We start from the raw sequence: 57,671 nt of genomic DNA on the forward strand, positions 1-57,671 counted from the left end.
TGATGTTTTGCTGTTCAGTTTTCAAGGTTCATTTGGCGAGGAACTAATTTACTTTCCTCTTTATTTGTTTGCCGCTTGTTTCAGTGGCAACTCTTATATCATACCAAGTTGCGTCGTCCGTGTCAACAACTTTCTTTAACTTTTTTTAAGTTGTTTTCAATATGTCGGATGTGCAACGTTATTAAATATAACAGCTTATCTTGTTAATTGCAATGCTAAATTTAAAATAACTACATTTTCTTTTTAAATGGTACTGCAATGCGCTATCTAAAGGGTTTTTCGAGTCTACTAATCCAAATACTTAGTACTCTCTTCTATTAGAGTACTTTTTCTATAGCTAGATGACGATTAATCGTTAAATCTAAAATAGAATTATCTTCAGTTATTTTAAGCATTGGCCGCAGTCTTGCATCTCGGTGGACAAATATAACCTCTCCTACCACGCCATTTGTCAGTTGTACTTTCGCTCCAATAGATAGATTCCCTACTATATCAAGTAATGCTTGTACGACTTTAATATCAAATTTTCCAAACTCTTCTTCTTTAATCATTTCAATTACCTTAAAAGGTGATTCCTTTGATCTGTATATCCTTTCAGATGTCATTGCGTGAAAGACGTCTGAAACAGCAAGGATTTGTGAATGCACAGAAACTTGATTCATCTTATCACCCCGCGGATAACCGCTACCATCCAGACGTTCATGATGTTGAAGAATCGCTAACTTCATTTCATGACGCAATAGTGGCGTATCTTGAAGCATTTGATAGCTGTATATTGTGTGTTTTTTCACTTCATTAAATTCATCCTTCGTAAGGAATACTGCCTTCTCAGTTATTGACACTTCAATTTTTGACATTCCACAATCGGCTAACGTACCCGCAAGGCCCAGCTGTAAAATCTCCCCTTTAGGGAATCCGACTTGGGCACCAATGGCTGAAGCTAGTAACCCTACGGCTATAGAATGATGATACATATAGTCATCGGGGTTTGAAAGTTCATTTAAAGCTGCTAATTTATTTTTCTGTTCACTCCACCTTTCCAATAAAGGAATGACTACTGAACGGACTTTTGCTACGTCAGGACGTATGCCTGCACGCCATCCAAGAAATTCTTTTTTATACTTTTGGACAGCTTCACTATACTGTGTTTGTAAATCTGTCTGCCTCAAGGATGTTATCGTAAGAATTTCATCTGGATCCACTGTACCTTCACTGTCGTGTTCAAGCATTTGTTCTTTTTTTACGATTAAGCGTTCTTGAATTTTTACTTTTTTTACGTCAAATGCATTCAAAACTTCCAAGTGCTCTAAGGAGAGTTCTGTGCCCTTCCTAACAATCGGGTATCTCGTATTTACAAATATATCTTCACTTAGGATAATACCTGGACGTAGGTCACTTGTTTTTATATACGTTTCTGTCATTGATGTTACCTGCTTTCATCAGATAGTTATTTCTATTGTACTTTAAATATTTCAAACAAACGATAAAAATAAAAAGGTTATTGAGACGGCCAACTTGGCCATTCCAATAACCTTTTACTATTTCTAGCTTTTTCACTCGTCATCCTCTATAGGCGACGATATATCATCTTCTGGTATTTCAGAAGGAGCTGTGTCTTCTTCCATACTACTGTTGTCGTTCTCTAGTTCTTCTAGTTCTTCTTCTTCTTTTACAACTTTGGCAACAGTCGCAACAAGTTCATCTTCCCCTAAACGGATTAAACGGACTCCTTGTGTACTACGCCCAATAACAGAAATGTCTTCAATATCCATACGAATCAGAATGCCGTGAATTGTGATTAGCATGAGATCTTCAGTTCCATCTACTGTCTTCATCGAAACAAGTGTCCCATTTCGCTCTGTTACATTTAATGTTTTCAATCCGTAACCACCACGTGACTGGATACGATATTCATCTTCAGGTGTCCGTTTTCCGAACCCTTTTTCTGTTACGACTAAGATTTCATCGCCTTCATCTACTGTATCCATACCGACTACGATATCACCTGTTCTTAAACGGATACCGCGGACTCCGCCTGCTATACGACCCATTGAACGAATATCAGTCTCATTGAATTTAATTAACATTCCATCTTTCGTTCCGATAGCAATGTTTTCCTTACCGCTTGTCATTTTGACTTCAATAAGTTCATCATCACCACGAAGCGTGAGTGCAATTAATCCATTTGAACGGATATTGGCAAATTCAATTACAGGCGTACGTTTAACGACTCCATTACGAGTGGCAAAGAATAAGTAATCATCTTTCTCGAATACATCTACAGGAATCATTGCTGTTACTTTCTCATCTTTGTCGACGCCTAATAGGTTAATGATTGGCAACCCTTTAGCGGTCCGGCTGAATTCAGGTACTTGATAGCCTTTCGTACGGAATACCCGTCCTCTGCTCGTGAAGAACAAAATGGTATCGTGCGTGGACGTGTTCAACAGGTGTTCTACGAAGTCGTCATCATTGGTACCCATACCTTGTATTCCACGACCCCCGCGTCGTTGGCTTCGATAAGTATTAGCAGGTAAACGTTTAATATAACCATTATGAGTAAGTGTCAATACAGAGTTTTCAACCGGGATCAGATCTTCATCCTCAATCATTTCAGCGCCGCCCAGTGTAATTTCCGTTCTGCGTTTGTCCTCAAAACGGGTTTTCACTTCCAGTAATTCCTCACGAATAATCTCAAGCAGTTTTGATTCATCTGCAAGAATGGCGCGCATTTCAGCCATAAAGACTAGGAGAGCTTCATATTCACTTTCAATTTTATCCCGTTCAAGTCCCGTTAATCGTTGAAGACGCATATCAAGAATGGCTTGGGCTTGACGATCAGATAAATTGAATTGATCCATCAATCCTGTTTTTGCCTCATCTGTTGTTTTCGATGAACGGATAAGCGTAATGATTCGGTCGATATTGTCTAGTGCAATACGGAGACCTTCTAGTATATGTGCGCGATCTTCTGCTTTTTTCAAGTCGTACATAGTACGTCTGCGGATAACAACTTTTTGGTGTTCAAGATAATGGTATAGAATTTCCTTTAGTGCAAGTACTTTTGGTTGACCATCGACCAGTGCAAGCATATTGACACCAAAGCTTGACTGAAGTGCTGTCTGTTTGTACAAGTTATTCAATAGCACATTGGCATTTGCATCACGTCTGACTTCCATAACAATGCGCATTCCTGTTCGATCTGATTCATCCCGTAAATCAGTAATACCATCTATTTTCTTATCTCGTACTAGTTCAGCAATCTTTTCAATAAGACGTGCCTTATTCACTTGGAATGGCAATTCATGTACAAGGATTGTTTCCTTGCCGTTGGACTGCTGTTCAATTTCAACTCTTCCGCGAATAATGACTGAACCCCGTCCCGTTTCGTAAGCTTTTCGGATTCCACTACGCCCAAGAATGATCCCGCCTGTCGGAAAATCCGGACCAGGTATTATTTCCATCAATTCTTCAGTCGTAATAGCTGGGTTGTCAGCCAGTGCCAGGACAGCATCAATCGTTTCTCCAAGATGATGTGGTGGAATGTTTGTTGCCATACCAACGGCAATACCGGTTGTTCCGTTGACAAGCAGATTTGGATAACGGCTTGGGAGAACTATCGGTTCTCTTTCCTGCCCATCGTAGTTATCTTGGTAATCCACTGTATCTTTATTGATATCGCGAAGAAGTTCCATAGCAATACGTGACATTCGTGATTCTGTGTAACGCATCGCAGCTGCACCGTCACCATCTACTGAACCAAAATTCCCGTGACCGTCGACGAGCATATAACGGTAGTTGAAATCCTGGGCCATCCGAACCATCGTGTCGTACACAGCACTATCACCATGGGGGTGATACTTACCGATAACGTCTCCGACGATACGTGCAGATTTCTTATGCGGTTTATCTGCGGTATTTCCAAGATCCTGCATTGCATACAGAATACGACGATGGACCGGCTTTAAACCATCCCTCACATCGGGGAGCGCACGTGAAACAATGACACTCATTGCATAATCGAGAAATGAGGTCTTCATTTCTGTACTAATGTTAATCCCCTTTACACCACGTTGAGGCATATCTGCCATGTTATTAGACTCCTTTCAACTCATAAATCCGTAACGATAAAATTAAATTACCTAATGAATCCACTGCGGCGCAAGGGGATGCCTCCCGCTGTAAGCCAAGCAGTTTTAGCTAACCCTTGTTAGGCGCTTACGCTATATTTATACAAAACGAGTTCCATTTGACTTTTGGTTTAGCTAACTTATCAGGTATCTATATTTTTCACATACATTGCATTTTCTTCAATGAATTTACGTCGCGGTTCGACTTCATCTCCCATAAGCTGCTGGAATGTCGAATCCGCGTCGAATGCGTCTTCAAGATGAACTTGAAGTAATGTACGTTGATCAGGATCCATTGTTGTATCCCACAATTGTGTTGCATCCATTTCTCCTAGACCCTTATACCGTGTAATGACAGGTTTAGGCATAGCCGGGAGCCGTCCAATAATTTCTTGGAGTTCTTCCTCAGTGTAGCAATACTCCTGAGTTTTCCCTTGTTTCACACGATAAAGAGGTGGCTGGGCAATATACACATACCCCGCCTCAATAAGCGGTCGCATAAAGCGGAAGAAAAAGGTTAAAAGAAGAGTACGAATGTGAGCACCATCGACGTCTGCATCAGTCATAATAACAAGTTTATGATAACGTGCCTTAGCAAGATCAAATTCTTCTCCGATGCCAGTGCCTAGAGCTGTAATCATTGCACGAATTTCCAAGTTACCTAAAATCCGATCAAGACGTGCCTTTTCAACATTCAAGATTTTGCCTCGAAGTGGAAGAATTGCTTGGAAGTGTCGGTCGCGTCCCATTTTAGCTGAACCACCGGCCGAGTCACCTTCAACGATATACAGTTCACTTATAGCTGGATCACGTGAAGAGCAGTCCGCCAATTTCCCTGGAAGGCTTGATACTTCAAGTGCAGACTTTCTGCGTGTAAATTCACGCGCATTTTTCGCTGCAAGACGGGCACGTGCTGCCATGAGACTTTTATCGATAATTTGACGCGATGTTGTTGGATTTTCAAGCAGGAACCTTTGGAATCCTTCAGAAAATAGTGAGTTGGTAATTGTACTCACTTCAGAGTTACCGAGTTTCGTTTTAGTCTGTCCTTCAAATTGCGGGTCAGGGTGTTTAATCGAAATAATAGCAGTTAATCCTTCACGTACATCGTCGCCTGATAAGTTTGGATCGGCATCTTTTAATACACCATTCTTCCGTGCATAATCATTGATGACACGTGTCAAGGCTGTCTTAAAACCTGATTCATGCGTACCGCCCTCGTACGTGTTGATGTTATTGGCGAATGAAAACAGACTCTCCGCGTAGCCGCTATTGTATTGCATTGCAATTTCAATTGAAATACCATCTTTTTCACCTTCAATGAAAATTGGTTCATCATGAATAGGCTCTTTGTTTTTGTTCAAATGTTCTACGTATGACTTGATGCCGCCTTCGTAGTAATAAACGTCGCTTCGCTCTTCTTCGCTGCGCTTGTCTGTAATTGTGATCCGAAGACTGCGGTTGAGATACGCAAGTTCGCGAAGGCGATGCGCTAAAATTTCATACTCATAAGTTGTTGTTTCCGTAAAGATTTCAGGGTCTGCTTTAAAGCGGATTCTTGATCCAGTTTCATCAGTTTTACCGATTACACTTAGTTCTTTGGTTACTGCACCACGTTGAAACTCGATGAAATGAACTTCACCATCACGTCTAACGAATACCTCTGTTGTCTCGGACAATGCATTTACAACAGACGCGCCAACGCCGTGCAAACCGCCCGAAACTTTATAGCCTCCGCCACCAAATTTACCGCCTGCATGAAGTACCGTCATAATAACTTCAACTGCTGGTCTGCCTGTTGACTCCTGAGTACCTACCGGAATTCCCCGACCATTATCGTCGACACAAATCCAATCATCTTTTTCTATCGTTACTTCGATATGGTCACAGTAACCCGCAAGAGCTTCATCAATACTATTGTCAACAATTTCCCATACTAAGTGGTGAAGTCCTCTAGAACTCGTTGTCCCGATATACATACCTGGACGTTTGCGGACAGCTTCCAATCCTTCTAAGACTTGGATTTGATTTTCATCATAGGCCATCTGCATATCTTTCTCTTCCATTGCCAAACTGTTCACCTTTCCTTTCAGAACGTCTAACACTTTTATAACCTGAATTTATAAAACAGGATTACTGCAATTGTCAATCATCTTTTCTGGCCACTTCACCCGCTGTTACTTCAAATATATCTGCTTGGCGAATTGTGTCATGGTCGATTCCCGCTACGTTCGTCGTAGTAACAATTGTCTGCACTTCTCCTTGAATTGTGTTTAGAAGATGAGATTGTCGGTAATCGTCAAGTTCGGATAAGACATCATCCAGAAGAAGGATGGGTGTTTCTCCGACTTCTTGCTTGACGAGTTCGATTTCCGCAAGTTTAAGGGACAGTGCTGTTGTCCGCTGCTGTCCCTGCGATCCATACGTTTGAATGTCATAACCGTTGACAATAAAGTGGAGATCATCTCTGTGCGGTCCAATTAATGTCATACCTCTATCCAGCTCGCGTTGTCTCACTTCAAGCAAGCGCTGGCCTACTATTGACTGCATCTGTTCCACAGTCTGTCCGGAATCGAGTTCTTTTAGCGTTCCATATGAAACTTTAAGAAATTCGATACCACGGGAAATGCCTTGGTGGATCGGTTCAGCCCATTTCTGTAAAAGTTCCATAAAATAAAACCGTTTGCGAATAATTTGAACGGCCAATTGAATATACTGTTCTGTATAAATATCAAACATGACATCGTTGAGTATCGATTTACCCCGATTGTCTTTTAAAATGGCATTACGTTGTTTCAATATCTTTTGAAATGTTAAGAGATCGTGTAAATAAGTTGGCGAAATTTGTCCGATTTCCATGTCTAGAAACCGTCTTCTCACCTGGGGACTGCCCTTTACAAGATTCAAATCTTCCGGAGCGAACATGACGACATTTAATTGACCGATGTACAAGCTAAGGCGTTTCTGTTCAAGATGATTAACTCGCGCTTTCTTGCCCTTTTTAGAAATAACTAATTCCAACGGTAGTCGTCCGTACTTACGCTGTATGTCCCCTTCTAGTTTACCATATTCTTGTTCCCAACGTATCAATTCACGATCATTGGATGTTCTATGCGATTTTGCCATGGAGAGGACATAGATCGCTTCCATGATGTTTGTTTTACCTTGGGCATTTTCGCCGATTAATACATTAATTTGCGGTGAAAATGAAAGTTCGAGTGATTCATAATTCCGGTAATCAGTTAGTGCCAGACGTTCAATATGCATCCGTTTGACCGTCTAATTGTCCAATTACTTTATATGTGCCTACATCAGGGATTTTGATAATATCTCCGTCACGGAGTTTCTTTCCTCGGCGCTGTTCCTCCTCACCGTTGACATAAACAATGTTTTCTTCTAGGAACCATTTGGACATGCCGCCGGAACTGATTAAGTCAGTCATCTTTAATAATTGTCCAAGTGTTATATATTCTGTATCGATCGTTACATTTTCCAATGCTTCTCAACCCTTCGTCAGTTAGTTTATCCTTCTATTTTAGCTGATTTTCGACCGTAAGTAAAAAGGATAGTCAAATTAGTGACTATCCTTCAAAAATCAGTATGTCCTTACAGGGAGTATTAATTGCAGAATCGAGTCGTCGTCAACCGATTTCAAGATGAATGGGCGCATCGCCCCTGTAAATTGAATGGTTACATCCTGCCCATCGATTGCTTTCAATGCATCCATCATATATTTGGCACTAAATGAGATATTCAGTCCTTCGCCTATTACTCCGATTGCTTCTACCAATTCTTCAACTTTCCCCACTTCAGGAGAATTCGAAGAGATTTCGATGACTTTCCCTTCATCTGCTGAGAAGCGGACAATGTTATTCCTTTCTTCTCGTGCGAGCAGTGATGCCCGATCAATCGCTTGTAGAAGAAGTTTCCCATTCACCGTCACCGATGTTTTGTATTCCAAAGGGATGAGTCGTGAAGTATCTGGGTAATTGCCTTCAAGTAAACGTGAATAAAATAATACACCACGTGTTTTGAATAAAACTTGTTGATCGGCAATAACGATTTCCACTAGTTCAGCATTGTCAGGAAGAATTTTATTTAATTCTTGTAGACTTTTACCTGGGATAACTACACTGAATGGAACTTCCGGCATTTCTTCGGGAATTGTCAATCTTCTTGCCAATCGGTGGCTATCCGTAGCGACACAAGCAAGTCCTCCATCTTTCGCTTCCCAGTGAACCCCTGTCAAAATTGGTCTTGTTTCTTGTTGAGATACCGCGAAAACCGTTTCACGAATGATGGATTTCATTAAATCTGCAGGCAATGAAAACATATACTCATCTTTTACATTCGGTAGTATCGGATAGTCTTCCGGATCTAATCCAATTAGATGGAATTCCGACTTCCCTGATTGAATATGTGTTTGAAGTCCATTAGTAACTTGGATGGTTACGTCGTTCGTCGGGAGTTTTCGTACAATTTCGCTAAAAACTTTAGCTTGCAGCACAATACTGCCTTTCTCCATGACTTGAATAATTTGTTCTCCGTTATCTTCAACAGGTATGAATGTACAAATCGTTATATCAGAATCGCTACCTGTTAAAGTCATTCCTTTTTCGTCCACTTCAATTTTGATACCCGTCAAAATCGGGATCGCTACTTTATGACTTATGGCTTTCATTACATCGCTTAATCCGTCAAGCAGCTTGTCTCTCATAATCTCAAATTTCATTCTGTAACCTCGCTTAGTATATATATTATTAGTTATTAATAGATAGTAGTAATAGTAGTAGGGCCTGTGGATATGTTTATAAGTCTCTTTTCCTTAGTTGCTTGAACGTTTTGCACATGTGTATAACATGTGCAAGTTTTGTATTCTCTATTCTACGTTGTCCACAACTCATCCTCTGCCAAGCACATTACGAATATCTTGAACATCCTGTTGAAGCGCTTGTTCTTCTTTCAACATTTTCCTGATTTTCTCATGTGCATGAATAACAGTTGAATGATCACGACCTCCGAATTCAGATCCGATTTTAGGCAAGGAAAAGTCCGTAAGTTCTCTGGATAGGAACATGGCAACTTGTCTTGGAAATGCAATTGCCCGTGTTCTTTTCTTGGCTGTGAAGTCCTCTAATCGAATATTGAAATGCTCTCCAACAGCTTTTTGAATATCGAGAATCGTTACTACACGCGGTCGGGAATTGGGAATGATATCTTTTAATGCCTCAGCAGCAAGATCCGTATTAATATCCGAATTAACCAAAGATGAATAGGCAACAACACGTATAAGTGCGCCTTCAAGTTCACGTATGTTTGAATCTATCTGGTTTGCAATGTATAGCATAACCTCATTCGGGATATCAATAAGCCCATCAGCTTTCGCTTTTTTGCGCAAAATTGCAATCCGTGTTTCCAAATCCGGAGGAGCTATATCTGTAATAAGACCCCATTCAAAGCGGGATCTGAGCCTGTCTTCAAGGGTTGGTATCTCTTTTGGAGGACGGTCACTTGAAATGACAATCTGTTTTGACTCTTCGTGGAGAGTATTGAACGTATGGAAGAATTCTTCTTGTGTTTGTTCTTTTCCGGCTAGGAATTGAATATCATCAATTAAGAGCACGTCCACACTCCGGTATCGATCTCGGAATTCAACGGCCTTGTTATCGCGAATCGAGTTGATGAATTCATTCGTGAATTTTTCAGACGATAAATACATAACTTTTGCAGATGGATTTTGTTCAAGCACATAATGACCGATTGCATGCATTAAGTGAGTTTTTCCAAGCCCGACACCACCATAGATAAACAGTGGATTATAAGCTTTTGCAGGGGCTTCAGCCACAGCGAGCGATGCTGCGTGGGCAAAACGGTTACCTGAACCGATGACGAAAGTATCGAATGTATACTTTAGATTAAGCATACCTGGAGCTGAGGTTAGTGGAACCTTTTCTATTGGTTTAACAGTAGGTTTGGGAAGCATAAAATCATTTTCTTCCATATTTTTAGGGACGACAAACTGAATGATCCGGTCTTCTCCGGTCAGTTCCGATAGAATTCCAGTAATTAGATGTACGTAGTGGTTTTCCAGCCAATCTTTAGCGAATGAATTGGGTGCTGCGATGGTGACATTCTCTTCGCCGTAGGACATTAGCTTCGTGGACTTCAACCAAGTTTCGAAACTGGGCCTTGAAATTTTCTGTTCCACTTTTGATAATACTTCAATCCATAGTTCTTCCAAATGTTCCAAACGTGTGCCTCCTTTGCAGTGTAAATAAAAAGCCTGAAGATATGTATTATACACAGTTTCCACTTACGTGGATAACTTTCATACAAAAGTGTTGAAAAAAGTATCCACAATGTATTAACAACTGTGGATAACAAAATCGTTATAAAAATATGTGCACAACAAATACAATTCATTGTAACAGGAAAAACGATGGATTACAAGGAATCTTAAACCTTATCCACAGCATGTACAGATGTGGATGAAACCTTTATCCACAGGCATTGATATGTGAAAAAGCTGTCGATAAGAAGTGTGCATAAAAATATGTCCTGAAAAACTATCAACACTCAACTTCTCTATGGCCTAGAGAAACCGTGGATAACTTCCGGGACAAAAATCAATAGATATAATTAGGCAGAATCTCTGTTGAATAAAAAAAGGTTGACTTTTGTGATGGAAAACCGATATACTATTCAAGACTGTCACAGCAATTAAAGGACAATCAATGCAGGAGGTGTCTTAAAAGATGAAACGTACTTACCAACCAAATAAACGTAAGCGTAGTAAAGTTCACGGTTTCCGTGAGAGAATGAGCACGAAAAGCGGACGCAGAATTCTTGCAGCTCGTCGTCGTAAAGGAAGAAAAGTGCTATCAGCATAAGGCCACTGACATTCAGTGGTCTTTTTTCTTGTTTATAATGAAGAACTATAATCATAGATGACGGAGCAGGTGGAATAGATGAACAAACGTCAACGGATAAAGAAAAATGAGGAATTTCAAGAAGTATTTAAAAAAGGGAAGTCGTTTGCCAATCGGCAATTCGTTGTGTACTCCTATAGGAAGGAAGACCAGTCCGAATTTAGGATTGGCTTGTCAGTCAGTAAAAAGGTAGGCAATGCAGTGGCCCGAAATAGGATTAAGCGGTATTTAAGACAATCCTTCTTGGAAATGAAAGATGAACTGCGAAATGACATGGATTATGTCATCATCGCCAGACATCAGGCTGCCACATTGGATTTTCATGAAACGAAGAAAAGTTTACAGCATGTCTTACGTATTTCAAAAGTGTTAAAGAAGAAGTAGAAGGAAACCTATGGACATGATAAACTGAAATTATTGGCCAATGGGCTATCTAATTGAATAAGATAAGATTTGGGGGAACTGATTTGAAAAAGAAATTAGCGTTAATCCTCATACTGACAGCATTGTCGGTATTTCTTGCGGGATGTTCGGAGTTCCAACAACCTATTTACGAGGACAGTGAAGGGTTCTGGAATAAATTTGTCGTTTGGCCGTTAGTTTCTTTAATAACGACATTCAAAGAGTTACTCGGAACATACGGTTACGGAATTGTTGCGGTTACGATCATCATCCGACTTGTCTTGCTTCCATTAATGATCAAACAGACACAGAGTTCAAAACGGATGCAGGAAATACAACCCGAACTGAAAGCTCTAAAAGAGAAATTCAAATCCAAAGATGCGGTCACTCAACAAAAGTACCGTGAAGAAACGCAAAAACTCATGTCAGAACGAAAAATCAATCCTGTTGCAGGCTGTTTGCCAGTTCTCATTCAAATGCCAATTCTTTTCGGCTTCTATCACGCTATCAGCCGAATGAATGTAACCTATGATATTGGGAACTTTATGTGGTTTGAACTTGCAGCGCCAAGTATTACACTTTCAATTTTAGCTGGAGCCATGCAGTTCATCGTTCTGCGTACTGGTCCTGCAATGGACAACCCCCAGATGAAAGTAATGATGTACATTATGCCGTTCATGATTATGATCTTTGGTGCATTCTTGCCGGCAGCACTTTCACTTTACTGGGTAATCGGTAATATCATTTCAATCATCCAAAATATCTTCATTTACAAACCATTTAAGAAAAAAGAAGTGGAACCTGTAAAAGTGGGAGGGAAACGGAAATGACAAGGATGACGCGAAGGGGAGCCACTGTTGAAATAGCGATTTCATCGGCATTAACAGCACTTGGAGTTACGCGGGATGAAGTAGAAGTCGAAGTGATCAATCAGGGAAAAAAAGGTTTTCTTGGTTTCGGTGCAAAAGAGGCTGAAGTGGCTGTAACCATTATAAATGTTGAAGAACCTTCCGTCTCTGAAAAAGTGACATTGTTCGAGGAAGCAAACCCTGTAAAGGATGTTCTGCTGACCGATATGGAACTTACTACCGATGAATCCATTGGTAAATCTGCTATTGAAATAGAAAAAGTACAAGTTGAAGGACTTCCTGATGAAATAGCCGTCGATGAGACGAAGCACTATTTAACAAAGGTTGCGACTGCAATGGGTATAGATGATATTCAAGTAAATCATGTAATTGAAGGCAAATATGTCACTTTCCATATGGAAAGTGCAAAAGCTGCGCTACTTATAGGTAAGCGCGGGCAAACTTTAAACGCAATTCAACAATTAGCGCAATTAGTCACGAATAAGTCATCGAGTCAATTCAAAGTTGTCCGGGTGGATGTAGGGGATTACCGGGAGCGGCGCGAACAATCACTTGAACAATTGGCAGATCGCATGGCTGACAAAGCAGTCCGAACAGGTCGAAAAGTACAGCTCGAGCCAATGGCTTCCTATGAGAGAAAAGTAATTCATAATGCTTTATCAAGACGATTGGATATTGAAACATATTCAGAAGGTGTTGATCCTTACAGGTATCTTGTCATTGAATCAGTTAGATAATAAAATAAAGTCCCGCAAAAGACGGATCCTGTCTCTGCGGGACTTTTTCATGGATTCGTTTTAATTTCGAAAACACTTATCCACAAAAAAACACTTACAGCGCTATGAGAATGAGCGGATTTGTGATAATATATTATGTTAGATAGTCGTGTCCGAAATAGGTTATCCACATGTGCGTAACCAAGCCAGGAAGGTGAATTTCATGCATTTTGATACAATAGCCGCCATTTCCACTCCAATGGGGGAAGGCGCAATTGCCATCGTCAGGTTAAGTGGGGATGAAGCTGTCCAAATTGCGGATCAAATATTTCGTTCGCCGTCCGCCAAGAGGCTGAAAGAAGAATCATCACATACAATTCATTACGGACATTTAATTGATCCGGGAACAAATGAAACGATTGAAGAAGTAATGGTTTCTCTTATGAAAGCGCCAAAAACATTTACCCGTGAAGATGTAATTGAAATAAATTGCCACGGCGGAATCGTCGCGGTTACTCGTGTTCTAAGACTTGTTCTAAAAGAAGGCGCTCGTCTTGCTGAACCGGGAGAATTTACAAAACGGGCATTTCTTAATGGTCGTGTCGACCTATCACAAGCGGAAGCGGTCATGGACTTAATCCGTTCGAAGACAGATCGGGCAATGGATGTTGCGCTCAATCAGATGGAAGGAAAGCTTTCACGATTGATCGGGGAATTAAGACAAGCGCTTATTGAAACGTTAGCGCAAGTTGAAGTAAATATTGATTACCCTGAATACGATGATGTCGAAGAAATGACAATTCCGCTTATGATTGAAAAAAGTACATGGGTGAGAAATGAAATTGATAAGTTGTTACTTACTTCATCCCAAGGGAAAATTCTTCGAGAAGGCCTGTCTACAGTTATCATTGGAAGGCCAAACGTAGGGAAGTCCTCCTTGCTAAATAGCATCATTCAAGAAAATAAAGCGATTGTAACTGACATAGCAGGGACAACGCGTGATATTATTGAAGAGTACGTTAATGTACGGGGTGTTCCACTTCGTCTTGTTGATACAGCCGGAATCAGAGAAACGGAAGACATCGTGGAACGAATCGGCGTCGAAAGATCCAGGAAAGTGTTGAAAGAAGCAGATTTAATTCTGCTTGTACTAAACAGTTCTGAAGAGCTTTCTATAGAAGATGAACGCCTTTTTGAAACGGTAAAAGGAATGGATACGATTTTTGTTATTAACAAAACCGATCTTCCGCAAAGAATTGATATGCAAAAAGTGATGGAACATGCCGGTACAGGCAAAGTCGTCACAACCTCCCTTTTGAAAGACGAAGGGGTGGATGAATTGGAAGAAGCAATTGCTGGACTCTTTTTCGAAGGAAATCTTGAGTCAGGCGATTTCACATACGTTTCAAACGCAAGACATATCGCACTGTTGCACAACGCACGTGCCACAATTGAAGACGCACTCGCGGCTGCAGAAGCAGGCGTTCCAGTCGATATGATTCAAATTGATGTCACTAGAACTTGGGAGATTCTCGGAGAAATTATCGGGGATACGGTCCAAGACGGTTTAATCAATGAACTTTTCTCTCAGTTTTGCCTCGGAAAATAAAAAATAGAAGGAAGGAATAGAACATGCCCAAATTTGAAGCTGGCACGTTCGATGTCATTGTTATAGGAGCCGGTCATGCCGGAGTAGAGGCGGCATTATCCGCTGCTAAAATGGGTGCAACGACGCTTGTACTTACAATGAATCTAGATATGATTGCCTTTATGCCATGTAACCCATCACTCGGTGGTCCTGCTAAAGGGATTGTCGTACGTGAAATTGATGCACTTGGTGGCGCAATGGGGAAAGTAATCGACAAAACACATATCCAAATGCGGATGTTGAATACAGGAAAAGGACCAGCAGTACGTGCACTTCGTGCGCAAGCCGATAAAGTCCTTTACCAATCAGAAATGAAACGTCTTCTGGAAGAACAGGAAAATCTGACACTTCATCAAGGTGTTGTGGAAGAATTGATTGTGGAAGATGAAGAAATTAAAGGAGTAATTACACAAGTTGGTGCCGTCTACCGTGCGAAGACAGTTATTATTACAACTGGAACATTCCTGCGTGGTGAAGTTATTATTGGCGACTTGAAATACTCCAGTGGACCGAATAACCAAATGCCTTCAATCAAACTTGCAGATAATATTCGTGAACTTGGTTTTGACATGGTGAGATTTAAAACAGGTACGCCACCGCGTGTCAACAGCAGAACGATTGATTATAGTAAAACTGAAATCCAGCCTGGGGATGATACAGCATGGGCATTCAGTTATGAAACAACTGAATTCATCACGGACCAATTGCCATGCTGGCTAACATATACGTCACCGAGAACACATGAACTAATTAATGAAAACCTCCACTTGTCCCCAATGTATTCAGGGATGATCAAAGGGAAAGGGCCACGTTATTGCCCGTCCATTGAAGATAAAATCGTTCGTTTTGCAGATAAGTCACGTCACCAAATCTTCCTTGAACCGGAAGGCCGTAATACCAAAGAAGTGTATGTCCAAGGGTTATCAACGAGCTTGCCGGAACACGTTCAGAAGCAATTGATCGCAAGCGTACCGGGACTTGAAAACGCGGAGATGATGCGTGCGGGTTATGCGATTGAGTATGATGCAATCGTTCCTACGCAACTTTGGCCAACACTTGAAACAAAAAGAATTCGAAATTTATATACTGCTGGTCAGCTTAACGGCACATCCGGCTACGAAGAAGCTGCAGGGCAAGGGATTATGGCTGGTATCAATGCGGCTTCCCGTGCTTTAGGAAAAGAAGAACGTGTCCTGGGACGTGCTGATGCATATATAGGTGTCCTCATTGATGACCTTGTTACAAAAGGGACAAGTGAGCCATATCGACTTCTTACATCACGTGCGGAGTATCGACTTTTGTTGCGTCATGACAACGCCGATATGCGTTTGACCGAAATTGGCTATCAAATTGGGCTGATTACTGAAGAACGACATGATGCACACGTTTTAAAGAAGCAACAAATTGAAGATGAAATAAAAAGACTTCGGAAAATATCGATAAAACCTGACAGTCATGCACAAGAGATTATACGTGAAACGGGTGGTTCTGAACTAAGAGAACCAATGAAGGCAGCTGATCTTCTGAAACGCCCTGAAATAAAGTATAGCCAAGTGGAAAGAATCGTCCCTCCTACGGAAACGGTTTCCGAAGAAGTGAAAGAACAAGTAGAAATTTTCATTAAATATGAAGGTTATATTGAAAAGTCATTGCAACAAGTAGAGAAAATGAAAAAACTGGAGAACAAAAGAATACCTGACAACATTGATTATGATGCAATATCTGGTATCGCAACAGAAGCTAAAAGCGTACTGAATGAAGTTAGACCTTTATCCATAGCGCAAGCGTCTCGTATATCCGGAGTTAATCCAGCCGATATTTCAATTCTTCTCGTCTATATTGAACAAGGAAGAATTGCTAAAATATCAGTTTAAGCTATTTAACTGGTGCGGAATTCAAGTTCCCACCAGTTTTCCTACTTTTGCGCCTTTTAACAGGCGCATACGCTTTTCTTATTGGGGGGAATATTGATGGATGTTGAACAATTTATTCAAGCTTTGAAAGACAAAGGTATTGAGTTGACTGAAATGCAAATAATGCAGTTTAGCCAGTATTTCAAACTTCTGGTAGAATGGAATGAAAAGATGAACTTGACGGCAATTACTGATGCGCCATCGGTTTATCTGAAACACTTTTATGATTCCATTTCTGCGGCATTTTATATTGATTTAAATGATAGAAAAACAATTTGTGATGTCGGGGCAGGGGCTGGATTTCCAAGTATTCCTTTGAAAATTTGCTTCCCAAACCTTGAAGTAACAATTGTTGATTCGTTAAATAAGAGAATTGGTTTCCTCAAGGCTTTGGCCGAGGAACTTCAACTTGAAAATGTAAACTTTGTCCATGCACGAGCAGAAGATTTTGGACAGGATCAACAATATCGCGAACAATTTGATATTGTTACTGCTCGAGCGGTTGCACGTCTTTCTGTTTTAGCAGAATTATGTGTTCCACTTGTTAAAAAGGGTGGCGTATTTATAGCGATGAAAGGTGCAGCTGCAGATGATGAATTAGCAGATGCGAAAAAAGCACTTTCCGTTCTCGGTGCTTCCATTAAAGAAGAGCATTCTTTCACATTGCCATTTGAAAATAGTGAACGGAATATCTTTGTTTTCGATAAAGATAAAATTACTCCTAAAAAATACCCTCGTAAACCAGGTGTTCCGAATAAAGCACCAATTCAGTAAATTGTTTCACGTGGAACAGCGAGAAAAGGTATACTATCACTATGCATAAATAGTAGAAGTAGGGAGCAGTATTGAAAAGGTGGTGCCGGGAATGAAAAGTCCGTTTTCACGATTTTTTGGAAGTGGGGAGAAAGAATTAGAACCACTCGTTAGCGAAGAAATTCAGCATGAAGTAATAGAGCAAGTGAAAATAGATTCTATTAAACCCAACAAATATCAACCGCGTACAGTTTTTTCTGAAGAGAAGATTGAAGAACTTGCTAGGACAATCCACACGCATGGTGTCATCCAACCAATTGTCATAAGAAAAATTGACGAAGAGCAATATGAAATTATTGCGGGGGAACGTAGATATCGAGCCATGCAAAAGTTGGGATGGTCGGAAGTTCCGGCAATTATTCGAAACCTTGATGATAAAGAAACTGCATCTATTGCTTTGATTGAAAACTTGCAGCGTGAGGAATTGACTGCAATTGAAGAAGCGTATGCGTATGAGAAACTTCTGGAACTTCATTCACTAACACAAGAAGCATTGGCACAAAGACTAGGAAAAGGCCAATCCACTGTTGCAAATAAATTGCGGTTATTGAAGCTGCCGGATGAAATAAAGAATGGCTTACTTGCAAAAGAAATATCCGAGCGACATGCAAGAGCTCTAATTCCTGTCAAAGATAGTGAATTGCAATCAAAGCTGTACAATGAAGTGATAGAACTGCAGTTGAATGTGAAGCAACTTGAAAATAGAATCTTACAAGTCCTGCATCCAAAAGAAAGTACCAAAGAGAAAAAAGCAGGACCTAAAAGAAAATCTGTCAGTAAAGATGTACGAATTGCTCTAAATACAATTAGGCAATCGCTTGTTATGGTAACAAAAAGTGGAATTGATGTGAAAACCGAAGAAGAAGACTCGGAGGACTTTTACACAATTACTGTCAAAATTCCGAAAAAGAAATAAAGGAAGACTCTTGCTTGACTCATGCAAGAGTCTTTTTACTACATAATTCTCTACAAAAAATGCTTTTGTTGATAGACTAGAAGAAGTAGATAAATTGATATTAAAAGTGCAGGAAGCAGGTGCAGATTTGGGCAGAATTATAGCGATTGCAAATCAAAAAGGGGGCGTCGGAAAAACGACAACATCCGTGAATCTAAGTGCTTGCCTTGCTCATATAGGCAAAAAAGTTCTTTTGATTGATACTGATCCGCAAGGAAATGCAACCAGCGGAGTAGGTGTCAATAAAGGGGAAGTCCAGCAATGTATTTATGATATTTTAATAGATGATGTTAATATAAAAGATGTAATTCGCTCTACTAAAGTGGAAAACCTTGATATCGTTCCTGCAACAATCTCTTTGGCGGGGGCAGAAATTGAGCTAGTTTCAACGATTTCAAGAGAAGTTAGGATGAAGCATGCCATCCAAGAAGCGAAAGATATATACGATTACATTATCATTGATTGCCCGCCTTCCCTTGGATTACTCACTATAAATGCCTTAACTGCATCAGATTCAATTATCATACCTGTTCAATGCGAGTATTATGCACTGGAAGGGTTAAGCCAACTGCTAAGTACGATTCGACTTGTACAGAAGCATTTAAATGAAAATCTAATGATTGATGGCGTTTTACTGACAATGTTCGATGCAAGGACAAATCTAGGGATTCAAGTGATTGAAGAAGTGAAAAAGTACTTTCAAGATAAAGTATATAAAACCATCATCCCAAGAAATGTTAGGTTAAGTGAAGCACCGAGTCATGGTGAACCGATTATTGTCTATGACTCCCGATCACGAGGTGCTGAGGTGTATTTAGAGCTGGCAAAGGAAGTGGTACTCAATGGCTAAGGGTCTTGGAAAAGGGTTAAATGCTTTGTTCCCTGGAGAGTCACTGACAAAGGCAGAGTCGGTCGAACATATTCATGTAAAAAGTATAAAAGCGAATCCATACCAACCTAGGAAAATATTCGATGAAAGCGCTATTCAAGAACTAAGTGCATCAATTAAAGAACACGGAATCCTTCAACCAATCATTCTAAGAAAAGTCGGTACTACATACGAAATCGTAGTGGGGGAAAGACGATTTCGTGCAGCACAAATGGCGGGTCTGTCAGAAATCCCTGCAGTTGTCCGTACTTTAACTGACGTAGAAACAATGGAGTTTGCCATTCTTGAAAACTTACAAAGAGAAGACCTAACACCAATTGAAGAGGCTGAAGCTTATCATAATCTAATGGAGAATCTGGGCCTAACACAGGAGCAGCTCGCATTTAGACTTGGGAAAAGTAGACCTCATATCGCAAATCATGTACGATTGCTATCACTTCCAAAAAAAGTACGAAACTATATTACTGAAGGGAAACTTTCAATGGGCCACGGACGGACATTACTTGGTCTACGTAAAAAAGAGCAAATTGCAATTGTGGCAGAACGGGTATTAAAAGAAGGTCATAATGTTCGACAACTTGAAAAACTTGTCCAAAGAATGAATGAAGAAGTTCCACGTGAAACAAAACCGGAAAAAAACAAAGATTTGTTCCTAGCTGAAAGTGAATCTAATCTTAGGGATTATTTCGGTACAAATGTATCAATCAAGAAAACAAAGAACAAAGGGAAAATTGAAATTGAATTTTTCTCAGAGGATGACCTAGAACGTATTCTTGAACTATTGAATGAATGAATAAATATGTACCTATTTTGCCAACTGTGCAAAATAGGTATTATTTTTAACGGGCGGAAGTGAGAATGTGGTTTTGTTCGGAACAATTGTAAATGTCGTTTTAATCGTTGCAGGTGCATTCATTGGACGGTTTTTACACAATATACCAGAAAGAATGAAAGAAACCGTCATGTATGGAATCGGGCTGGCAGTTGCAGTTATAGGTATACAGATGACCTTTGAAAGTACACAAGTTTTAATTGTTATTATAAGTATCGTCCTCGGGGCTGTAATTGGTGAATGGATGAATTTGGAAAAGAAAGTGAATGACTTAGGGTTATGGATGGAAACTAAGATACCCGCTGGTAAAAAAGGTCCAGGTATTGCACAAGGGTTTGTCACTGCTACGCTAATTTTTGTTGTCGGATCGATGGCGATTATTGGTGCCATTGACAGTGGACTGAGAAATGATCATGATGTCTTAGTAATGAAAGGGATTATTGATGGTTTCACTGCTATCATATTAAGTTCTACACTAGGAATCGGTGTTGCTTTTGCTGCAATTCCTGTACTTCTCTACCAAGGAATTATCACTCTGTTTTCCACTCAAATCAGCCGATTCGTTCCTGATGAATTGCTGGCGTTCTTCATTTCAGAAATGACGGCAACGGGTGGATTAATGATTCTTGCAATCGGGTTAAACTTAATTGGTCTGACAAAAGTGAGAGTTGCAAATCTAATTCCGGGTATTCTTGTAGTAGGCATAATCGTTACAATCATCCACTATCTATGATCTGTGACGACCATGTGCTAACTGCAAAGCACGAGAAATAATGCGACTCATTTCGAATGGCAGGTATAGTCGTGTACTCTGAAGAACAGCATGTTCCATAAATCCGGCAATATTGACGATGCCTTTAATGGATACATCTCCAACGGGAGGTAAAACTTTTCCTACAGCTTTGCCAGGATGGATAGGTCCACTATTAAATAGTAATTGACCAATGGAACCGCCTTGTCCAAGGCAAGCATCTATTGCTACGATAAATGCAGAAGGATTAGAGCTTCGGGTTTCATCGATATGTTGTTCTAGATTAAGGGCATGTAACGGACTTTCTAACGTTCCGATTACAGTGAATGGGAACAGGGGAGACTCTGATAGAAAAGAACCGGTCAGTGGACCTAATGCGTCTCCTGTGGAACGGTCAGTTCCGATACAGAAAAAAATGAGATCTTGAGCATCAAACGGAATGCGTTCGAGGAACAAAGAACTAAGTTTCCAAACAGCGCCCGTTTCCTTGTAATGAATTCTGTAGTCGTATGGTAAAGGAAGAGGATCTCGCATGAAAAAACTCCATTTCTTTTTTTATAACTCAGTCTACGCTCGCAAGTGATTTATTATACGAAAGGAAGAGGATTGTGGCAGTAACCTTAAATGAGGACATTGAAAAGCTGAAAGAAGAAGCTGAAGAAGTAGGGCAAATACTGTTTAATACAAAAACCTGGATTGATATTGGTATGTTGGGACTTAAAGTTATCTTCATTATCCTGCTATCCATCATTGTAGTCAAAATAGGTAAAAGCGTTATTAGCCGCGCATTCAAGGTGAAATTGAAAGGTGCCTTGCGCCATACAGAGCGCCGTGAAACAACGTTGGTTAAGTTGCTTCAAAACACATTGTCATATGTCGTCTATTTCGCAGCAATACTAGCAATTCTTTCCGCATTTGAAATTAATGTTGCGGGAATTCTTGCAGGGGCTGGAGTATTGGGCTTGGCAGTCGGATTTGGTGCCCAAAGTCTTGTGAAGGATATTATTAGCGGTTTCTTCATTATTTTTGAGGACCAATTTTCTGTAGGCGATTATGTTGAAATTGGCGCGGCGGTTGGGACGGTCGAAGAAATCGGTTTACGTACGACGAAAATAAGCGCATATGGCGGGGAAATACATATCATCCCAAACGGAAATATTACAGAGGTCGTGAATTATTCAATTAATAATTCACTCGCTATAGTGGATATTAGACTAGGATATGAAACGGATATTGCCAAAACCGAAAAACTGTTGGAAGCGTATCTTGCAAACTTATCTGTTGGATATGAAGCACTGATATCACAGCCGACTATCGTAGGTGTACAAGATTTGGGAGCGTCTGAAATTATCATGAGAATTACAGCAGAAACCCAGCCTGTGATGCAATATGCAATTGCCAGGCAATTACGCAGAGACTTGAAAGTATTCCTGGATCAAAACGGTATTGAAATACCATACCCGAAAATGATTATGCATCAACCGAAAAATGAGGTGTAGATAAATGGTGGAAAAAGTTTATGGGTTAAATGACATTGTTGAGATGAAAAAGCAGCATCCATGCGGAACGAACGCATGGAAAATCATTCGGATGGGGGCGGATATCCGCATTAAGTGTGAGGGATGCGGTCACAGCGTTATGATCCCCCGCAATGAATTTACAAAGAAAATGAAAAAAGTACTTGTCAAAGCGGAGTCTTGACCTTTAACTAGGACCTTGTTCCTCAGGCAGATGGACAACTGAGCCTGCTGTCCTTATAATGGAAGAGTTGCATACAGCATAACTTGATTCAGCAGAAGTCCCCACTTCTATTAGTGGCGTAATTGATATGAATGAGTGAATGAACATATAATGGAGGCTTCTTTAAGCGAAAGTACCGCTTAAAAAGCTCAATGAAAGGTTGTGGGATGAATGGCATTAACAGCTGGAATTGTCGGTCTACCAAACGTAGGCAAATCTACATTATTCAATGCGATTACAAAAGCAGGAGCAGAGGCGGCGAACTATCCGTTCTGTACAATTGATCCGAATGTCGGCATCGTAGAAGTTCCTGATGAAAGACTAGACAAACTAACGGAGCTAGTGACACCGAAGAAAACAGTACCAACGGCTTTTGAATTTACAGATATCGCAGGAATTGTTGAAGGGGCAAGTAAAGGTGAAGGATTAGGAAATAAATTCCTTATGCACATCCGTGAAGTGGATGCAATTTGTCAAGTTGTCCGTTGCTTCGTTGACGAGAATATTACACATGTATCCGGTAAAGTCGATCCAATCGATGACATCGAAATCATTAATTTGGAATTGATCCTTGCTGATATGGAAGCCGTTGAAAAACGATTGGCTCGTGTAACAAAAATGGTGAAACAAAAAGACAAGGTAGCAATGGCAGAAGAACCTATCCTGATTAGACTAAGAGAAGCATTTGAAAACGAAAAGCCTGCACGTTCAATTGACTTCACAGATGATGAATTTATCTTGGCTAAAGGAATGAACCTTCTCACTATTAAACCGATGCTCTATGTTGCAAATGTTGCGGAAGACGAAGTTGCAGACGCGGAAAACAATGAAAATGTTAAAGCCGTCCGTGAATTTGCTGAAAAAGACAATGCGCAAGTAATTGTTGTCTGTGCAAGAATCGAAGAAGAAATGGCTGAACTTGAAGATGATGAGAAAGCGATGTTCCTTGAAGAACTTGGTATCAAGGAATCAGGACTCGATCAACTCATTAAAGCATCATATAAGCTACTTGGCTTTGCTACCTACTTTACGGCGGGTGTACAAGAGGTTCGCGCTTGGACATTCCGTAAAGGGATGAAAGCACCACAATGTGCTGGTATTATTCATACTGACTTTGAACGTGGATTTATCCGTGCAGAAACAGTTGCTTATGATGACCTGGTTGCTACAGGGTCTATGACAGCTGCCAAAGAAGCAGGCAAAGTCCGCCTTGAGGGTAAAGAGTATATTGTTAAAGACGGCGATGTCATGCTGTTCCGTTTTAACGTATAATAACTGAAAAGCCACATTGGGATAATTCATATCCCAATGTGGCTTTTATTAATTTACCAATTCGCTCGACTTGTTGGGCGAATAGACATAGAGCTTTGGCAATTCAGGGTCGTCCTTGACAACCCAGTCGTCTGGTAGCTCCTTCAATTCTTTATACATGGTAAAGTCACCAGCTGCTCCGCCTATCAATAAAGCAGAGAGACTGATTAACAAGCCGCTCCCCATATAAAGGCCGACAATGGCAGGGAGAATACCTGTCATCCAAAAAGGAAGTAGCAGTGCTTTGCGGATAGCCCGATTCGTCATAAGTTGAGTGGTAGTTGCGTATGCAATGCCCAATTTCAGATTGACTCCGACGACCATCTTTCTCCAGGGGACACCTCCGAATAACCGAAAACCTAAAAGATGAAAAAGTTCATGCAGAATAATTAGTAAGATATATCCGATAATGAAGAAGACAATCGCCCACCAGCTGAATGAAGAAGGAAAGCTTCCCTCTATACCAATTTTAAGAATCCACAGTAGTAAGAGAGCGGAACCGGTTAAAAGTAAGCTGTTTTTGGCCACCTTAGGTAAATCAATCTCGATTACTTTATCGGGTTCAGGAAATTCAATCAAAAATATCACCTCTTTGTAAAAGTATACAAGAAAATAGTTGAAAGATGAATGAAGTTATGCTAACATGTACTGATGTGAGTAATATAATTACTTACTCCTTGCCCGCTGACATCAGCAGGGCCCAAGTCCATAAGGAGGTGACTACAGATGAGAAAGTACGAAATTATGTACATTATCCGCCCAACAGTAGAAGATGAAGCGAAAAAAGCGTTGATTGAACGTTTTGACGAAGTCCTAACTACAAATGGTGCAGAAAACATCGAGTCGAAAGAGTGGGGCAAGCGCCGTCTTGCTTACGAAATCGACGATCTACGTGAAGGTTTCTATCAACTAATTAAGTTGAATGCTGAAACTATAGCAATCGATGAATTTACACGTCTTGCGAACATCAACGAAGATATCATTCGTCATATGATCGTTCGTATTGAAGACTGATCCATATATAAGTTGAAATCTACAAAATAATGAGGGAGGTTGAATTCTAATGATTAACCGAGTTGTTTTAGTAGGACGCTTAACGAAAGACCCTGAGCTTAAGTATACACAAACTGGTATCGCTGTAACACGTTTTACGTTAGCAGTGAACCGGGCCTTCCAAAGCGCTTCAGGCGAAAGGGAAGCTGATTTTATCAGTTGTGTAGCTTGGAGAAAACAGGCTGAAAACGTTGCGAATTTCTTGAAAAAGGGAAGTCTTGTCGGAGTAGATGGCCGTATTCAGACGGGTAGCTTTGATGGACAAGATGGAAAGCGTGTTTATACAACAGAAGTTGTAGCAGACAGTACGCAGTTTCTTGAACCGCGCAATGCATCTAGCGAAAATAGAGCGGGAGCTGGCGGAGCACCTTACCAAGGTTCTCAACAAAGCGAACAACCGAGCTATCAAGATAGACAGCCAAACCAACAATATCAACAACCGAATCAGCAAAATTACACACGTACGGACGATGATCCATTCTCGACAGGCGGAGGTCCGATAGAAGTATCAGACGACGACCTGCCATTCTGATGATCAAACCGTTTTAAAAAACATCGATAAACTGAAAATGACTAACGTTAGGAGGGGAACAATTATGGCAGTACGTCGTGGAGGAAAAAGACGCCGTAAGGTTTGTTATTTCACATCAAATAACATTACAAAAATCGACTATAAAGATACAGATATGCTTAAGAAATTTATTTCTGAGCGTGGAAAGATCTTGCCTCGCCGTGTAACAGGTACAAGCGCGAAGTATCAGCGTAAACTGACACTTGCAATCAAACGCTCACGTATCATGGCACTTCTTCCATTCAGTTCGGAAGAAAGATAATTTTATTTAGATGACCGCCTTGTCAAACCGGCACAACCGGGATGGGGGCGGTTTTTTTATACAAACGAATCTAGTACATATGTTCCACTTTTGGTCTAAAAACAATAATCATGATACAATTGAAGCAACTGTCCATCTAGAAAATTGGATTAGGAACTTAAACAAGTGGATAGAAATCATCATCCAGTGAAAGACCGGAGGAATCTTATATTATGCAAGACAACTCAAGAAAAATTACGTACGGAGCAATGATGATTGCATTGTTTGCAATCTTACTTGCAGTATCGCTATATGCACCGCTAATCGGTAATATAACGATGTTTTTCATACCGTTGCCAATTATTCTTTACAGACTGAAGTATGACCGCGCCTCGTCTCTTCTTGTGCTTGCAACCGGAGTCATACTGTCCTTACTAATTGGAGGCATCTTGCTTGTACCTTTCGCTCTCATCCACGGGCTCTTAGGCTTTGTTATGGGAGAAACTGTGAGATTGGGAAAAACAAAACTTTATATCTTTATGGCTTCTGGCCTGACACTGCTTATTACATCGCTCGTAATGTACGTGGGTGCTGTTTTGTTATTCGGCATCAATATGATTGAAGAATTAATGAAGGTCATGGAGAGTACGCAAGAGCAGGTAACTACATTTATGAAGCGAGCTGGTGGAGTACCAGACAATTACGATGAAATTGTTGCTTCAACATTTACAATGTATGAAAACACGATTCCTTCCATTTTTATTTTAAGCATCTTTATGTTGGCGTTTATCATTCTCACTTTGAATTTGAGTGTTGCCAAACGGTTGAAATTCGATGTTCCAAAGTTTCCACCATTACGGGAAATGAAATTACCAGTTATAACAGTAATTTTGTACGGAGTCATTCTTCTGACATCCCTATTTGTAGAAATGAAACCGGGTACGAATCTATTTTTAATTACCAATAATGCCACTGTTATACTAAGGACCTTGTTTCTGCTGCAAGGGATTTCATTCATTTATTACTATGTAAATGAAATGAAGTTACCGAAAGTAGCGACTGTCGTTGCCACAATTTTTGCATTGCTATTGACCCCGGTTACAACGTTAATAGGAATACTAGATGCAGGAGTGAATATACGTGCCTGGGTCAAAAAAGACAAGTCGAAGTAAGGAGATGGGACAATGACGTCGTTTTTTAGAAAAAGAGCAATACGTTATCCATTGACAGTATTGTCGATTCTGGGCTTATTGGCGGCAGTGCTCCTGCTTTTATCTCATTTTTGGTCAGGACTTATTTTTGCCGTTTTATTCACGACTGCGGCAGGGATTGCATGGAAATTAGAAGAACAAACCTATATAGAAACGGAAAAACATATTGAAACGTTATCCTATAGGTTGAAAAAAGTCGGAGAAGAAGCACTTCTTGCATTGCCAATTGGCATCATTCTGATTAACGATAAAAACGTTGTTGACTGGGCGAATCCGTATGCGGCAAAGGTATTCGAACGACAGGAGACTTTAATTGGGAATGACTTGTTTGATCTATCAGAGCAATTTCGCGCGATTGTAAAAGGTGAAAGTCTTGAAAATGGTGTACTGACAGTGGGGGAACAGTCCTATAAGGTCTTTTTCAAAGCTGAAGAGAAACTCATTTATTTGTTCGATATTACAGAACAATTGGTGATGGAATCACTTTACTATGAAGATCGCACGGTTCTCGGTATTATTCTAGTAGATAATTATGATGAACTTTCACAAGCAATGGATGATCAGACGAGAAGTCAGCTTAATTCCCTTGTTACCTCACTTATTAATAAGTGGGGAACGGAGAATGGAATCTATGTAAAACGGATTGCAACGGATCGCTTCCTGGCAGTATTCAATGAAGCAACACTCGTTACCTTGGAAAAAACAAAGTTTTCGATTCTAGATGATATTCGTGAAACAACGGCTAAACAGAGTACTGCACTAACGTTGAGTATTGGTGTAGGAATGGGATCAACTTCATTAATCGAATTAGGGGAACTGGCACAATCCAGCCTGGATTTGGTTCTTGGTAGGGGTGGTGACCAAGTGGCTATTAAGCGATTGGATGGCAAGTTGAAGTTTTTCGGAGGGAAAACAAATCCTGTCGAAAAAAGGACAAGGGTTCGTGCTCGAGTTATATCTCATGCTTTGCGTGACCTTATCCAAGGCAGTGATAAAGTTTTTGTTATGGGTCACAAAATTCCGGATATGGATGCCATCGGAGCCGCCATTGGCGTTCAAAAAATGGCACGTATGAATAATATTGAAGGATATGTCATCGTTAATTTTAATGAGCTTGACGGAAGTGTAACACGGCTTATGGATGAAATTAAGCGCGATGAGGAACTGTTCAATCAATTCATAAGTCCTGAAGAATCGCTTGCTATGATTACAGAAAAGTCATTGATTGTCGTTGTTGACACACATAAGCCGAGTATGGTCATTGATGAACGTCTCATCGAGAAAGCAGAGAAGGTTGTCGTAATAGATCACCATCGTCGCGGGGAAGAGTTCATCAACAATACGATGCTTGTTTACATGGAGCCATACGCGTCATCTACGGCTGAACTCGTTACAGAATTAATTGAATACCAGCCGAAACATGAAAAACTAACAATGCTTGAGTCAACAGCACTGCTAGCAGGTATTATCGTTGATACGAAAAGTTTTACACTCCGTACAGGGGCTAGAACGTTCGAAGCCGCATCGTATTTACGAACAAATGGAGCGGATACCATACTAGTCCAGCGTCTCTTGAAAGAGGATATTGACACCTATGTTTTGAGGGCAAAATTGATTGAGACTGTTGAATTGTCCAATGGCGGTATTGCAATTGCAAAAGGGAAGGACCAAACTGTTTACGGCACTGTTCTGATTGCCCAAACTGCAGATATTCTACTGACGATGCAAGGGGTTGCAGCTTCGTTTGTCATTGCGTCTCGTTCAGATGGTAAAATAGGTATAAGCGCCCGTTCCCTAGGTGAGTTGAATGTTCAACTTGTTATGGAGGAACTTGGGGGTGGCGGCCATTTGACAAACGCGGCATGCCAGCTCGACGTTGGGTCGGTAGAAGAAGCTGAACAAATGCTAAAAGATGTATTAAATACAATGATAGAGAGGGGAAATTCATAATGAAAGTAATTTTTTTGAAAGACGTTAAAGGCGTAGGTACAAAAGGCGACGTGAAAGAGGTATCTGTGGGGTATGCACAGAACTTTCTATTGAAAAATAAGCTAGCGGTTGAAGCGACTGCTGGTAATATTAGCAGACTTGAAGGACAAAAAAACCGGGTTGCAAAAGATGCTGCTGAAGAGTTGGCTGAAGCAATCGTCTTGAAGGAACAAATCGATAAAATCACAGTTGAAATGAAAGCAAAATCAGGTGAGGGTGGCCGTCTATTCGGTTCAATCACTACTAAACAAATTGCAGAAGCCTTGAATAAAACAGAAGGCATTAAAGTGGACCGACGTAAAATGGACTTACCAGATGCAATTCGTGCACTAGGTTTTACAAATGTGCCAATTAAAATTCACCCTGAAGTTACGGCAACACTTAAAGTACATGTAATTGAAGAGGGATAAGGAGAGATTGGATAGATGAACCAGATGATTGATCGCATCCCACCACATAATAATGAAGCGGAACAATCGGTCATCGGTGCTATTTTTCTTGAACCGCAGGCACTCATTACGGCAGCAGAGCTTCTGATGCCCGACGATTTTTACCGGATGGCGCACCAAAAAATCTTTCAAACGATGATTAGTCTAAGTGATAAAGGTCAAGCGATTGACGTTGTCACGGTTACGGAAGAGTTATCCGCTAAAAAAGAACTCGAAGACGTCGGCGGCATTTCATATTTGTCTGAAATCGCAAGCTCTGTTCCAACCGCAGCAAACATCGTGCACTATGCGCGTATCGTGGAAGAGAAAGCACTTCTGCGACGTCTAATACGTGTTGCGACGTCAATCGTAGAAGATGGCTATGCACGTGAGGATGAAGTAGAGGCACTCTTGTCTGAAGCGGAAAAGAAGATGATGGAAGTATCCAACCGGAAGAACGCCGGCGACTTTCGTCATATTAAAGATGTCCTCGTTGAAACGTATGATAATATTGAACTTCTTCATACGCAAAAAGGCGACGTTACAGGAATTCCAACGGGCTTCCGTGATTTAGATAAAATCACAGCCGGTTTCCAGCGTAATGACTTAATCATTGTTGCTGCAAGGCCTTCTGTTGGTAAGACAGCATTTGCTTTAAATGTGGCGCAAAACGTTGCAACTAAAACCGATGAAAATGTTGCCATCTTTAGTTTGGAGATGGGGGCGGAACAGCTTGTCATGCGGATGCTTTGCGCAGAAGGAAATATCGATGCTCAGGTGCTTCGAACAGGTGCACTTGAAGCTGAGGATTGGCGTAAACTTACTATGGCAATGGGTAGCCTTTCAAATGCAGGTATTTTCATTGATGATTCGCCTGGTATCCGTGTCAATGAAATCCGTTCAAAATGCCGTAGATTGCAACAGGAACATGGACTGGGCATGATTATGATTGACTACATGCAGCTGATAGCAGGAAGTGGTTCTAAGCCTGGTGAAAACCGTCAGCAGGAAGTATCGGAAATTTCTCGATCGTTAAAAGCACTCGCCAGAGAATTGAAAGTACCTGTAATTGCCCTTTCACAGCTTTCCCGTGGCGTTGAACAACGTCAAGATAAGCGTCCTATGATGTCCGATCTTCGCGAATCAGGGAGTATCGAGCAAGATGCTGATATTGTTTCGTTTCTTTACCGTGAAGACTATTATGATAAAGAGACGGAAAATCAAAACATGATTGAAATAATTATTGCAAAGCAGCGGAATGGTCCAACTGGAACAGTTACTTTAGCTTTTGCTAAGGAATATAACAAGTTCGTTAATATCGACTGGAGTCAGCATGAATCATCCGCTTATTAATAAAAACGAGCATTATGAGTTTGCAGACTCATAATGCTCGTTTTTTGTGTTTGATTGACGAGGAAAAATATTTTAAAAGAGGTGTAGATCAACTCAATAGTATTAGGAATTGAAAACCCTGTGGGGAGACGAAGGCAATGGGAAAACTACCAATTTCCATTTAAAGCGTAGACCAATGACTCTGTTGTCTAGTACTGAAGGTATACATGTAGGAAAAAAACATCTCAGAATACCGGGAACTTCCGGTGCTCTGAGATGTTTTTTTTACTTGAACAATCAAACAAAAGAATATTGAACAGAGAAATGTATGAAAAAGTGAAGAAATCGACATTTATTTCATGAGAAAATGATAAAAAATCAAAATATGTCTATTTTATGTTTTAAGTGGTGGTATTTGGATGTAATTCTACAATCTCGTTACAATTGCCTATAATTCTACAAGAGTACATTAGGATATGTTAGATTAGATAAGCATGTAAAAAATAAACTGTAATCGGTCATTCGATTTGAAATTTGGAAGGAGTTACACATATATGTTTTTCAAAAGAAGCAACCAGGACAAGCTTAAGAAAGTCCTGCCAAACTTCAAACATTCTATCAAAAGGATTCAACTGATTTCCATCATTACTTTATTGCTGTCAGGTGTTGCAGCACAACCAGGTTATGCAAATAAAACTGAAGATTTATTGACTATATTCCACATCTATTCAAAAGGGGAATATGTAGGGGTTATATCCGACGAGGAGAAGCTTGAACAAATGAAAGAAGATGAGATTCAAAAAACGTCCTCTGAATTTCAAGATCTCCCTCTTATAATAGGAAAAGATTTATCCGTAATTCCTGAAATGGTATTCACAGCAGAAACGGACGATAGCGAAGTCTTAGAAAAAGTTCAAACCATGATATCGGTTGAAGCGGAAGCGGTTGGTGTTTCAATTGACGGGGAACTGGCATTCTACGTCAAAGACATGGACACATACTATGAACTAATTCGTCAACTGAAGATGCAATATGTCACCGAAAAGGAACTCGATGAATTCGAAGCCCGTACAGCATCTACTGAACCTATACCCCCGCTTAAAGAGGACGAAACCCGTATTACAAACATCGTTATCAGTAAAGGTATAGAGGTAGCGAATGGGGAAACAGATCCTGAAAAGGTGAAAAACGTTGAGCAAGCAATAGATTTTCTTGAAAAAGGAAAACGTGTACAAAAGAAATACAATGTAATTTCCGGAGATATTCTAGGAACAATTGCTGCGGAAAACGAAATGACTACATCTAAACTACTAGAACTAAATCCAGGTATGACACGTACAACAATTCTCCGTTCTGGTGATGAACTGAATATAACAGCTGTCGAACCGTATATCGAAGTGGAAGTTCATTATGAAACAAAAGAAAGAAAAGTTATTAAACAAGCAAACAAGGTTGAAGAGGACGATAGTCTTTTTAAAGGGGAAAAGAAAGTTATAGCCAAAGGTTCGGATGGGGAAAAAGAAGTAACGGAACTTATCCGAAAACGGAGCGGTCAAATTATCGGCAAATCTATAACTGAAGAAAGAGTCATTTCTGAGGCGAGAGACAAAGTGACAGTTGTAGGTACGAAAGTGATACCATCAAGAGGATCAGGTACATTTATCAGACCTGTGTCTGGAGGATATATTTCTAGTAAAATGGGCACCCGATGGGGAAGAATTCATCAAGGAATTGATTTCGCCCGTCCGTCGTCCTATGAAATTGTAGCTGCAGATAATGGCGTAGTCACAACTGCAGGGAACCATAGCACATTTGGTAATCGAGTTGTTATCACGCATAACAATGGTTATGAAACGCTCTATGCTCATCTATCTTCAATAGATGTCAAAGTAGGACAAACGGTACCACAAGGAACTAAGATAGGAGTAATGGGATCAACCGGTCGTTCGACAGGTGTCCATCTTCATTTTGAAGTATTCAAGAACGGTTCAAATATCGATCCTATGAACGTGTTAAGATGAATAAACAACTACTGACGGTACACAATGTTGTACCGTCTTTTTTATTAGTTATTCGACAATATCCACGAAATATTGCCCGGGAAATAATTTGGGAAATATAGCCTTAGAACGAGTGAAACGTGCGAATTAGCGACAAGAATGATAGAGTAAAAGGACAGATATAGAGATGCCAACTGGGCTGGAAGGGGAATGTAACATGCAAGATAAAGTAATATTAATAGTCGATGATGAGAAACCAATTGCAGATATACTTGAATTTAACTTAAAAAAAGAAGGATTTACTGTTTACTGTGCATATGACGGAGAAGAAGCGCTAGAAAAAGTTGAAGAAGTGAAACCCGACCTAATGCTACTCGACATTATGCTACCTAAACGGGATGGTATGGAAGTATGTCGAGAAGTCCGGAAGAAATATGACTTTCCGATTATTATGCTGACAGCGAAGGACTCTGAGATTGATAAGGTACTTGGTTTGGAGCTTGGAGCAGATGATTATGTCACAAAACCATTCGGAACCCGTGAACTAATCGCACGAGTCAAAGCTAATTTACGGAGACATATGAAATCTGTCGAAGAAGAGGCGGAAGGTGGGACAAACGATATTACAGTCGGCCACTTAATTGTTCAGCCAGATGCCTACCTCGTGTTAAAAAGAGATGAAAAAATTGAATTGACGCATCGTGAATTTGAATTGCTTCATTATCTTTCAAAACATATCGGACAGGTTATGACACGTGAGCATCTCTTACAGACAGTATGGGGCTATGATTACTTTGGGGATGTACGGACAGTCGATGTAACGATTCGTCGCTTGCGCGAAAAAATAGAAGATACACCGAGCCACCCGACGTGGATAGTCACGAGACGCGGAGTAGGCTATTACTTACGGGATCCAGAACAGGAGTAACCATCATGCAAAAAGTCGGTTTTTTTAGATCTATTCACGTTAAATTTGTTCTAATTTATGTGATGCTTATTCTAATTGCCATGGAAATAATCGGACTCTATTTTGCACGTGAACTCGAAGAAACATTAAAAACAAATTTCACAAACTCAATTTCCGACAGGATGAGTTTGATTGAATTTAATGTTAGTGAAGAATTGATAAAGAAACGATCCCCAGACGACCCGGTGACACTCGAAATGAGTCTCCAGGCCGTCCTTTCGGGTTTCACTTCGGAAGACATCAATGAAATCAGGGTTATTAGCGCAGGGAAGATTATCCTTGCTACATCCGCTCTGGACAAAAAGTCGATGGTAGGACAGCGAGCGATGGACGAAATTGTTAGAAAGGCGACTGCCTCAAAAACCGAGAATGATGTTATCAATTTAGATCGGAAAACTAGAAATCGGATTTTGGTACGTGCAAAGCCTATTCTTACTACTGAGGATGAATTAATAGGGATCCTCTATCTAGAGGCAGACATTGAAAAGGTGTTTACACAGATTGATGAAGTGAATCGGATTCTAGCTGGTGGGGTAGCCATATCGTTGACGATAACAATCATTTTGGGCATTTTAATTGCCCAGACAATGACGAGGCCGATATCTGATATGAGACGCCAGGCGCAGACGATGGCAAAAGGAGATTTCTCCAGAAAAGTGCGTGTGTATGGTAATGATGAATTGGGCCAGCTGGCGGTCGCTTTTAATCACTTAACAAACCAGTTACAAGAGTCTTATTCAACGACCGAAAGTGAACGACGGAAACTGGCTTCTGTCCTGGAAAATATGACGGATGGTGTCATAGCTACCGATCGAAAAGGGCGTGTCAGTCTTATTAATGACTCCGCTCTTGGAATGCTGAGGTTGACAAGGGATCTTGTCCTCAATAGACCGATTTCTAGCATTCTGGGAGTTGAACAAGAATATGCTTTTGAAGATTTAATACAAATTAGAGATTCAATTGCATTGGACTTTAGTACGAACGAACAGCCTTATATTCTGCGTGCCAATTTTTCAGTCACGCAGAGAGAGACTGGATTTGTGAATGGTTTAATCGTTGTTTTACATGATAATACGGAACAAGAAAAAATTGATATGGAGAGACGAGAGTTCGTTTCAAATGTTTCGCATGAGTTGCGTACGCCACTAACGACAATGCGCAGTTATTTAGAAGCATTGGCTGATGGTGCTTGGAAGAATGAAGAGATTGCTCCATCCTTCCTCCACGTAACACAGACCGAAACTGAACGGATGATTCGTCTTGTAAATGACTTAATGAAGTTATCACGAATGGACAGCAGGGATTATGATTTGAATAAAGAATGGGTCGAATTTAATCACTTCTTCAACTCAATCATAGATCGCTTTGAATTTTCAAAGTCTCAAAGTGTTCAATTTATAAGACTGTTGTCTGCCTCCGATTTGTTCGTTGAAATTGATACGGATAAGATGACCCAGGTCCTCGACAATATCATTTCAAATGCACTAAAATACTCTCCAGACGGGGGAAATATCCGCTTTGGAATAATGATGTCTGATGACTTCATTAAAGTAATGATTTCTGATGATGGAATGGGTATACCACAAGCGAACGTGAAGCGGATATTCGATAGGTTTTACCGGGCAGACCGTGCACGATCACGTGCAATGGGTGGAACGGGACTAGGGCTAGCAATTGCCCGCGAAATGATTGGAGCGCATGGTGGAGAGGTATGGGCGGAGAGTGTAGAAGGAAAAGGGACGACAATCTTCTTTACGTTGCCGTTTGAAATCCAAGAGGACGGTGAATGGGAATGAAATATATCGAGATTGTCAAGACAACAGTACTTACCTTACTCGTCGCCTTAAGTATGGTATTGACCTTTTCCATTTGGACATACACTCCCGGTTATGACACGATTGAGCAATTGGCGCCTGTAGACGTAGCCATCGCAGATAAAAAGAAATACAATGAAATTATTAAACCATACAAAACTATATTTAACTTCGGAGATGCATTAAAAGGAACCACCAATCCAGTTGAAATCAATAGCTTTGTAGAAGAGTTGTCTGAATGGAAAATAGGTGATATTAGATCACTTAATAATAACTTTAGTACAGATAATCTGAATACCCTCTTACGGAAACCGAACCGATTTACATTATTCTTTCACGGTGAGGTCCCTTTGACTGTCTATGATAATGTCATAAACATTGATGAACCGATACCGACAGTGCCAGAAATTAGTTTCGATCGGATTGTCGTTGATTGGAATACGGACAATAGTGACATGGATATTTATTTTGTCAGCAGGGCAAATAAGAAAATCTACAGTGCAAAAGCAAAACCGGATGACAATCATAAACTTCAACAATCCATATTAACGGACGCACGGGAACTCGCCGATTATAAGGAGGTAGCCCCTGAAAGCTCTTCTTATATCGTCGTTCCAGTTGAACCTGTAGAAACAACCAAGTATACGTTTATTGAAGGTGATATTTCCCCGAATCGATTCCGGGATGCATTGTTCAACGATCCGAATGCAGTGCGGAGTAGCCAAGTGGGACCTAAGATGGAAGAACTAGGGGATAACCATGCAATAATGAAGATTGATAAGGAAAATAAGAAGTTTGAATATGTTTATCCTACTGCCAAAATTCAAGAACTAGCAATTCCATCTGAATTACTCTCGAACACAGTCAACTTTGTTAATGAACATGGCGGTTGGACAGATGATTTCAGGTATACGTACATGGATCCGAAAACAAGGACCGTACGATTCCGCTTATTCCTGGAGGGGCTTCCCGTTTATTCAGACTCGAGTACCACCACAGAAATTGTACAAAAATGGGGAGATAAACAGATATTCAATTATAAGAGACCCTACTATCGCCTTGATTTTTTTATTGATGATGAACCTGCAACACTCCCTTCAGGCGTAGAGATTGCCGAAAGGCTAATTGACTCGAAAATTCTGGATTTTGAAACTGTTGATGAAATTGCTCCAGGGTATTTTATGAAGCGAAATACTGATAGAGGAAATATCATAATGGAACCGGCGTGGTTTTACTTGGTGAAAGGAAACAACACTGAAAATTGGCATCGTTTTTCACCTGAAACTTTAGGAGGTGAGCTGATTGGATTGGAATAAGACGAAAACGATATTCATCATCGTATTTTCAATAGTGAACGTTTTTCTGTACACGCTTTACCTCAACAAGGTTACGCAGGCACAAAATGTTCAAGTGCTGGGTGAAACACCAATCGAGGAATTGCTGAAGATGGAAAACATTACGTATGATAAACTACCACCTTTTAAAAATGAACCCTTTTATGTGTCTGCAAAGCCTATGATATTATCCGATGCAAAACTAGCAGAACTTGAAAATCAAAAAGGCGAAGTTGTCGATGAAACACTTCTAAAATCGACTTTGATAGAGCCGTTCAGTCTACTGAATGTAAAAGGGGAAATTGAATTCACAGAGTTCCTGTCAAAGCATGTAATGGGCGGAGAAAGTTATGTCCAATGGGAAGTTAATAAAGATGAGAGAAAAGCTATACTCTTCCAAAAGGTCGACGGAGATCCAATTTACCATAGCCTCAATGCGATGTTGATAATCTATTGGAATGAGGATGGGGAAGCGACGAAATACGAGCAAAGTATGCTCGGTGAATTCGATCGTTTCAACCGGAAAAATGATCTTCTATCACCCATTGAAGCAATCGGTAACTTGTATTCACGGGATTATTTGAAAAAGGATTACAAAGTAAAGCAAATGACGCTAGGTTATTCCAGTCTTGTTCAAGTGACAGAAACCCAAGTGTTTGCTCCGACGTGGCATGTTCGTGTAGAATTAAAGGATGGCGAAATTGAAGATTACTTCATTAATGCGATTGAAGGTATGATTATAGAGTTTCAACCTGAACCGCTTGAAGAAGAGAATGAATAAGGAGTTTTTTTAATGCGTTTTAGCGTACTCGCAAGCGGCAGTAGCGGCAATGCGGTTTTTATAGAAAATGACGAACATACATTTATTGTAGACGCGGGATTTAGTGCAAAGAAAATGGATAGTTTAGTTGCTGGCATTGGCCGTTCTATGAAAGATGTCGATGGTATTTTTGTCACACATGAGCATAGTGACCATATAAAAGGGATTGGTGTTGTTGCGCGTAAATACGGTATGCCCATTTACGCAAATGAAAAGACATGGGCGGCGATGGATGGACTCGTAGGCAACATACCTCTCGATCAGCGTTTTCAATTTGATATGGAAACAGTTAAATCATTTGGTTCACTCGACATTCAATCATTTGCTGTTTCACATGATGCAGCAGATCCGATGTTTTATGTTTTCCATGAAAACGGTCGAAAACTTGCGGTTATCACGGATACTGGTTATGTAAGTGACAGGATGAAAGGCTTCATACACGGAGCAGATGCTTTTGTCTTTGAAAGCAATCATGATGTCAGTATGTTGCAAGTTGGCCGTTATCCTTGGTCCGTCAAACGGCGGATCCTGAGTGATGTCGGCCATGTTTCTAATGAAGACGCTGCAGTAGCAATGAGTGAAGTTGTTGAGCAAAAAGATACGAAGATCTATCTATCACATTTAAGTAAAGACAATAATATGAAAGACCTTGCAAGGATGAGTGTTTCACAAACGTTGGAAACATGCGGAATTAGGACAGGTGAATTCGTTCATCTATACGATACGGATGCTGACCAGCCAACTGAACTCGTCACCGTGTAAATAATGAAATAACCTTACCTTCAAGGGATTTTACCTAAATCCTCAATAGGTAAGGTTTTTTATATTGAAATATATGAATTAGGGTAATGTTAACTACAACGTTCTTTTCAGAAAGGGAGAGGTAAATGGATGAATTCAATCAAAATCCAGATAATAGGGAGTTGAGGCCACCTATAGAAGAACCTTCACAGCAGCCAGTTCCACAGCGACCCAGAAAAAGAGGTGGTTTCGTATCGGGGTTTTTGGGTGTACTACTAGGTGCATTGATCGTCTGGTTCATCATGCATAATGGAAATGACATCGCGGAAGACACAGAGAGTGCGACAACTGCCCAGAAAGCTGGTGAGATAGGAGCAGAGCGTGTGTCCTTCGATGTGAATAATGATGTGACAGATATTGTCGAAAAAGTGGCAGATTCGGTTGTTGGTGTAACAAATTTGAAAACGGACCGTGATATCTGGTCGACAACTGAAACAACGATAGAAACAGGGTCCGGTTCGGGTGTCATTTATAAAAAACAAGGGAATACAGCATATATAGTTACAAACCATCACGTAGTAGAAGGCGCAACTGAAATCGAGATATCCTTCGATGATGGCTCAAAGACAGCGGGAAAGATTGTAGGAAGCGATATGTGGACAGATTTGGCTGTTATTGAAATTGATGCTGCAGTTGTAAAAACAATTATCGAGTTTGGTGACTCGGATGCTTTGAAACGTGGAGAACCTGTTATCGCAATCGGTAATCCGCTCGGGCTTGGTTTTTCAGGTTCCGTAACTGTCGGGGTCGTATCCGGGAAAGACCGTTCAATTCCAATCGATTTTGATGGTAATGGATCAGTGGACTGGTTTGCAGACGTCATGCAAACTGACGCTGCCATTAATCCGGGGAACTCAGGAGGAGCGCTTATTAATCTTGTGGGTCAGTTAATTGGCATCAATTCCATGAAAATATCAGAGGCAACTGTTGAAGGAATAGGACTTGCGATTCCAATAAACCTTGCTATGCCTATTATTGATCAACTAGAAAAGCTGGGTGAGGTAAACCGCCCAACGATGGGCGTTACATTACTCGATCTCCGAAGCATTCCAGCACAACAACAGCGGGAAATGTTGAAGTTACCCGAAAGTGTAACAGATGGCGTAGTTATCAATGATGTCATAGCTAACTCTTCTGCTGAAATTGCGGGTGTGAAACAGTACGATGTTATCGTCGAAATGGACGGCGAAAAGATAGAAGATATGGTCAGCCTGCGTAAACATCTGTATAATGCGAAGAATGTAGGTGACACGATGCAAATGAAAGTGTATCGACAAGGGAAGTTACTTGAAATTGAAATGGTTTTAAGAGACGGAAACTCGTTCTAGTAATAAAAGTTACAAACAATTTACATTTCAGTTTATCCACAGTAGGCGAGGTAGCTAGCCGATAGCTATTTTGCCTACTTTTTTTATTATATTCACTATTTGTGGATAAATCTAAAAATTTGTGAATAACTTTGTGTGAAAGAAAAAGGATGAAAGTAGGGATAAAAAATGAGGATATATAGCTGCGAAACCCATATAAACCATGCACTTGACGTTTTTGTGGCAGATCAGGTAAAGTTTCCAGTTATGGAATCTGTACGAGATGAAGAAAAGTTATCCACAAAATGCTCCTATTGTGAAGAGCCAGCATTGTATGTTGTGGCGAACGATTAGTCGAACACAACATGTAGATAACTCCTGTGGATATGTGCATAAGTTTTGTTTATAACAAATAAAAAAAGGTGGATAACTTGTGAATATTACAATTGTGACAGTGGGAAAACTAAAAGAAAAGTATTTGAAGATGGGGATTGAAGAGTTTTCAAAAAGACTCGGAGCATATACAAAAATACAGCTCGTCGAAGTGGCAGATGAAAAAGCGCCCGAATCATTAAGTGATGCCGACATGGAAATTGTAAAGAAAAAAGAAGCGGATCGTATTTTGTCGAAAATAGGGACAGATGCGTATGTGATTGTACTTGCGATTGATGGGAAGATGAAGACGTCGGAGGAGTTATCGGCAGACCTAGAGTCATTGATGACTTATGGAAGAAGCAAAGTGACATTTGTTATTGGAGGGTCACTTGGACTCCACGAAAGTGTGATGAAACGCTCGGATGAATCGTTGTCTTTTTCGAAAATGACCTTTCCCCATCAAATGATGAAGCTCATATTGCTGGAGCAAGTGTATAGGGCTTTTAGAATTATGAAAAATGAACCGTATCATAAGTAAATTATTAAATAACCATTTGTGTTGAAAGAAAGAATTTTAGTTAACATTCTAGGTGGCAACTAAAGGTTGCACCTAGATGCGCCTATAACTAGCTTTACTTTATCTACTTACTTCTGAAATACTGTAATTGCTAGGAAAGGCGATGAAAAGTATGATTTTAAGTGATCGTTTAAAAAAGGAAAGAGAAAAACAGGGTTGGTCACAAACAGAACTCGCTGAAAAGCTTCATGTTAGTCGCCAATCGGTTTCCAAATGGGAGACAGGAAAAAACTATCCGAGTATCGAGGTAATCATCGATTTGAGTGATTTATTTGGTATTACGATAGACGAGCTATTAAGAAGTGATGAAGAGTTAAAAGAGAAAGTAATTCAAGATAGTAAGCAATTGGCATATCCAAAGTGGAAAGTTTTGTTCGACAGTATGTTTTTGGTAGGTGTATTTTTATTAGCGTCAAAAGTAATTATTATCGTTTTAAATAACTTTGTGGGTACAAATATTCTTTTACTAGAAGGTTTGCCGAAAGTAGTCACCAACTTTTTACCACTACTTTTAATGGTAATTGGCAGTGATCAGTTGAAAGGTAAATATAGGTGAATCAATCCAATCAAGGTTGATTTACACTCCAGGCGGACACTTTCCGCGGGCACGGCTTCAATCTCCTCGTCACTGCGTTCCTGCGGGGCTTTCTGCTCGTGCTGTTCCCGCTGGAGTCGCCGCCTTCCGTTACAATCAACGGAACTCATCGATTACGAAATTTCACTAAGGTTAGGGTTTTTAATTAAAATAAACAAATATGAAATTGACTAAGTTGACTTAAATCGGAAACTACTTTCTTCGATTAATCTTCGGGTATTTTCATGGATTATAGGGAAATTAGCAAATTGAAGGGTAAAAAACCTTGATTTGCTAGACTACGGTGAGCCGTGCCATAAGTAAATGAGGGTTCTAATTTACTGTATGATAACCTGTATTATCGGCTGAATGAAGTTTTCAATTGATAGCGGACAGCTGGGAAGACAAGCTAATAAATTAATGCAATAATAGGGTAAAGTATTACACTGATAATGACTATGCAATTAGGAAAGGTTTTGAGGGATAAAAATGACTAATAACGATATATTAATTAGGTTAAGATATGCGTTGGATATAAAAGATATGGATATGGTTGAAATTTTTGGGCTAGGCGGCATTCAAACAACGAAAGAAGAAGTACAAGAAATGTTATCAAAAGCAAAAAATAGTAGTACGAATGAAGTGCAAGACGATGAATATGTTAAAAAAATCGACAACATTACGTTAGAGTCCTTTTTAAACGGTTTAGTTCGTTTAAAAAGAGGAACACAAGATACAAAACCAGAGGATTCCCAAAAACAATTCTTAATGGCAAATAACAATCGTAATGTTAATAATATCCTGCTCAAAAAAGTGAAGATTGCACTTTCACTTACAAGTGAAGACATTCTTGATATCTTAGAAGACACAGGAGTCAATATTTCTAAAAGCGAATTGAGTGCAGTTCTTAGAAAAGAAGGACAACGAAATTATAAAGAATGTGGCGACAGATACGCTAGAAACTTCCTAAAAGGATTGGCAAGTAGATATCGTCAATAATCAATAAATTATATTATGAAAGCACATCGATGGGACTAGTTGATGTGCTTTTTTGTCTAAATTTTTTAGAAATAGATCGGGTCAATCATCTTTTCTCATAATAAAACTAAGATGTCTCCCGCTCTTTTTGTCTTGACGGTACGAAAAACCATCCGAGCTTACATACGTGCAGGTCTCGTCAATTGTAATCTGCTCAGTCGGAATGCCTGCCAACTCACATTGTTTTTTCACGACTCGCTGATTGTCAATGTGATACTTGTGGGATTGATCATTGTAATAGATAAAATCATCCGTATAGCCTAGCTCTTTGAATTTTAAGTATACATCTTCATCGACTTCAAACTTTTCTTGGCTCAGTGCTGCACCAATCTGGACACGAAAATCACTCGGGTTGCATTGTTTATCCAGTTTCAAATGCTCGAAAACTTTCAAGGAGACTTCTTTTACTGTGCCTTGCCATCCCGAATGAATCACACCAATCACACCCGATGCATCATTGTGGAAAATCACTGGAACACAATCGGCAGTAAAGCTACATAATACTAGATTCGGCTCAAATGTGTATAAGGCGTCTGTATCAGCAATAGCGGTATCCAATTGATTTGCGCCTCGCCCTTTGTCATGAAGTGTCACTTCATGGAAATTGGAGCTATGTGTTTGATTGGCACAAACAAAAGCTTCCAACTCACAATTCAAGAAAGTAGCTAATTTTTGCCGATTTTGTCTTACATCATCAGGGTTTATACATGCGTGGAGAGCCATATTATTGTTATCAAGCTCGGTCTCATCCTTCATGGTAATGCCCGCGATTAGTTTTTCATTATTTGTATACAATTTTGTATTCATGTAATCACCTCTTTCTACTATAGGATAATGGGCTATGGATAGAGTTAGAAATCCTGCTAATACCGCTTTGCGCTTTGTGAATGCCTCCCGCGATAAGCCGGAAAGAAGAGCAGGGAGGGATTGAACTGTATCCTTCCATCAGTCTTATCGCTCCGGCTACCACGAAGTCGCGCCTTCGCTGGATAGTCCAGGTTAGAAGTGGATAGAATCAGAAATACTTCTAATACCGCTTCTGCGCTTTGTGGATGCCTCCCGCGATAAGCCGGAAAGGAGTTCACTTTCAGTCTTATCGCTTCGGCTACCACGAAGTCGCGCCTTCGCTAGATAGTCTATTTAAGAAAGCACAATTCATTATCTGGAATTAGACCTGCAATCTGTAATGCTTCTTTCTAGAATGAAATTAGTATTAAATAGTAATCACATTATATCTCATTCTATACATCTCAAAATCGCTTTCAATAATGTACACTCCAGCGCAAACGCGACAAGGGGTAGCCGAAGCCATGAGACTGGATGCGAAGCGCCAATCCAGGCTCATGGCGAGAGGCATCCCCAAAGCGCCAAGCGATCTGCTTTCTACACTCCAATTCACAATTCTCTCGATAATATCCACTCTGAATTACAACTCTCTCAATAATGTACACTCCAGCGAAGGCGCGGCAAAGGGGTAGCCGAAGCCGTGAGACTGGATGCGAAGCGCCAATCCAGGCTCATGGCGAGAGGCATCCCCAAAGCGCCAAGCGATCTACAATCCACACTCCGCATTACAACTCACTCAATAATGAACTCTAAAATGGCAAGCCCGTTTTTCATTGCCGGCTATTCCTAACCCTTTGACTGAGATAATACAACAACTCCATAAAGAGTGCGGTTAGAATCCCCATAAGCATCCCGTTTGAGAGGATTGGTCGTGCCAGTAGTGGAATTGTTGTAAAAACGGTTGCGGGGAGTGACATGATTGACAGTCCCAGTAACGCAGGAATTGCAATGCGGTAGACGGTTTTCGGCTCAAATGTCAGGCCCTCGATATTACGGATTGCTGAACGGAACAGCTGGATATAGGCTACAAAGAGCACTGTATTTCCGACACTTTGTGGAATGGTTGAAAAAAATGTACTAAGCATTGGATTCATCCCCAGAAGAATGAATAGAGCAGAACCTATAAAAAATGGTGCCTTGTCACGGATTCCTGACGACTGTAAAAAACCTAATGAAGACGTATAGGGTGCATAAGGAACGAGTCCAAGAACACCTGAAGCAGTTGAAAACAGTCCTGTTAGTAGGAAAGAGGACCGATATTGTTTTGGCGTCGTTTCTTTTTCGAAAATATCTTCTGCCCCTTTTAATGTGGCTATTGTATTTGTTGTGTTTAATAGTCCAGTGATAATAACAGTAATCACTATGCCCCATTCGAACGTAGTGGGGGAACCCCATGGAAACCAAGTGAGGAAAGGTGTCGTGTTAATTGTTTCTGTGGCCTCCACTGGAAATAGAATAACAGCACCAATCCAACCGACCGTCATCCCAATGAGAAGGTTCAAACTGCTGATGATCCCTTTTCCTAATACATGAATCAGAATCGTAAGTGTAGCGAGGAGAAACGAAAAAACTGCAACTTTTACATCGATAGAGTCTCCTGTATTTAGACCAATCATTCCTTTTAAGAAAACAGTAATAAGCTGATTGGCTAACAACAGAAGGAAAACAAACATCACTACAGGTGTAAACCATTTTTTTAGGACTTCCCCGATGCCGAGCATTCCAAGAAGGGCAATGATTACACCAGAAATCATGACTCCAATTGCAATACTACCGCCAACCGTTGTAAGTTCTAGATTCATTGTACTAGCAGTTGCAGCCAGGCTTAAAATGACACCCCACCAAAGACCCGATTGGCCCTCCATCAATGCTAAGCGATGCCCGAAGAGTCCCTGCAGAAGACAGGCTACTCCTGTAAAAATGAAAGAACGCTGAATAGCTGATACTATTTCAACAGACTCCAGCTGAAAAGCACTGCCAACTGAGATTGGAATGACCACCGTATTAGCGAACATAAAGAAAAGCCATTGAAATCCAGCTAACACAGTGACAGACATTCGTAATTGTTTTGTGTCCAATTTACCCACCGCTCCTTAACAAGAAAACGTCTTCTATTCCAATTCCTAAATTTTAAGACGCATAGATAAAGGCGAGTATACCATTACCAGTTAACTAATAATACAGTTAGTTGAACGGAGAAAGAGAATTCAATCAACAGTACCATTATCTTGACTGATATTGATAAAAACGTTAAAACAGAACTATACCGTATTTATCGAAAATGCGAGTATGTTTATAACAATGCGTAAATCATAATACCAGGCAATGTTTGTTTAACGAAAAAAGGTTGAGTGCTTGTGAAAACATGCTGAATAAACAATGAAAACAAAGACTTTTAAAGTTATCAGGGTTTTTTTCTTATGTTTTGATACAATGTATGTAAACAGGCGGGAGGACTTCTTATGTATGATAAAAAATGCGATCGATCGCTACGTATTAATACCGTCGGTACCCGGGAATGGTTGCATCAGTCCTCTCATTATAACCGGTACGAAGCGACGCCTTATGATGCCTTGGATCAGTTTTTTCAAGTCTATGAACTGACAAAAACGGATAGCGTTGTAGATTTTGGATGTGGCAAAGGCAGACTGCCTTTTTACATACATAATCGATTTGATGTTTCAGTGACGGGGATTGAAATGAGTGGGCAGCTGTATACAGAAGCGCTTGAAAATCAGGAGAGTTACATGAAAAAGGTTAAGCGGACAAATGCATCTATCTATTTTGAACGCTGTCTGGCAGAGGAGTACGAGGTCGACGCGGGAGATAATCGGTTTTATTTCTTCAATCCATTTTCGATTCAAATCTTCATGAAAGTCGTTGATAATATTCTTCTTTCTGTCGAAAAGAATCAGCGGTCTGTAGATATCATCCTTTATTATCCCACTAGTGATTATATTGAATTCCTTGAAAATAATACTCCCTTTGAACTCATTAAGGGAGTAAAAGTATCCGGTATGCGCGAGAAAGATCCCAATGAACTTTTTCTGGTATTGCGTTTCGGGACAGACAAATGAAAGAAAACCCGCATTCATAGCAGTTGAATGCGGGTTTTCTTGTCATCCATCAGATTATTTCATTGGATTTAAATTGGACATCATGAATAGGGTAGTGACTTGCTCCTTGAGCAGCGGCCTGTAATAATAGTAGCCTTGTACTTCATCGCAATCCAAGTCTTTTAAAAAACGTGCTTGTTCTTCCGTTTCAACGCCTTCTGCAATAACTTTTAAATTCAAGTTTTTTGCGAGACTGATGATGGTTTTAACAATGGCTTTGTTGCTTGTACTCGTACCTTGTACAAATACCTGGTCGATTTTCAAATGTGTAATCGGAAAATTACTAATATAACTAAGTGATGAGAATCCAGTCCCGAAATCATCGATGCTGATATTGATGCCGATTTTTCTAAGCTGATAGAGCGTTTTCTGACAGTTCAGAGCGTCTGATGTCATACTTTCTGTTATTTCCAAGTTTAGATAGTGTGGCTGTAGCCCTGTTTGGACAAGTGTTTCTTCTACTTGCTTGGCAAAATTGGTTTGCATGAACTGGATAAATGAAACATTGACACTGATCTGTAACTTCGGGAAATCAGTTTCTTGCCACTTCTTAGTCTGTGCACACGCTGTTTCGAGCACCCATTGGCCGATTGGGACAATCAAACCAGTCTCTTCTGCAATCGGAATAAAGTCAGCGGGTGAAATAATGCCTTTCGATGGATGATGCCACCGGATAAGAGCTTCCAACCCCGTTATTTCACCTGTGTTGATATCGATTTGCGGTTGATAATAGAGTAGGAACTGATTTCTTTTTAGTGCATGTCGAAGTTCCATTTCCAGTGTCATTTTTTCGACGATGTCACGATGTAAATCCTCTGTGAAAAATTGATAATTATTTTTCCCTTTTTCTTTTGCAAGGTACATTGCTGAATCAGCATTTCTAGTTAAGGTCTCATAATCATGTCCATCTTCCGGAAAAGTGCTGATGCCGATGCTTGAAGTGACATACAAATCAATGTTCTGAAGAGTAAGCGGGTGTGTTAGTTCATCTACGATTCGTGCAGCTACTGTATCCGCTTCCGATGGCTGGCAGAAAGGAAGTAAAATGATATACTCATCTCCACCATGGCGTGCAACAAAATCATTTTTTCGAACAGATTTCAGTAATCTTTGTCCTACGGCTATTAGAAGCTGATCTCCGATTGGATGACCCATAGAGTCATTCACATTCTTAAAGCGGTCGAGGTCGATAAACATAATTGCAAATTGAGTATTTTCTTTCTGTGCTTGTACAATTTCTTCATTTACTTTTTTTTGAAAAAGTCTTCTATTTGGCAAACCCGTCAAATGATCATAAAATGCCATATGTTCAACAAGTTTTTCCGCTTTTTTCCGTTCGGAAATATCGATGGCGGTACCCACTACTTCAACCACCTCGCCGTCTACAGAAATCGGTGACAAATAAACTAGAAAAGTATAACCATAGAGAAGCAATTCAAATTGAACTACCTTACCTTCCATCCCTTTCGTTAGATCACGGAATATCTGAGCAAGTTCCTTTTTTGAAAAAGAAGATTCCACTTTGCGCAAATTGATTTTTTCCACAGTAATGCCGAGCTCTTGTGCAATCTTACCTTCCATAAGTGTGAATAGGATTTCGCCTTCATCATCGTATGTATATTTAAATATAGCATTTTGAAGGTTTTTTACAGTCTGGCGGAAATCATTATTTAAAGCAATTTCAAGTGATTGCTCCGCTTCTTTTCTAGCAGTGATATCTGATCGGATGGCGATGTATTGATAAGCTACTCCTTTATTATTAAGAAGGGGGACAATTGTGGTGTTCACCCAATAGCTTTTTCCATCTTTTGATCGGTTTTTCACATCACCCGTCCAAATTTTCCCCTTTCCGATTGTCTGCCACATTTCTTTGAAGAAGCTTTTAGGGTGATGACCTGAGTTAACGATGCGGTGAGTTTGTCCAATTAGTTCTTCAAGCGGATACTGAGACAGTTCACAAAATTTATCATTTGCATAAGTGATCAATCCTTTTCGATCAGTGATGGCAACAATGGTAGATTGATTGAGTGCATTTTCGATATTATGAAAGTCTAACAGTGCTTTTTTATAATTGTCATCCATCAGTACTTTGCTTGTAATGTCCATATCGAAAGAAATATACTGTATGATTTGTTCATTATCGCCAAGAACAGGGACGATGGTTGCTTGGATCCAGAATGGAGTTCCGTCTTTGGCGTGACTCTTTATTTTTTGATGTGATACTTTATGGTTCATTACTTCATTTTTTATTTCGAGAAGGGTAGTCTCATCGGAGTAGTCGCTATTGAGAAATCCATATGTTTTCCCAATTAACTCTTCGGCCTGGTATTTTGTGATATCGCAAAAAATTTGATTCACATAAGTGATAAATCCGTTAGCATCTATAATAGAAACAGCAAAATTCTCCTCTAGTAGCAGAGATACAGATGAGAGATTTTGAATTCTTGATAACATTATGTAATAGTTCCTTCCCATCCGTCATTTATTTTAATTAGCATTTTTAAGTGCGAAAGAATAGTCGTTCTCCACATAATTTTGATAATCATACAAGCTTTTCTATCATCTATCTATTAGGCATAACCCTACACTATTTCAATACTTTTACATTATAAACAATGCATGGCATTCTCCGCTTCATCCCACGGGACAGGATAGCCTTTCCCTTTCGCACAGAAAATAGAGGTGGATGAGTATTCGGGATCCGCCTCTTTATTATAACCAATTTCATCTATGATGTGCTTCTCATTATGACATTCATCATAGCCACCGAATAACAGACTTAATGTCCCTTTTCCATGCGTAAAAGAAGCTAAGGTGGTGCTGTAATTCATGAAAGTAGAGACGGGAGCTCGTCCCTTCACAATCACCAATCCGTGTGTGGTTTCGGGCGGGTCAAAGCTGCCGGATGCATGTTGAATATCTGACAATACGCGTCCCATATGATCCAGATCCACTTTTAGTTTGAAATTGTAATAAGGTTCCAGAAGCCTATTCTTGGCTTTCTCCAAGCCTTGCCGCAATGCCCGGAAGGTTGCCTCTCTAAAATCACCGCCAGACGTGTGCTCATTATGTCCACGTCCCGTCAGTAAGGTTATTTTCACATCAGTGAGGGGAGAACCCGTTAGTAAGCCGTTATGATCCCGCTCGAATAAATGGCTACGTACTAAGTTTTGATGGCCAATCGAGAGGTCGTTGGCATGGCATACATTTTCAAATTGTAAGCCACTATTTCTGGCTGCAGGTTCGATTGATAGATGTACTTCGGCGTAATGCTTCAACGGTTCAAAATGGCCGTACCCTGTAACTGTCGTTTCAATGGTTTCTTTATACAGTATTTTGGGCTCACCAAAAGAAACGTCTAGGGAAAAACGTTCTTTGACAATTTGCTGAAGGACTTCGAGCTGGATGGTGCCCATGACATGAACGTGGATTTCTTGAAAGTGTTCGTCCCAAGTCACGGCTAGTGAAGGGTCTTCCGCATCCAATAAGTTGAAGCATTGCAGTACTTCTTTGACGTGGATGGATGAATTGAAAATGACTTTCGATTTGAGGGTCGGAATCATATCGTATATCGACTTTTCTGTAAGCGTACCTATCCCGTCGCCGATGGATGCCTGCGTCAATCCTGTAACAGCAAATAGTTCACCTGCATGAATTTGTTCAACTGTCTTAAACTTATTACCATTATAGATACGGATTTGTGTTGCTTTTTCGGTGGTATTGCCATAGTTCACCTCATCCCTAACACTTAGCGTGCCACTCAGGGATTTCAGGTATGTGACTCGATTGCCATTTATATCATGACGAATTTTATAAACGCGTGCAGCGAATTCACTGTCATCGTTGTAAGAAGTAGTGGTCAATAAATCGAGTTTCCTCCAAAAATCAAGAATACCGATGTCTTTTAGTGCTGAACCGCTGGAAACTGCAAAGACGCTGTTTTCTTTAATCATCGTTTGTAGCGTTTCAAGCCATAAGCTCAAATCATAACCGGAATTCATGTAGGTTTCCAGCAATTCTTCATCCCGCTCCGCTACAAATTCGATGAGTTCTTCTTGCATGATTCCTTCATTAAAAGAAGTCGTGAGATCACAAATGTCTTCCGATAGATTGGTCCGTATTTCATGTATGATGTTGTCGACGTTCGTTCCTTCACGATCGGTTTTATTGATGAAGAAAAATGTAGGGACTTGATGTTTTCGAAGCAGCTGCCACACAGTATCAGTATGGCCTTCCACGCCGTCGCTCGCGCTAATGATAATTATGGCGTAATCCATTACTTGAATGGCACGTTCCATCTCGGGAGAAAAGTCGACATGTCCAGGCGTATCGATAATCGTATACATGGAACCATTATAGGAGATAGATGCCTGATCTGCGAAAACAGTGATTCCTCTTTCTTTTTCAATGGCATGGCTATCGAGGAAGGCGTCTTTGTGGTCCACGCGCCCTCTTTGTTTAATGTGATTTGTATGATAAAGCAGTTGTTCAGAAAAAGTTGTTTTTCCTGCGTCAACGTGTGCAAGTATACCGATTGTTTTATACATGATGTCGCTCCTGTCCGTTTCTTGCCTTTACCAGAAGTATAGCAAATCTGAATTGGGCGAATGACCTTAAAGAGGTGGTATACTGTAACTACAAATTTAGTGTGAAGGAGGAATCAGTTTATGAAATATTCAAAAGCGAAAATGGAGAAGCTTGTGAAGAATGATCCAGAGCTGTCAAAACGTCTGAAACAGATAATGGCAGAACTTGACTTGGAGAAAAGTTTCGCGTTGAAAGCGTTGTATCATGCAGATGTAAAAGACGGTGGCAACCATCAAAGAAATTATCAAGAGCTATAATGAGTTTAAAGCGTGTAGAGCGAAATATGGCTCTGGACGCTTTTTTAATTAAAGGATAGTAAAACAGCTGATTTTCACTGGACTATTTCCGGCCCACTTTCGGCGAATTAATCACGACAGTTTTACCGAGGGGCAGGTGTGGCTAGAAGTGACTGCGTCTCTTCTATCCACACTCTTTTCGGTTTTCCTGTTGTGATTATTAGCCTGTCGCGTTCCTACAATATCTAAGTGAAAAATGCAGTTATTTTGGAAGAAAAGAATAGACGACTATCTATAAAGAGTGTAAGTGCCCGAAGATGCAATTTCGGGCACTCTAGCACGTTGTACTTTGTATTCCCTACTTATTAAGACATCTCGATAATGGTATAGAAGTCGCTCAATTCAAGCAATCCTACACGTAGTGCCAAGTGTGTAATCAAGTTATTTTTGTTCGATCAATAGGCATGATCATGTGATGAACAATTCAATAGTTATTTTTAAATCCATTTAATATACGTACGTTTAAATGATCTAGTTGAAAACAAAGGACATTTATAGCTTTCAATAGAATACAAGTACAGAATAGACGGGTACAAAAACTTAGTTCGTATCACAATTAAAAACAAAAATTTGAAAGTAGGTGAAACAAATGGATTTTCAGCAATCATTAGATTCAATCAATTATTTTGCGGTGTTAGTAGCGGCGTTATCTGCGTTCATCATAGGCGGCCTGTGGTATTCTGTTTTGTTTGCAAAAGCTTGGATGGTTGAAAATAACTTTAATGAAGAAATGTTGAAGAATAGCAATATGGCAAAGATTTTTGGAGGATCATTTATTTTTTCTTTAATCATATCATTTGTGTTGGCGTTGTTTTTAGGACCTGATAGTGACGCATTAATTGGCGCATTTACAGGGTTGATGATAGGGCTTTTTTGGGTTGCAACTGCAATGGGGATCACGTATTTGTTTGAAAGAAAGTCAATGAAACTGTTTTTCATTAATGCAGGATACCATGTTGTCACATTTACAATAATAGGCTTAATACTAGGTATGTGGAAGTAAGTCTATTTTTTTACAAAAATGTTTACATAGAAAGAGGTGTGCATATGAAAGAATACGCGATTACAACCATTGTTGACTGTATGGCGTCCAATGTGGATATGAAGGAAATCCAGCGAATTCAAACGGAGCATCGCCTTAAGCTTGTTGAGTTCTGGGGAATCAAAGAGGGAAGTAGCGTTTTAGAAATTGGTTGTGGGCAAGGCGATACTACGGCTGCGCTGGCGTACGTTGTCGGGCTAGAAGGATTTGTCCATGGGGTAGATATTGCGTCTCCAGATTACGGTGCCCCGATAACGCTAGGCGATTCCGCCCGTTATTTACAGCAGTCGAAGCTAAGAAAACAGCTTAAAATGGAATTTAACGTTGATGTTTTATCAATGGAGAATGATTTTCCTGAAAATAGTTTTGACTATATTGTTTTCTCCCATTGTTCATGGTACTTAAAATCAATTGAGGAATTAGAAGGCATTTTGAAGAGGGTTAGAATATGGGGCAAGACACTATGTTTTGCTGAATGGGATTCAAGAATTCAAATGATTGAACAATATCCCCATTTCTTAGCCGTGCTGATTCAATCCCAGTATGAATGTTTCAAACAAAGTAGTCTTTCGAATATACGTACACTGTTTACGCCGACGGATGTTAGACGGGTTGTAGAAAACGTGGGCTGGACCGTTACAAATGAACAATTCATTCATTCATTCACCTCAGCTGCAAGATGCGGAATGGGAAATCGCTATAACGGTAAATGATTTTAAAGAGGAAATTAATACCTTTGTTGATTTGCCTGACAAACTAAAGTCTCTCCTTCAATCTGAAGTGATTTTGTTAGAAGAAGCACGAAAGAGTATTGCAGTTCAGCCGATGTCAACATACGTATTCATTGCAGAATAGTAGGTTTACCCCAATTGTAAAATTTAGATTAATCATTATTTTTCAACCTTTCTTATTGTACACTGTACGTAAGGGGCGAAGGGGGATGATGGCATGAAGAAGTACAGCAAACAGGAGAATAGCTGGATTTTCTATGATTGGGCGAACTCGGCATATTCAATTATTATTACGACTGCGGTGTTTCCGCTTTATTATAAGGCGGTTGCTACGGATGCAGGCGTAAGTATGTCAAACTCTACCGCATATTTGGGGTATACGGTCGCCATTGCCACATTCATACTGGCAATGATTGGACCGCTGTTAGGAACGATTGCCGATTATGAGGGATTAAAGAAAAAGTTCTTCCTGTTCTTTTTCATGATGGGGACGGTAGCAACGGCTTCATTGGCGTTCGTTCCGGGCGATAACTGGCTTTGGTTATTAATTATTTACACCATCACCGCCGTCGGTTTTCACGGGTCGAATATATTTTACGATGCATTTTTAGTAGACGTTACGCCGGAAGAACGAATGAACAAAATATCTTCACGTGGTTTTGGACTCGGGTATATTGGGAGCACGATTCCGTTCATACTTAGTATTGCAATTATAATTCTGGCTCAACAAGAGCTAATCCCGCTGGCAACAGCCACGGCAAGTCGAATTGCTTTCGTTATTACGGCAATTTGGTGGGCTGTATTCACGATTCCTATGGTTAAAAATGTTCATCAAATTCATGGCATTAAACGTGAACCGAATCTAGTGGCGAGCGGTTTTAGGCGTCTAGGTGGCACATTCAAAGAAATACGCAAATACCGAACCGTTTTTTTATTTTTGTTGGCTTATTTCTTCTATATAGATGGGGTTGGGACGATTATTGCGATGTCGACGGCGTACGGAAGTGATTTGGGAATTAGTGCGACGAATCTGCTTATTATCCTGTTTGTCACACAAGTCGTTGCGGCGCCGTTTGCGATTCTCTACGGAAAACTGGCACAGAAATTCACCGGAAAAAAGATGTTATACGTAGGAATCTGTGTATATATCATCGTATGTATTTATGCATTTTTCATGAAAACGACGATGGATTTCTGGATATTGGCAATGCTCGTTGCAACTTCACAGGGCGGTATTCAAGCGCTTAGTCGTTCGTACTTTGCAAGGCTTGTTCCGAAAGAAAAGTCTAACGAGTTTTTCGGCTTCTATAATATTTTCGGCAAGTTTGCATCAGTTATGGGGCCTTTACTTGTAGGGGTGACTGCGCAGCTGACTGGAAGTTCTGCATACGGAGTGTTCAGTCTTGTTATTCTGTTCATCATTGGTTTGGCAATTCTATCACGTGTTCCAGAACCCGATTTAAAAGCCGTATAAAATAAATGAAAAACGACGTTCACTTCATAGAATGTGAACGTCGTTTTAAAATAGTGTACTTATTTGGCTTTTTCAATTTTATCGATTTGTAGAATACGGAATCCTTCTTTTTCAAGCTTTCCTTTTAATTTTTCGATTTCAGCATCCGTTTTGCCATCTTCAAGCGTAATGACAACTCGTCTAGCAAGGACAGAACCATTATCTAGTGTAAACATGCCTTCAATTAGTTCACCACGTAGTGTTTTCGTAAGTTTTTCAATCATACCCTTCGCTTCTGTTGAAGAAATTGTAAGATTGATTCCCCCTGTTTTTAAACCGAAAGCATCACCGAGGACGCTTTCCACTTTATTATGCGTTAAAATACCGACAAGTTTTCCATGTTCAACAACGCTTAGAAAAGGCAGTGCTTTAATTTTTATGAGTGCGCTTAAAAAGGAAGAGCGTTCAGTTATGAATGTATCTTGGTGCATCAGCAAGTGATCAATCTTTTCGCTTTTATCACCGTTTTCTTCATATAGATATTCAATCAAGTGTACCTTATAAATCATTCCTTTATAGTTGTCATCCTGGTCGACAACAGGAATACATCTGTAGCCGCTTGCGTTAATCGCATCCAGTGCTTCCCCCACAGTTTGTTTGATATTCATCGTAGACACTCCAAGTCTTTCCATCAGTAAGTCTCTAACGTGCATGTTTAATCCCCTCATTCCTAGGTTTATCTATTATCACAATTTTTAGTTTATGATAAATTTCATTATAATAGAGATATATAAAGTTGTACAATTAATTATACAGCAAAACCTATAGGGCATGATATACATTGACTACAAAAGCGGTATCAACCTACTTTACTAGACGAATCCAGTATAATAAAAGGAAAGAATCGTTATATGTGAATAAAGGGAGCTATGGAAATGGAAAAGTTAAGTCTTGGTGGACTACTAGATGTTATTGGTGAATTATTTTCTGATGAAATCTCGATTGCGGTGTCGAACACGGAAAAGTACCTTTACTATCTGCCCAGCAAACGAGTGGATTTAAAAATTAGACCGGGTGATCTATTGAAAGAAGGAACGATTGCATATAAGGCAATCTCTCAAAAACAGAAAGTATCTGAGTTTATCAACCGTGATGTGTTCGGCGTTCCTTATCATGGGATGGCTGTCCCGTTTTATAATGGTGAGGTGCTCGAAGGGTGTGTGACCGCAATTTATCCGGCTTACACGGACGGGAAATCTGTGGTAACGGTGAAAACGCATGATGGATGGATTCCTGTGCCTTTTACAGATGTGAAATACGTTGAAGTGAAAGATCGAAAAACGTATGTAGTGGCAGAAGGTTTTTTAGGCACTCATAAAAATACATTGCAAGAATTTGAATATTTATTGCCGCGTGATTCCTTTGTACGCTGTCATCGCTCCTTTATCGTCAATGTCCATCATATTAAAGGGATTTATCCAGACATGCACTCAACTTTTGTATTAGAAATGGATAACGGTACCAAGATTCCAGTCAGTCAAACGTATTCCAGTTACTTCCGCAAACTATTAGGGTTTTAGCAGGGAGGAATGAAGGTCAATTCAGTATCTTGACGCAATCACGCCGTGGCATGTTTGATTGATGCTGTTTCAGTCGGATATTTGAATGCCTTAACCGATTATTCTCTTTCCAAACCATAAATGCTCACTCGTGTTGGTGTGTAAGCTAGAATTAACAAAAGGTTATGAAAAGGGGCAGTTGAAGATGGGCAGTCAGATGAATCGAATTAGAAATGTTCAATTGAGGGACGTTGTTGTCTCACCAGAAGAAGCAGCATCTTGGATTGAAGATGGTATGACCCTCGGATTGAGCGGTTTTACACGTGCGGGTGACGCCAAAGCAGTTCCGTTGGCATTGATCAAGCGTGCAGAAACAGAACAATTTAAAGTTAATATATATACAGGAGCTTCTTTGGGCTCGGATATTGATAAATTGCTTGCGGAATCAGGTATTGTCAATAAACGTGGACCATTCCAGGCAGACCCTGTAATGAGAAAAAAAATTAATGATGGTGAGCATTTGTTCGTAGATCATCATTTATCACATACAGCGGAACTCGTTCGCTCAGAAATAATAGGGCCAATTGACTTTGCAATTTTGGAAGCGGTTTCAATAACGGAGGACGGAATGATTATCCCAACGACATCTGTTGGAAACTCTTTGTCTTTTGCAAACCATGCAAAATCAATCATTATCGAGATTAATACGGCGCACTCTTTACAGTTAGAAGGGTTACATGATTTATACGACCCCGGTATGCAGGGCGAAAGGACTCCAATTCAGTTAACGAAAGTCGATGACCGTATCGGTACAATGGGTATCCCAATTGACATGAGTAAAGTAAAAGGCATCGTATTCACGCATCAGTTGGACTTTCCTTCAACAATCGATGCACCTGATGATGAAACGGAAATTATGGCGGAGCATTTACTGACATTCTTGCGCAGTGAAGTTCAAGCAGGCCGTCTGACAGAACGTCTTGCGCCTTTACAATCAGGAATTGGATCGGTGGCAAATGCGGTTCTGCACGGCATGATTAACTCTGAATTTAAGGACTTAGAGGTGTATTCAGAAGTGTTGCAGGACGCAGTCTTCGAATTAATTGATGCGGGAAAAGTACGTTTTGCTTCTTGCGCCTCGATTACATTGTCTGAAGAAAAGATGAAGCATGTCTATAGTAACTTCGAGCAGTATCGGGATAAATTGATTATGCGTCCACAGGAAATCTCCAATCACCCAGAAATTATCCGCCGTCTCGGCTTGATCTCCATTAATACTGCACTTGAATTGGATATATACGGGAACGTCAATTCAACGCATGTTTCGGGGACAAGGATGATGAACGGCATCGGTGGATCAGGTGATTTTGCCCGCAATGCACGCCTTGCAATTTTTGTTACGAAGTCAGTGGCAAAGGGCGGTAAGATATCAAGCATCGTTCCGTTTGTATCGCATGTAGATCATACTGAACACGATGTAGATATTATTGTGACTGAACAAGGATATGCCGATTTACGTGGGCTTGCACCGAGAGAACGTGTCGGACTCATTATCGAAAACTGCGTACATCCATTGTATCGTGAACAGCTACGTGCGTATTATAGTGAAGCACTTGAAAGAGGCGGACAAACGCCACATATTCTTGAAAAGGCATTCTCTTGGCATACGAATTTTGCGAAGAACGGCACAATGCTTGAGCTAGTTGAAGAG

Annotated in this window: 53 protein-coding genes (1 of these 53 running past the window's edge); 39 read left to right on the forward strand and 14 right to left on the reverse strand. The window is 40.2% G+C overall.

Features of this window, described 5'->3' with window-relative positions; translation table 11 throughout:
- Window positions 1–317: 317 nt before the first annotated feature.
- The 7 genes from AC25Y6_RS13405 to dnaA form a co-directional block, all read right to left on the reverse strand.
- A complete protein-coding gene (locus AC25Y6_RS13405) occupies window positions 318–1,421 on the reverse strand; it encodes an HD-GYP domain-containing protein (protein ID WP_488143383.1) in 1,104 nt (367 codons plus the stop codon).
- Window positions 1,422–1,553: 132 nt separating this feature from the next.
- Window positions 1,554–4,091 (reverse strand): DNA gyrase subunit A, encoded by a 2,538-nt coding sequence (gene gyrA, locus AC25Y6_RS13410; RefSeq protein ID WP_488143384.1) that lies wholly within the window; start codon window positions 4,089–4,091, stop codon window positions 1,554–1,556.
- A gap of 182 nt (window positions 4,092–4,273) precedes the next feature.
- The gene (gyrB, locus tag AC25Y6_RS13415) at window positions 4,274–6,196 is read right to left on the reverse strand and encodes a DNA topoisomerase (ATP-hydrolyzing) subunit B (RefSeq protein WP_488143385.1); all 1,923 of its coding nucleotides are present in this window, start codon (window positions 6,194–6,196) and stop codon (window positions 4,274–4,276) included.
- A gap of 79 nt (window positions 6,197–6,275) precedes the next feature.
- Entirely contained in the window at window positions 6,276–7,397 is a 1,122-nt protein-coding gene (gene recF, locus AC25Y6_RS13420) for a DNA replication/repair protein RecF (protein WP_482102609.1), read from the reverse strand.
- The gene (gene yaaA / locus AC25Y6_RS13425; protein ID WP_482102610.1) at window positions 7,387–7,626 is read right to left on the reverse strand and encodes a S4 domain-containing protein YaaA; all 240 of its coding nucleotides are present in this window, start codon (window positions 7,624–7,626) and stop codon (window positions 7,387–7,389) included. Before yaaA ends, recF begins: the two co-directional genes overlap by 11 nt.
- Before the next feature lie 99 nt (window positions 7,627–7,725).
- A complete protein-coding gene (dnaN, locus tag AC25Y6_RS13430) occupies window positions 7,726–8,862 on the reverse strand; it encodes a DNA polymerase III subunit beta (RefSeq protein ID WP_482102611.1) in 1,137 nt (378 codons plus the stop codon).
- A gap of 168 nt (window positions 8,863–9,030) precedes the next feature.
- Window positions 9,031–10,380: a chromosomal replication initiator protein DnaA gene (dnaA, locus tag AC25Y6_RS13435; RefSeq protein WP_482102612.1), complete on the reverse strand. Its 1,350-nt coding sequence runs from the start codon at window positions 10,378–10,380 to the stop codon at window positions 9,031–9,033.
- Between the two features lie 505 nt (window positions 10,381–10,885).
- Here dnaA and rpmH point away from each other — a divergent pair.
- The 11 genes from rpmH (at window position 10,886) to AC25Y6_RS13490 (ending at window position 20,829) form a co-directional block, all read left to right on the forward strand.
- Window positions 10,886–11,020 (forward strand): 50S ribosomal protein L34, encoded by a 135-nt coding sequence (rpmH, locus tag AC25Y6_RS13440; protein ID WP_067204080.1) that lies wholly within the window; start codon window positions 10,886–10,888, stop codon window positions 11,018–11,020.
- Between the two features lie 78 nt (window positions 11,021–11,098).
- The gene (gene rnpA, locus AC25Y6_RS13445) at window positions 11,099–11,443 is read left to right on the forward strand and encodes a ribonuclease P protein component (RefSeq protein ID WP_482102613.1); all 345 of its coding nucleotides are present in this window, start codon (window positions 11,099–11,101) and stop codon (window positions 11,441–11,443) included.
- Between the two features lie 83 nt (window positions 11,444–11,526).
- Window positions 11,527–12,291 (forward strand): membrane protein insertase YidC, encoded by a 765-nt coding sequence (gene yidC, locus AC25Y6_RS13450; protein ID WP_482102614.1) that lies wholly within the window; start codon window positions 11,527–11,529, stop codon window positions 12,289–12,291.
- A complete protein-coding gene (jag, locus tag AC25Y6_RS13455) occupies window positions 12,288–13,067 on the forward strand; it encodes an RNA-binding cell elongation regulator Jag/EloR (RefSeq protein WP_488143386.1) in 780 nt (259 codons plus the stop codon). Before yidC ends, jag begins: the two co-directional genes overlap by 4 nt.
- A 202-nt stretch (window positions 13,068–13,269) precedes the next feature.
- Window positions 13,270–14,655 (forward strand): tRNA uridine-5-carboxymethylaminomethyl(34) synthesis GTPase MnmE, encoded by a 1,386-nt coding sequence (gene mnmE / locus AC25Y6_RS13460; protein WP_488143387.1) that lies wholly within the window; start codon window positions 13,270–13,272, stop codon window positions 14,653–14,655.
- Between the two features lie 23 nt (window positions 14,656–14,678).
- On the forward strand, window positions 14,679–16,568 hold the full coding sequence (mnmG, locus tag AC25Y6_RS13465; protein ID WP_488143388.1) for a tRNA uridine-5-carboxymethylaminomethyl(34) synthesis enzyme MnmG: 1,890 nt from the start codon (window positions 14,679–14,681) through the stop codon (window positions 16,566–16,568).
- Between the two features lie 96 nt (window positions 16,569–16,664).
- Window positions 16,665–17,381: a 16S rRNA (guanine(527)-N(7))-methyltransferase RsmG gene (gene rsmG, locus AC25Y6_RS13470; RefSeq protein WP_488143389.1), complete on the forward strand. Its 717-nt coding sequence runs from the start codon at window positions 16,665–16,667 to the stop codon at window positions 17,379–17,381.
- Window positions 17,382–17,472: 91 nt separating this feature from the next.
- Window positions 17,473–18,336, forward strand: coding sequence for a nucleoid occlusion protein (noc, locus tag AC25Y6_RS13475; protein WP_482102619.1), 864 nt, complete (start codon window positions 17,473–17,475; stop codon window positions 18,334–18,336).
- 127 nt (window positions 18,337–18,463) lie between these two features.
- The gene (locus tag AC25Y6_RS13480) at window positions 18,464–19,225 is read left to right on the forward strand and encodes a ParA family protein (protein ID WP_482102725.1); all 762 of its coding nucleotides are present in this window, start codon (window positions 18,464–18,466) and stop codon (window positions 19,223–19,225) included.
- Window positions 19,218–20,057: a ParB/RepB/Spo0J family partition protein gene (locus AC25Y6_RS13485; protein ID WP_482102620.1), complete on the forward strand. Its 840-nt coding sequence runs from the start codon at window positions 19,218–19,220 to the stop codon at window positions 20,055–20,057. The genes AC25Y6_RS13480 and AC25Y6_RS13485 overlap by 8 nt, the downstream gene beginning before the upstream one ends.
- A 67-nt stretch (window positions 20,058–20,124) precedes the next feature.
- Complete coding sequence (locus AC25Y6_RS13490; protein ID WP_488143390.1) at window positions 20,125–20,829, forward strand: DUF554 domain-containing protein; 705 nt, start codon at window positions 20,125–20,127, stop codon at window positions 20,827–20,829.
- Here AC25Y6_RS13490 and yyaC read toward each other — a convergent pair.
- The gene (gene yyaC / locus AC25Y6_RS13495; protein ID WP_488143391.1) at window positions 20,824–21,381 is read right to left on the reverse strand and encodes a spore protease YyaC; all 558 of its coding nucleotides are present in this window, start codon (window positions 21,379–21,381) and stop codon (window positions 20,824–20,826) included. The two genes, AC25Y6_RS13490 and yyaC, sit on opposite strands and share 6 nt — an antisense overlap.
- 74 nt (window positions 21,382–21,455) lie before the next feature.
- Here yyaC and AC25Y6_RS13500 point away from each other — a divergent pair, with 74 nt between their 5' ends.
- From AC25Y6_RS13500 to ychF, 3 genes are all read left to right on the forward strand, one after another.
- A complete protein-coding gene (locus AC25Y6_RS13500; RefSeq protein ID WP_488143392.1) occupies window positions 21,456–22,346 on the forward strand; it encodes a mechanosensitive ion channel family protein in 891 nt (296 codons plus the stop codon).
- 4 nt (window positions 22,347–22,350) lie between these two features.
- Window positions 22,351–22,548 (forward strand): DUF951 domain-containing protein, encoded by a 198-nt coding sequence (locus AC25Y6_RS13505; RefSeq protein WP_482102624.1) that lies wholly within the window; start codon window positions 22,351–22,353, stop codon window positions 22,546–22,548.
- 210 nt (window positions 22,549–22,758) lie between these two features.
- On the forward strand, window positions 22,759–23,859 hold the full coding sequence (gene ychF / locus AC25Y6_RS13510; RefSeq protein WP_488143393.1) for a redox-regulated ATPase YchF: 1,101 nt from the start codon (window positions 22,759–22,761) through the stop codon (window positions 23,857–23,859).
- Between the two features lie 48 nt (window positions 23,860–23,907).
- On the opposite strand, the gene AC25Y6_RS13515 is transcribed toward ychF, so the two are convergent.
- Entirely contained in the window at window positions 23,908–24,486 is a 579-nt protein-coding gene (locus AC25Y6_RS13515) for a DUF3267 domain-containing protein (RefSeq protein WP_488143394.1), read from the reverse strand.
- A 138-nt stretch (window positions 24,487–24,624) separates the two neighbouring features.
- Here AC25Y6_RS13515 and rpsF point away from each other — a divergent pair, with 138 nt between their 5' ends.
- The 18 genes from rpsF to AC25Y6_RS13605 all read left to right on the forward strand — a co-directional run bounded on the left by rpsF (window position 24,625) and on the right by AC25Y6_RS13605 (window position 42,291).
- The gene (gene rpsF, locus AC25Y6_RS13520) at window positions 24,625–24,912 is read left to right on the forward strand and encodes a 30S ribosomal protein S6 (protein WP_482102627.1); all 288 of its coding nucleotides are present in this window, start codon (window positions 24,625–24,627) and stop codon (window positions 24,910–24,912) included.
- Between the two features lie 49 nt (window positions 24,913–24,961).
- Window positions 24,962–25,483 carry a single-stranded DNA-binding protein gene (gene ssb / locus AC25Y6_RS13525; protein WP_482102628.1) on the forward strand — a complete coding sequence of 174 codons (522 nt, stop codon included), beginning with the start codon at window positions 24,962–24,964 and terminating at the stop codon, window positions 25,481–25,483.
- Between the two features lie 61 nt (window positions 25,484–25,544).
- Window positions 25,545–25,784 (forward strand): 30S ribosomal protein S18, encoded by a 240-nt coding sequence (rpsR, locus tag AC25Y6_RS13530; protein ID WP_482102726.1) that lies wholly within the window; start codon window positions 25,545–25,547, stop codon window positions 25,782–25,784.
- Between the two features lie 212 nt (window positions 25,785–25,996).
- The gene (locus AC25Y6_RS13535; RefSeq protein WP_482102629.1) at window positions 25,997–26,935 is read left to right on the forward strand and encodes a YybS family protein; all 939 of its coding nucleotides are present in this window, start codon (window positions 25,997–25,999) and stop codon (window positions 26,933–26,935) included.
- A 12-nt stretch (window positions 26,936–26,947) separates the two neighbouring features.
- On the forward strand, window positions 26,948–28,924 hold the full coding sequence (locus AC25Y6_RS13540) for a DHH family phosphoesterase (protein WP_488143395.1): 1,977 nt from the start codon (window positions 26,948–26,950) through the stop codon (window positions 28,922–28,924).
- Window positions 28,924–29,373: a 50S ribosomal protein L9 gene (gene rplI, locus AC25Y6_RS13545; RefSeq protein ID WP_482102631.1), complete on the forward strand. Its 450-nt coding sequence runs from the start codon at window positions 28,924–28,926 to the stop codon at window positions 29,371–29,373. The genes AC25Y6_RS13540 and rplI overlap by 1 nt, the downstream gene beginning before the upstream one ends.
- A 15-nt stretch (window positions 29,374–29,388) precedes the next feature.
- Window positions 29,389–30,744 carry a replicative DNA helicase gene (dnaB, locus tag AC25Y6_RS13550; RefSeq protein WP_482102632.1) on the forward strand — a complete coding sequence of 452 codons (1,356 nt, stop codon included), beginning with the start codon at window positions 29,389–29,391 and terminating at the stop codon, window positions 30,742–30,744.
- 533 nt (window positions 30,745–31,277) lie between these two features.
- Window positions 31,278–32,744 (forward strand): peptidoglycan DD-metalloendopeptidase family protein, encoded by a 1,467-nt coding sequence (locus tag AC25Y6_RS13555; protein WP_488143396.1) that lies wholly within the window; start codon window positions 31,278–31,280, stop codon window positions 32,742–32,744.
- A gap of 196 nt (window positions 32,745–32,940) precedes the next feature.
- Window positions 32,941–33,651 (forward strand): response regulator YycF, encoded by a 711-nt coding sequence (yycF, locus tag AC25Y6_RS13560; protein WP_482102634.1) that lies wholly within the window; start codon window positions 32,941–32,943, stop codon window positions 33,649–33,651.
- A gap of 5 nt (window positions 33,652–33,656) precedes the next feature.
- Window positions 33,657–35,486, forward strand: coding sequence for a cell wall metabolism sensor histidine kinase WalK (walK, locus tag AC25Y6_RS13565; RefSeq protein ID WP_488143397.1), 1,830 nt, complete (start codon window positions 33,657–33,659; stop codon window positions 35,484–35,486).
- Window positions 35,477–36,820 carry a YycH family regulatory protein gene (locus AC25Y6_RS13570; RefSeq protein WP_488143398.1) on the forward strand — a complete coding sequence of 448 codons (1,344 nt, stop codon included), beginning with the start codon at window positions 35,477–35,479 and terminating at the stop codon, window positions 36,818–36,820. The genes walK and AC25Y6_RS13570 overlap by 10 nt, the downstream gene beginning before the upstream one ends.
- On the forward strand, window positions 36,807–37,619 hold the full coding sequence (locus tag AC25Y6_RS13575; RefSeq protein WP_482106298.1) for a two-component system regulatory protein YycI: 813 nt from the start codon (window positions 36,807–36,809) through the stop codon (window positions 37,617–37,619). The genes AC25Y6_RS13570 and AC25Y6_RS13575 overlap by 14 nt, the downstream gene beginning before the upstream one ends.
- 12 nt (window positions 37,620–37,631) lie before the next feature.
- Window positions 37,632–38,420 carry an MBL fold metallo-hydrolase gene (locus AC25Y6_RS13580; RefSeq protein ID WP_482102638.1) on the forward strand — a complete coding sequence of 263 codons (789 nt, stop codon included), beginning with the start codon at window positions 37,632–37,634 and terminating at the stop codon, window positions 38,418–38,420.
- 125 nt (window positions 38,421–38,545) lie between these two features.
- Window positions 38,546–39,787 carry a S1C family serine protease gene (locus AC25Y6_RS13585; protein WP_488143399.1) on the forward strand — a complete coding sequence of 414 codons (1,242 nt, stop codon included), beginning with the start codon at window positions 38,546–38,548 and terminating at the stop codon, window positions 39,785–39,787.
- 168 nt (window positions 39,788–39,955) lie between these two features.
- Window positions 39,956–40,120 carry a CxxH/CxxC protein gene (locus AC25Y6_RS13590; protein ID WP_482106300.1) on the forward strand — a complete coding sequence of 55 codons (165 nt, stop codon included), beginning with the start codon at window positions 39,956–39,958 and terminating at the stop codon, window positions 40,118–40,120.
- 79 nt (window positions 40,121–40,199) lie between these two features.
- Window positions 40,200–40,679, forward strand: coding sequence for a 23S rRNA (pseudouridine(1915)-N(3))-methyltransferase RlmH (rlmH, locus tag AC25Y6_RS13595; RefSeq protein ID WP_482102641.1), 480 nt, complete (start codon window positions 40,200–40,202; stop codon window positions 40,677–40,679).
- A gap of 151 nt (window positions 40,680–40,830) precedes the next feature.
- Window positions 40,831–41,274: a helix-turn-helix domain-containing protein gene (locus AC25Y6_RS13600; RefSeq protein WP_488143400.1), complete on the forward strand. Its 444-nt coding sequence runs from the start codon at window positions 40,831–40,833 to the stop codon at window positions 41,272–41,274.
- 501 nt (window positions 41,275–41,775) lie between these two features.
- The gene (locus tag AC25Y6_RS13605) at window positions 41,776–42,291 is read left to right on the forward strand and encodes a YehS family protein (RefSeq protein WP_482102727.1); all 516 of its coding nucleotides are present in this window, start codon (window positions 41,776–41,778) and stop codon (window positions 42,289–42,291) included.
- Window positions 42,292–42,372: 81 nt separating this feature from the next.
- Here the strand turns inward: AC25Y6_RS13605 and pgeF are convergent, their stop codons facing one another.
- Entirely contained in the window at window positions 42,373–43,137 is a 765-nt protein-coding gene (gene pgeF / locus AC25Y6_RS13610; RefSeq protein ID WP_488143401.1) for a peptidoglycan editing factor PgeF, read from the reverse strand.
- An 809-nt stretch (window positions 43,138–43,946) separates the two neighbouring features.
- Window positions 43,947–45,254 (reverse strand): uracil/xanthine transporter, encoded by a 1,308-nt coding sequence (locus tag AC25Y6_RS13615; protein WP_488143402.1) that lies wholly within the window; start codon window positions 45,252–45,254, stop codon window positions 43,947–43,949.
- A gap of 384 nt (window positions 45,255–45,638) precedes the next feature.
- Here AC25Y6_RS13615 and AC25Y6_RS13620 point away from each other — a divergent pair, with 384 nt between their 5' ends.
- Window positions 45,639–46,253 (forward strand): class I SAM-dependent methyltransferase, encoded by a 615-nt coding sequence (locus AC25Y6_RS13620; RefSeq protein ID WP_488143403.1) that lies wholly within the window; start codon window positions 45,639–45,641, stop codon window positions 46,251–46,253.
- Window positions 46,254–46,307: 54 nt separating this feature from the next.
- Here the strand turns inward: AC25Y6_RS13620 and AC25Y6_RS13625 are convergent, their stop codons facing one another.
- Together AC25Y6_RS13625 and AC25Y6_RS13630 are read right to left on the reverse strand one after the other, a co-directional pair.
- Complete coding sequence (locus AC25Y6_RS13625; RefSeq protein ID WP_488143404.1) at window positions 46,308–48,746, reverse strand: sensor domain-containing protein; 2,439 nt, start codon at window positions 48,744–48,746, stop codon at window positions 46,308–46,310.
- 152 nt (window positions 48,747–48,898) lie between these two features.
- Window positions 48,899–50,839 (reverse strand): GTP-binding protein, encoded by a 1,941-nt coding sequence (locus tag AC25Y6_RS13630; RefSeq protein WP_488143405.1) that lies wholly within the window; start codon window positions 50,837–50,839, stop codon window positions 48,899–48,901.
- A gap of 120 nt (window positions 50,840–50,959) precedes the next feature.
- On the opposite strand from AC25Y6_RS13630, the gene AC25Y6_RS13635 reads away from it, so the two are divergent.
- The 4 genes from AC25Y6_RS13635 (at window position 50,960) to AC25Y6_RS13650 (ending at window position 54,422) form a co-directional block, all read left to right on the forward strand.
- A complete protein-coding gene (locus AC25Y6_RS13635) occupies window positions 50,960–51,136 on the forward strand; it encodes a hypothetical protein (RefSeq protein ID WP_482102649.1) in 177 nt (58 codons plus the stop codon).
- A 628-nt stretch (window positions 51,137–51,764) separates the two neighbouring features.
- A complete protein-coding gene (locus AC25Y6_RS13640) occupies window positions 51,765–52,178 on the forward strand; it encodes a DUF1761 domain-containing protein (RefSeq protein ID WP_488143406.1) in 414 nt (137 codons plus the stop codon).
- Window positions 52,179–52,222: 44 nt separating this feature from the next.
- Complete coding sequence (locus AC25Y6_RS13645) at window positions 52,223–52,930, forward strand: class I SAM-dependent methyltransferase (RefSeq protein ID WP_488143407.1); 708 nt, start codon at window positions 52,223–52,225, stop codon at window positions 52,928–52,930.
- Between the two features lie 235 nt (window positions 52,931–53,165).
- Window positions 53,166–54,422, forward strand: a complete 1,257-nt coding sequence (locus AC25Y6_RS13650) for an MFS transporter (RefSeq protein WP_488141348.1) — start codon at window positions 53,166–53,168, stop codon at window positions 54,420–54,422.
- A 59-nt stretch (window positions 54,423–54,481) separates the two neighbouring features.
- On the opposite strand, the gene AC25Y6_RS13655 is transcribed toward AC25Y6_RS13650, so the two are convergent.
- Complete coding sequence (locus AC25Y6_RS13655; RefSeq protein WP_488143408.1) at window positions 54,482–55,114, reverse strand: CBS domain-containing protein; 633 nt, start codon at window positions 55,112–55,114, stop codon at window positions 54,482–54,484.
- A gap of 222 nt (window positions 55,115–55,336) precedes the next feature.
- Here AC25Y6_RS13655 and AC25Y6_RS13660 point away from each other — a divergent pair, with 222 nt between their 5' ends.
- Window positions 55,337–55,981, forward strand: a complete 645-nt coding sequence (locus AC25Y6_RS13660; RefSeq protein WP_482102654.1) for a LytTR family DNA-binding domain-containing protein — start codon at window positions 55,337–55,339, stop codon at window positions 55,979–55,981.
- A 184-nt stretch (window positions 55,982–56,165) separates the two neighbouring features.
- On the forward strand, window positions 56,166–57,671 hold the 5' portion of the coding sequence (gene scpC, locus AC25Y6_RS13665) for a succinyl-CoA:acetate CoA-transferase ScpC (RefSeq protein ID WP_488143409.1). 9 nt of this gene lie beyond the right edge of the window; only the first 1,506 of its 1,515 coding nucleotides appear in the window; its start codon is at window positions 56,166–56,168; its stop codon lies off the right edge, out of view.

The organism is Sporosarcina sp. Y1004, from assembly GCF_057669665.1.

Excerpts from the sequence above, each read along its gene's own strand:
- rsmG (WP_488143389.1), top strand. The coding sequence starts at position 16,665 with ATGGATGTTGAACAATTTATTCAAGCTTTGAAAGACAAAGGTATTGAG.
- AC25Y6_RS13600 (WP_488143400.1), top strand. The coding sequence starts at position 40,831 with ATGATTTTAAGTGATCGTTTAAAAAAGGAAAGAGAAAAACAGGGTTGG.
- noc (WP_482102619.1), top strand. The coding sequence starts at position 17,473 with ATGAAAAGTCCGTTTTCACGATTTTTTGGAAGTGGGGAGAAAGAATTA.
- AC25Y6_RS13570 (WP_488143398.1), top strand. The coding sequence starts at position 35,477 with ATGGGAATGAAATATATCGAGATTGTCAAGACAACAGTACTTACCTTA.
- AC25Y6_RS13555 (WP_488143396.1), top strand. The coding sequence starts at position 31,278 with ATGTTTTTCAAAAGAAGCAACCAGGACAAGCTTAAGAAAGTCCTGCCA.
- mnmG (WP_488143388.1), top strand. The coding sequence starts at position 14,679 with ATGCCCAAATTTGAAGCTGGCACGTTCGATGTCATTGTTATAGGAGCC.
- pgeF (WP_488143401.1), bottom strand. The coding sequence starts at position 43,137 with ATGAATACAAAATTGTATACAAATAATGAAAAACTAATCGCGGGCATT.
- mnmE (WP_488143387.1), top strand. The coding sequence starts at position 13,270 with ATGCATTTTGATACAATAGCCGCCATTTCCACTCCAATGGGGGAAGGC.
- AC25Y6_RS13485 (WP_482102620.1), top strand. The coding sequence starts at position 19,218 with ATGGCTAAGGGTCTTGGAAAAGGGTTAAATGCTTTGTTCCCTGGAGAG.
- rpmH (WP_067204080.1), top strand. The coding sequence starts at position 10,886 with ATGAAACGTACTTACCAACCAAATAAACGTAAGCGTAGTAAAGTTCAC.
- yyaC (WP_488143391.1), bottom strand. The coding sequence starts at position 21,381 with ATGCGAGATCCTCTTCCTTTACCATACGACTACAGAATTCATTACAAG.
- AC25Y6_RS13645 (WP_488143407.1), top strand. The coding sequence starts at position 52,223 with ATGAAAGAATACGCGATTACAACCATTGTTGACTGTATGGCGTCCAAT.
- AC25Y6_RS13655 (WP_488143408.1), bottom strand. The coding sequence starts at position 55,114 with ATGCACGTTAGAGACTTACTGATGGAAAGACTTGGAGTGTCTACGATG.
- AC25Y6_RS13535 (WP_482102629.1), top strand. The coding sequence starts at position 25,997 with ATGCAAGACAACTCAAGAAAAATTACGTACGGAGCAATGATGATTGCA.
- AC25Y6_RS13540 (WP_488143395.1), top strand. The coding sequence starts at position 26,948 with ATGACGTCGTTTTTTAGAAAAAGAGCAATACGTTATCCATTGACAGTA.
- gyrB (WP_488143385.1), bottom strand. The coding sequence starts at position 6,196 with ATGGAAGAGAAAGATATGCAGATGGCCTATGATGAAAATCAAATCCAA.
- recF (WP_482102609.1), bottom strand. The coding sequence starts at position 7,397 with ATGCATATTGAACGTCTGGCACTAACTGATTACCGGAATTATGAATCA.
- rplI (WP_482102631.1), top strand. The coding sequence starts at position 28,924 with ATGAAAGTAATTTTTTTGAAAGACGTTAAAGGCGTAGGTACAAAAGGC.
- AC25Y6_RS13660 (WP_482102654.1), top strand. The coding sequence starts at position 55,337 with ATGGAAAAGTTAAGTCTTGGTGGACTACTAGATGTTATTGGTGAATTA.
- walK (WP_488143397.1), top strand. The coding sequence starts at position 33,657 with ATGCAAAAAGTCGGTTTTTTTAGATCTATTCACGTTAAATTTGTTCTA.
- dnaN (WP_482102611.1), bottom strand. The coding sequence starts at position 8,862 with ATGAAATTTGAGATTATGAGAGACAAGCTGCTTGACGGATTAAGCGAT.
- AC25Y6_RS13650 (WP_488141348.1), top strand. The coding sequence starts at position 53,166 with ATGAAGAAGTACAGCAAACAGGAGAATAGCTGGATTTTCTATGATTGG.
- AC25Y6_RS13625 (WP_488143404.1), bottom strand. The coding sequence starts at position 48,746 with ATGTTATCAAGAATTCAAAATCTCTCATCTGTATCTCTGCTACTAGAG.
- AC25Y6_RS13640 (WP_488143406.1), top strand. The coding sequence starts at position 51,765 with ATGGATTTTCAGCAATCATTAGATTCAATCAATTATTTTGCGGTGTTA.
- AC25Y6_RS13590 (WP_482106300.1), top strand. The coding sequence starts at position 39,956 with ATGAGGATATATAGCTGCGAAACCCATATAAACCATGCACTTGACGTT.
- gyrA (WP_488143384.1), bottom strand. The coding sequence starts at position 4,091 with ATGGCAGATATGCCTCAACGTGGTGTAAAGGGGATTAACATTAGTACA.
- AC25Y6_RS13585 (WP_488143399.1), top strand. The coding sequence starts at position 38,546 with ATGGATGAATTCAATCAAAATCCAGATAATAGGGAGTTGAGGCCACCT.
- AC25Y6_RS13505 (WP_482102624.1), top strand. The coding sequence starts at position 22,351 with ATGGTGGAAAAAGTTTATGGGTTAAATGACATTGTTGAGATGAAAAAG.
- ssb (WP_482102628.1), top strand. The coding sequence starts at position 24,962 with ATGATTAACCGAGTTGTTTTAGTAGGACGCTTAACGAAAGACCCTGAG.
- AC25Y6_RS13405 (WP_488143383.1), bottom strand. The coding sequence starts at position 1,421 with ATGACAGAAACGTATATAAAAACAAGTGACCTACGTCCAGGTATTATC.
- dnaB (WP_482102632.1), top strand. The coding sequence starts at position 29,389 with ATGAACCAGATGATTGATCGCATCCCACCACATAATAATGAAGCGGAA.
- rnpA (WP_482102613.1), top strand. The coding sequence starts at position 11,099 with ATGAACAAACGTCAACGGATAAAGAAAAATGAGGAATTTCAAGAAGTA.
- AC25Y6_RS13630 (WP_488143405.1), bottom strand. The coding sequence starts at position 50,839 with ATGTATAAAACAATCGGTATACTTGCACACGTTGACGCAGGAAAAACA.
- yycF (WP_482102634.1), top strand. The coding sequence starts at position 32,941 with ATGCAAGATAAAGTAATATTAATAGTCGATGATGAGAAACCAATTGCA.
- jag (WP_488143386.1), top strand. The coding sequence starts at position 12,288 with ATGACAAGGATGACGCGAAGGGGAGCCACTGTTGAAATAGCGATTTCA.
- AC25Y6_RS13620 (WP_488143403.1), top strand. The coding sequence starts at position 45,639 with ATGTATGATAAAAAATGCGATCGATCGCTACGTATTAATACCGTCGGT.
- AC25Y6_RS13635 (WP_482102649.1), top strand. The coding sequence starts at position 50,960 with ATGAAATATTCAAAAGCGAAAATGGAGAAGCTTGTGAAGAATGATCCA.
- AC25Y6_RS13580 (WP_482102638.1), top strand. The coding sequence starts at position 37,632 with ATGCGTTTTAGCGTACTCGCAAGCGGCAGTAGCGGCAATGCGGTTTTT.
- rpsF (WP_482102627.1), top strand. The coding sequence starts at position 24,625 with ATGAGAAAGTACGAAATTATGTACATTATCCGCCCAACAGTAGAAGAT.
- ychF (WP_488143393.1), top strand. The coding sequence starts at position 22,759 with ATGGCATTAACAGCTGGAATTGTCGGTCTACCAAACGTAGGCAAATCT.